51 protein-coding genes (2 of these 51 only partly in view) are annotated in these 57,671 nt (G+C 45.3%); 23 read left to right on the top strand and 28 right to left on the bottom strand.

The window, feature by feature from the left end; all coding sequences use genetic code 11:
- On the bottom strand, positions 1-435 hold the 5' portion of the coding sequence (locus tag Q4519_RS01050; RefSeq protein ID WP_232799854.1) for a PhzF family phenazine biosynthesis protein. Its footprint begins 381 nt before the window's first position; 435 of the gene's 816 nt are visible here — the first part of the coding sequence; the start codon lies at positions 433-435; its stop codon lies beyond the left edge, outside the window.
- Between the two features lie 257 nt (positions 436-692).
- Between Q4519_RS01050 and Q4519_RS01045 the strand changes: the two genes are divergently transcribed.
- Positions 693-977, top strand: coding sequence for a pyrimidine/purine nucleoside phosphorylase (locus Q4519_RS01045; RefSeq protein ID WP_232799855.1), 285 nt, complete (start codon positions 693-695; stop codon positions 975-977).
- 100 nt (positions 978-1,077) lie between these two features.
- Here Q4519_RS01045 and Q4519_RS01040 read toward each other — a convergent pair whose 3' ends face one another.
- Entirely contained in the window at positions 1,078-2,655 is a 1,578-nt protein-coding gene (locus Q4519_RS01040; RefSeq protein WP_303508564.1) for a cellulase family glycosylhydrolase, read from the bottom strand.
- A gap of 463 nt (positions 2,656-3,118) precedes the next feature.
- On the opposite strand from Q4519_RS01040, the gene Q4519_RS01035 reads away from it, so the two are divergent.
- The 9 genes from Q4519_RS01035 (at position 3,119) to Q4519_RS00995 (ending at position 13,280) form a co-directional block, all read left to right on the top strand.
- Positions 3,119-4,267, top strand: a complete 1,149-nt coding sequence (locus tag Q4519_RS01035; RefSeq protein WP_303508540.1) for a hypothetical protein — start codon at positions 3,119-3,121, stop codon at positions 4,265-4,267.
- 10 nt (positions 4,268-4,277) lie between these two features.
- Positions 4,278-5,807, top strand: a complete 1,530-nt coding sequence (locus Q4519_RS01030; protein WP_303508537.1) for a hypothetical protein — start codon at positions 4,278-4,280, stop codon at positions 5,805-5,807.
- The gene (locus tag Q4519_RS01025) at positions 5,808-6,248 is read left to right on the top strand and encodes a hypothetical protein (RefSeq protein WP_303508534.1); all 441 of its coding nucleotides are present in this window, start codon (positions 5,808-5,810) and stop codon (positions 6,246-6,248) included.
- A gap of 12 nt (positions 6,249-6,260) precedes the next feature.
- Complete coding sequence (locus tag Q4519_RS01020) at positions 6,261-8,192, top strand: hypothetical protein (protein WP_303508531.1); 1,932 nt, start codon at positions 6,261-6,263, stop codon at positions 8,190-8,192.
- Between the two features lie 372 nt (positions 8,193-8,564).
- The gene (locus tag Q4519_RS01015; RefSeq protein WP_232799861.1) at positions 8,565-9,026 is read left to right on the top strand and encodes a RidA family protein; all 462 of its coding nucleotides are present in this window, start codon (positions 8,565-8,567) and stop codon (positions 9,024-9,026) included.
- A 225-nt stretch (positions 9,027-9,251) separates the two neighbouring features.
- Positions 9,252-10,034 carry a thiol:disulfide interchange protein DsbA/DsbL gene (locus tag Q4519_RS01010; RefSeq protein ID WP_303508527.1) on the top strand — a complete coding sequence of 261 codons (783 nt, stop codon included), beginning with the start codon at positions 9,252-9,254 and terminating at the stop codon, positions 10,032-10,034.
- A gap of 237 nt (positions 10,035-10,271) precedes the next feature.
- Positions 10,272-11,240: an OmpA family protein gene (locus Q4519_RS01005; protein ID WP_303508524.1), complete on the top strand. Its 969-nt coding sequence runs from the start codon at positions 10,272-10,274 to the stop codon at positions 11,238-11,240.
- 134 nt (positions 11,241-11,374) lie between these two features.
- Entirely contained in the window at positions 11,375-12,328 is a 954-nt protein-coding gene (locus tag Q4519_RS01000) for a LysR family transcriptional regulator (RefSeq protein ID WP_303508522.1), read from the top strand.
- Positions 12,315-13,280, top strand: coding sequence for a LysR family transcriptional regulator (locus tag Q4519_RS00995; RefSeq protein ID WP_303508520.1), 966 nt, complete (start codon positions 12,315-12,317; stop codon positions 13,278-13,280). The genes Q4519_RS01000 and Q4519_RS00995 overlap by 14 nt, the downstream gene beginning before the upstream one ends.
- A 29-nt stretch (positions 13,281-13,309) precedes the next feature.
- Here the strand turns inward: Q4519_RS00995 and glpX are convergent, their stop codons facing one another.
- The gene (gene glpX, locus Q4519_RS00990; protein WP_232799866.1) at positions 13,310-14,320 is read right to left on the bottom strand and encodes a class II fructose-bisphosphatase; all 1,011 of its coding nucleotides are present in this window, start codon (positions 14,318-14,320) and stop codon (positions 13,310-13,312) included.
- A gap of 282 nt (positions 14,321-14,602) precedes the next feature.
- On the opposite strand from glpX, the gene msrA reads away from it, so the two are divergent.
- Positions 14,603-15,232: a peptide-methionine (S)-S-oxide reductase MsrA gene (msrA, locus tag Q4519_RS00985; protein WP_232799867.1), complete on the top strand. Its 630-nt coding sequence runs from the start codon at positions 14,603-14,605 to the stop codon at positions 15,230-15,232.
- Between the two features lie 401 nt (positions 15,233-15,633).
- Here the strand turns inward: msrA and Q4519_RS00980 are convergent, their stop codons facing one another.
- Positions 15,634-16,500, bottom strand: a complete 867-nt coding sequence (locus Q4519_RS00980) for an NAD(P)-dependent oxidoreductase (RefSeq protein ID WP_232799868.1) — start codon at positions 16,498-16,500, stop codon at positions 15,634-15,636.
- Positions 16,501-16,629: 129 nt separating this feature from the next.
- Here Q4519_RS00980 and Q4519_RS00975 point away from each other — a divergent pair, with 129 nt between their 5' ends.
- Positions 16,630-17,988 (top strand): PLP-dependent aminotransferase family protein, encoded by a 1,359-nt coding sequence (locus tag Q4519_RS00975; RefSeq protein ID WP_303508513.1) that lies wholly within the window; start codon positions 16,630-16,632, stop codon positions 17,986-17,988.
- A 143-nt stretch (positions 17,989-18,131) separates the two neighbouring features.
- Here Q4519_RS00975 and Q4519_RS00970 read toward each other — a convergent pair whose 3' ends face one another.
- The 5 genes from Q4519_RS00970 to Q4519_RS00950 form a co-directional block, all read right to left on the bottom strand.
- Positions 18,132-18,932: a DUF1338 domain-containing protein gene (locus Q4519_RS00970; protein WP_303508510.1), complete on the bottom strand. Its 801-nt coding sequence runs from the start codon at positions 18,930-18,932 to the stop codon at positions 18,132-18,134.
- A 60-nt stretch (positions 18,933-18,992) separates the two neighbouring features.
- Complete coding sequence (gene astD, locus Q4519_RS00965) at positions 18,993-20,453, bottom strand: succinylglutamate-semialdehyde dehydrogenase (RefSeq protein WP_303508508.1); 1,461 nt, start codon at positions 20,451-20,453, stop codon at positions 18,993-18,995.
- Positions 20,454-20,737: 284 nt separating this feature from the next.
- Positions 20,738-21,754 (bottom strand): arginine N-succinyltransferase, encoded by a 1,017-nt coding sequence (gene astA, locus Q4519_RS00960; protein WP_232799872.1) that lies wholly within the window; start codon positions 21,752-21,754, stop codon positions 20,738-20,740.
- Between the two features lie 71 nt (positions 21,755-21,825).
- Positions 21,826-23,028 (bottom strand): aspartate aminotransferase family protein, encoded by a 1,203-nt coding sequence (locus Q4519_RS00955; RefSeq protein WP_303508589.1) that lies wholly within the window; start codon positions 23,026-23,028, stop codon positions 21,826-21,828.
- 262 nt (positions 23,029-23,290) lie between these two features.
- On the bottom strand, positions 23,291-23,869 hold the full coding sequence (locus Q4519_RS00950) for an aminodeoxychorismate/anthranilate synthase component II (RefSeq protein WP_303508506.1): 579 nt from the start codon (positions 23,867-23,869) through the stop codon (positions 23,291-23,293).
- A gap of 188 nt (positions 23,870-24,057) precedes the next feature.
- Between Q4519_RS00950 and Q4519_RS00945 the strand changes: the two genes are divergently transcribed.
- Positions 24,058-24,807, top strand: coding sequence for a DUF4397 domain-containing protein (locus tag Q4519_RS00945; protein ID WP_303508504.1), 750 nt, complete (start codon positions 24,058-24,060; stop codon positions 24,805-24,807).
- Between the two features lie 72 nt (positions 24,808-24,879).
- Complete coding sequence (locus tag Q4519_RS00940) at positions 24,880-26,448, top strand: cryptochrome/photolyase family protein (RefSeq protein ID WP_303508588.1); 1,569 nt, start codon at positions 24,880-24,882, stop codon at positions 26,446-26,448.
- An 83-nt stretch (positions 26,449-26,531) separates the two neighbouring features.
- Here Q4519_RS00940 and Q4519_RS00935 read toward each other — a convergent pair whose 3' ends face one another.
- Positions 26,532-27,941, bottom strand: coding sequence for an MATE family efflux transporter (locus Q4519_RS00935; RefSeq protein WP_303508502.1), 1,410 nt, complete (start codon positions 27,939-27,941; stop codon positions 26,532-26,534).
- Positions 27,942-28,048: 107 nt separating this feature from the next.
- Here Q4519_RS00935 and Q4519_RS00930 point away from each other — a divergent pair, with 107 nt between their 5' ends.
- Positions 28,049-28,933, top strand: a complete 885-nt coding sequence (locus Q4519_RS00930; protein WP_232799877.1) for an AraC family transcriptional regulator — start codon at positions 28,049-28,051, stop codon at positions 28,931-28,933.
- Here Q4519_RS00930 and Q4519_RS00925 read toward each other — a convergent pair.
- The 7 genes from Q4519_RS00925 to pdhR form a co-directional block, all read right to left on the bottom strand.
- Entirely contained in the window at positions 28,905-29,423 is a 519-nt protein-coding gene (locus Q4519_RS00925; RefSeq protein ID WP_232799878.1) for a chloramphenicol phosphotransferase CPT family protein, read from the bottom strand. The genes Q4519_RS00930 and Q4519_RS00925 overlap by 29 nt on opposite strands.
- 270 nt (positions 29,424-29,693) lie before the next feature.
- The gene (locus tag Q4519_RS00920; RefSeq protein WP_303508497.1) at positions 29,694-29,942 is read right to left on the bottom strand and encodes a GGDEF domain-containing protein; all 249 of its coding nucleotides are present in this window, start codon (positions 29,940-29,942) and stop codon (positions 29,694-29,696) included.
- A gap of 45 nt (positions 29,943-29,987) precedes the next feature.
- Entirely contained in the window at positions 29,988-31,892 is a 1,905-nt protein-coding gene (locus tag Q4519_RS00915) for a hypothetical protein (RefSeq protein ID WP_303508494.1), read from the bottom strand.
- Between the two features lie 268 nt (positions 31,893-32,160).
- Complete coding sequence (gene lpdA / locus Q4519_RS00910; RefSeq protein WP_232799881.1) at positions 32,161-33,588, bottom strand: dihydrolipoyl dehydrogenase; 1,428 nt, start codon at positions 33,586-33,588, stop codon at positions 32,161-32,163.
- A gap of 108 nt (positions 33,589-33,696) precedes the next feature.
- Entirely contained in the window at positions 33,697-35,661 is a 1,965-nt protein-coding gene (gene aceF / locus Q4519_RS00905) for a pyruvate dehydrogenase complex dihydrolipoyllysine-residue acetyltransferase (RefSeq protein WP_303508490.1), read from the bottom strand.
- 17 nt (positions 35,662-35,678) lie between these two features.
- A complete protein-coding gene (gene aceE / locus Q4519_RS00900; protein ID WP_232799883.1) occupies positions 35,679-38,342 on the bottom strand; it encodes a pyruvate dehydrogenase (acetyl-transferring), homodimeric type in 2,664 nt (887 codons plus the stop codon).
- 76 nt (positions 38,343-38,418) lie between these two features.
- The gene (pdhR, locus tag Q4519_RS00895; RefSeq protein WP_232799884.1) at positions 38,419-39,183 is read right to left on the bottom strand and encodes a pyruvate dehydrogenase complex transcriptional repressor PdhR; all 765 of its coding nucleotides are present in this window, start codon (positions 39,181-39,183) and stop codon (positions 38,419-38,421) included.
- A 356-nt stretch (positions 39,184-39,539) separates the two neighbouring features.
- Between pdhR and Q4519_RS00890 the strand changes: the two genes are divergently transcribed.
- Positions 39,540-39,959 carry a transposase gene (locus Q4519_RS00890; protein WP_232799885.1) on the top strand — a complete coding sequence of 140 codons (420 nt, stop codon included), beginning with the start codon at positions 39,540-39,542 and terminating at the stop codon, positions 39,957-39,959.
- 66 nt (positions 39,960-40,025) lie between these two features.
- Here the strand turns inward: Q4519_RS00890 and ampD are convergent, their stop codons facing one another.
- Positions 40,026-40,619, bottom strand: a complete 594-nt coding sequence (gene ampD / locus Q4519_RS00885) for a 1,6-anhydro-N-acetylmuramyl-L-alanine amidase AmpD (RefSeq protein ID WP_303508487.1) — start codon at positions 40,617-40,619, stop codon at positions 40,026-40,028.
- 257 nt (positions 40,620-40,876) lie between these two features.
- Here ampD and Q4519_RS00880 point away from each other — a divergent pair, with 257 nt between their 5' ends.
- From Q4519_RS00880 to Q4519_RS00855, 6 genes are all read left to right on the top strand, one after another.
- Positions 40,877-41,392, top strand: coding sequence for a TIGR02281 family clan AA aspartic protease (locus tag Q4519_RS00880; protein ID WP_303508484.1), 516 nt, complete (start codon positions 40,877-40,879; stop codon positions 41,390-41,392).
- A 25-nt stretch (positions 41,393-41,417) separates the two neighbouring features.
- Complete coding sequence (gene nadC / locus Q4519_RS00875; RefSeq protein ID WP_232799888.1) at positions 41,418-42,260, top strand: carboxylating nicotinate-nucleotide diphosphorylase; 843 nt, start codon at positions 41,418-41,420, stop codon at positions 42,258-42,260.
- Positions 42,261-42,909: 649 nt separating this feature from the next.
- Entirely contained in the window at positions 42,910-43,392 is a 483-nt protein-coding gene (locus Q4519_RS00870; RefSeq protein WP_303508483.1) for a prepilin-type N-terminal cleavage/methylation domain-containing protein, read from the top strand.
- A 12-nt stretch (positions 43,393-43,404) separates the two neighbouring features.
- Complete coding sequence (gene pilB / locus Q4519_RS00865; protein WP_303508481.1) at positions 43,405-45,108, top strand: type IV-A pilus assembly ATPase PilB; 1,704 nt, start codon at positions 43,405-43,407, stop codon at positions 45,106-45,108.
- A 27-nt stretch (positions 45,109-45,135) separates the two neighbouring features.
- Positions 45,136-46,371: a type II secretion system F family protein gene (locus tag Q4519_RS00860; RefSeq protein WP_303508478.1), complete on the top strand. Its 1,236-nt coding sequence runs from the start codon at positions 45,136-45,138 to the stop codon at positions 46,369-46,371.
- Positions 46,372-46,405: 34 nt separating this feature from the next.
- Positions 46,406-47,293, top strand: a complete 888-nt coding sequence (locus tag Q4519_RS00855) for an A24 family peptidase (RefSeq protein WP_303508476.1) — start codon at positions 46,406-46,408, stop codon at positions 47,291-47,293.
- A gap of 161 nt (positions 47,294-47,454) precedes the next feature.
- On the opposite strand, the gene yacG is transcribed toward Q4519_RS00855, so the two are convergent.
- From yacG to Q4519_RS00825, 6 genes are all read right to left on the bottom strand, one after another.
- The gene (gene yacG, locus Q4519_RS00850) at positions 47,455-47,643 is read right to left on the bottom strand and encodes a DNA gyrase inhibitor YacG (RefSeq protein WP_232799891.1); all 189 of its coding nucleotides are present in this window, start codon (positions 47,641-47,643) and stop codon (positions 47,455-47,457) included.
- A gap of 2 nt (positions 47,644-47,645) precedes the next feature.
- Positions 47,646-48,371 carry a cell division protein ZapD gene (gene zapD / locus Q4519_RS00845; protein ID WP_233053761.1) on the bottom strand — a complete coding sequence of 242 codons (726 nt, stop codon included), beginning with the start codon at positions 48,369-48,371 and terminating at the stop codon, positions 47,646-47,648.
- Positions 48,372-48,460: 89 nt separating this feature from the next.
- Positions 48,461-49,057, bottom strand: a complete 597-nt coding sequence (gene coaE / locus Q4519_RS00840) for a dephospho-CoA kinase (RefSeq protein ID WP_303508468.1) — start codon at positions 49,055-49,057, stop codon at positions 48,461-48,463.
- Between the two features lie 4 nt (positions 49,058-49,061).
- A complete protein-coding gene (gene mutT / locus Q4519_RS00835) occupies positions 49,062-49,454 on the bottom strand; it encodes an 8-oxo-dGTP diphosphatase MutT (RefSeq protein WP_303508585.1) in 393 nt (130 codons plus the stop codon).
- 176 nt (positions 49,455-49,630) lie between these two features.
- Positions 49,631-52,366: a preprotein translocase subunit SecA gene (gene secA / locus Q4519_RS00830; RefSeq protein ID WP_232799894.1), complete on the bottom strand. Its 2,736-nt coding sequence runs from the start codon at positions 52,364-52,366 to the stop codon at positions 49,631-49,633.
- A gap of 77 nt (positions 52,367-52,443) precedes the next feature.
- Positions 52,444-53,367 carry a M23 family metallopeptidase gene (locus Q4519_RS00825; RefSeq protein ID WP_232799895.1) on the bottom strand — a complete coding sequence of 308 codons (924 nt, stop codon included), beginning with the start codon at positions 53,365-53,367 and terminating at the stop codon, positions 52,444-52,446.
- Between the two features lie 31 nt (positions 53,368-53,398).
- Between Q4519_RS00825 and Q4519_RS00820 the strand changes: the two genes are divergently transcribed.
- Positions 53,399-53,884: a DUF721 domain-containing protein gene (locus tag Q4519_RS00820; protein ID WP_303508462.1), complete on the top strand. Its 486-nt coding sequence runs from the start codon at positions 53,399-53,401 to the stop codon at positions 53,882-53,884.
- Positions 53,885-53,954: 70 nt separating this feature from the next.
- On the opposite strand, the gene lpxC is transcribed toward Q4519_RS00820, so the two are convergent.
- From lpxC to Q4519_RS00800, 4 genes are all read right to left on the bottom strand, one after another.
- Positions 53,955-54,869: a UDP-3-O-acyl-N-acetylglucosamine deacetylase gene (gene lpxC / locus Q4519_RS00815; protein ID WP_232799897.1), complete on the bottom strand. Its 915-nt coding sequence runs from the start codon at positions 54,867-54,869 to the stop codon at positions 53,955-53,957.
- Positions 54,870-55,042: 173 nt separating this feature from the next.
- On the bottom strand, positions 55,043-56,209 hold the full coding sequence (gene ftsZ, locus Q4519_RS00810; RefSeq protein ID WP_232799898.1) for a cell division protein FtsZ: 1,167 nt from the start codon (positions 56,207-56,209) through the stop codon (positions 55,043-55,045).
- Positions 56,210-56,248: 39 nt separating this feature from the next.
- Positions 56,249-57,505 carry a cell division protein FtsA gene (gene ftsA / locus Q4519_RS00805; protein ID WP_232799899.1) on the bottom strand — a complete coding sequence of 419 codons (1,257 nt, stop codon included), beginning with the start codon at positions 57,503-57,505 and terminating at the stop codon, positions 56,249-56,251.
- A protein-coding gene (locus tag Q4519_RS00800; RefSeq protein ID WP_303508458.1) for a cell division protein FtsQ/DivIB crosses the window boundary here: on the bottom strand, positions 57,486-57,671 show its 3' end. The gene runs 621 nt beyond the window's last position; only the last 186 of its 807 coding nucleotides appear in the window; its start codon lies off the right edge, out of view; the stop codon is at positions 57,486-57,488. The genes ftsA and Q4519_RS00800 overlap by 20 nt, the downstream gene beginning before the upstream one ends.

Genomic DNA, 57,671 nt, shown 5'->3' with positions numbered 1-57,671 from the left:
TTCTAATACATTTGCAACGGGCACGCCCAAGCCAAGTTCAATGTCAGCAGGGATCAACTCATCAGCCACCATGGCTGCTGGAATTTGCGGAAAATTTAACTGTAATTGCTCACCTGATTTGGTCACCGTTAGCTCACCGCTTTTACTGTGAAACACCACCTGCTCTCCATTAACTCCCATTTCATTAAACAACACAAAGGCGCTGGCCAAGGTGGCATGACCACATAAGGGGACTTCACAGGCTGGCGTAAACCAGCGGATCTGATATTGACCTTGGCTGATGGGCACAAAAAAAGCTGTTTCCGCTAAATTATTCTCGGCGGCAATTTGCTGCATTAATTCATCACTTAACCATGACTCTAACGGCACTACCGCTGCGGGATTGCCTTTAAATAGCTCATCGCTAAATGCATCGATTTGAAATAACGTTAACATCCTTATTCCCATTAACAGTGGTTCTTCTTTGATACCATAAAAGCTGAGCAAAGATGACGCAAGACAATAAGCAACAAAGATGAGTTGTTAAGCATCAATATCTGAGCCTTTCAACCTAGTTTTACTTGTCTCCGTCATAGCCTAAAGGCATACTTGGCGCCGAAATTAATAACAAAATCCTTGCGAGAGCCTGCATGGCCCCATGGAAAACACAACACCATTAAACTTATAAAAGTTTATACATAGGGATTATAAAAATGTTTAATGTAAACGAATATTTCGACGGTAAAGTGAAATCGATTGCCTTTGAAGGCCAAGATCTTCCTGCAACTGTAGGTGTGATGGCAAAAGGCGAGTACGAGTTCTCTACTGGCGCTAAAGAATACATGACAGTGGTAAGCGGTAGCTTAACCATTAAACTAGCTGGCTCTGATGAGTGGAAAACTTACACTGACGGTCAAATGTTCCCAGTGGAAGCTAACTCTAGCTTTTCAGTAAAAGTAGATGTTGATACGGCTTACCTTTGTAAATACGAAGGTTAATTGCCAAGCTAGCCATTAGCTCGAAAAATAAAACGGCAGCCCGATGGCTGCCGTTTTTGCGTGAAACCATGCCCGCCTTATGATTTTGACAGGCTAAACATTACTTACGCATTTGCTCACGAACCCATTTACCTGCAGGTTTTAAGCTCGCCTCAGTCCAAGGACCATCGTTACGACAGGTGCTTTGCTGCCATACTGCACCACTGCGAAAATCATCCGAATAGTTCCAGTTAACCCAGCTAATTTGCTTATTATTTAGAATATCTAAATAAGCCTGTGCACTGACAAAGTCATTGTTACCATCGCCGGTATAAGTTTGCGTACCAAACTCGGTAACAAATAATGGCAACACTTCACTGGCGGCCGTTAGCTGCTGACGGTAGTAATCATCATGACTAGCGGCATAGAAATGGAAGGTGTACATCACATTATCAAATGGCACTGGATTGTTAACGATATCTTGATAACTCGCGCCATCGGACACCCCTAAGCTTGCCCAGCCATGAGTACCCACTAATACCACCGCATCAGGATCAATCGCGCGGATCACGGGGATAATTTCAGTCGAGTAAGATTGAATGCGATCCCAACTCACTTTGTTAGGCTCGTTGGCAATATCGTAAATGATATTGTTACGATCTTTGTTAGCGTTAGCAATATCGGTAAAGAAACGCTTAGCATTGGCTAGATTGTAATTTGGATCGCCCGGATCAAGCTGGTGCCAATCAACTAGCGCATACATACCGCGCTCAGCGGCTTCGGCAATTAAGCGGTTCACTTGTTCGGTATAGCCTTGCGGGTCAGTTTCATAACCGCCTTCTTGCACGTAAAGTGAAATACGCAGCACATCGGCTTGCCAATCTTTAGCAAGGGCATCAAGTGATTTCTCGGTTAAACAGTTGTTCCAACCATACCACTGCAAGCCGTGGCTGCTCATGCCTTTTAACTGGATTGGCTGCTGTTTTTCGTTACACAGCTTGGTACCGCAAACCGACAGCTGACCATTGATTGTAACGGGCGTGTCTGTGGTGTTGCCACCGCCAGTGTCTCCGCCACCGGTATCTCCCCCGCCAGTATCGCCGCCGCCTGTATCTGTGCCTGTTGAGCAGCTGCCTTGCTTGCTCCACACTTGCCATGGGCCCGAGTTTTGCTCAGGGTTGGCGCCTTTCGTCCACCAATTCGCCTGATATAACTCACCTTGATAATCGATGACAGTACCACTGCCATAAGCAACATTGGCTTGCCAATCTTCTGTTGCATCACATGATGGCCCCGCTGTATCTGTACCACCGCCCGTATCTGTACCACCGCCCGTATCTGTGCCGCCGCCAGTATCTGTGCCGCCACCACTATCCGTGCCACCACCACTATCCGTGCCACCGCCAGTATCTGTGCCGCCACCGGTATCCGTACCACCGCCCGTATCAGTGCCGGCATCACAAACGCCTAAATCTTGCCAAGCATTACTCGATGCCCAACCAACACCAGGCTCATAAGGACCATCAAGGGCGCACCAGCCAGGAACAGTACATTGAAATTTATTGCTTTGATGGGTAACTTGTTGATCTTGCGTGTATTCACCTTTGCCTTGATACGCTTCAATACCACTGCAGTCAACGGCTAAAACAGGTTGGCTAAATGTCATCGCGACACCCAGCGCTATGAGGGATTTTTTCATAAATTCATCCTTGAATTAAACATCTTCTCGCTGCTTGATTTTTAAACAACTGAGTCAGTGTACAATCAAATATTCATAAATAAAGATGAAAAGCATCATAATGAGAGCAACAGCAAAACCCGCAGCCATATCTTACTAACTAGCCCAAAACCTTAATCGGTTTAATAGTTTTCTAACGCGGCTCGAGTTTGCAACAGCTTTTGTCCAACGGTAATCAACATCACTATTGCCATAACTTCTGATACTTCAACTGAGTCACTCCCTACTTTTTTGTTTGTTTTGATCCCTACACACATTTTTTATCAAGCATTCTGTTTCGACTCATTACTCCCCTCAGGCTTGCGTCTCGACAATTAAAAGTTGATCAACTGCAAAAAAATTACAAGTCAATACAATATGCATTTTATTGCATATGGAATAAGTTTAGTATCTTGCCATTAATATCTAATGGGCCGAACTATTTATGCTTCGATTTCACCGCGCAAAATCGATTCATCTCTTTGCTATCACTTTACTTAGCTTTTTAAACAGCTCTCAGTTACAAGCAAATATCATTTTTTCGGAAGATTTTGAGCAGCAAGCAGATTGGGTAGCGGGTTATCCGAATACAAATGGCGTTGGGCTACGACCACACGCCAACCCTGCACCGCCAAATTGGACCGTGATCCGCACCGATCCAGCCTACGCACCATCCATGGGCGATACCGATCGCCATGAATCCATTGAAATCGGCGCTTTTGCAGGCAAGGCCCGCAGCGGCGAGCGTTCTGTGGTGTTTTATCGCGATGCTAAATCTGATCCCAATTGGAAGTGGTGGTCCGATGGCATCTTGGCGAAAAAATTTGACCAAGAGTACAATGAAGTCTACGCCGAGTTTTACATTAAATGGGCACCTAATAGCGATCACCCTAAAGCTTTAAGTAAGCTGTTTCGTATCCTTCACACTTGGGGTGAAGGTGGGGAAATATTCAAAGGCTTTCGTGATGGCTTTAACGGCCCCATTGCGGGTTGGAACTATGTTCACAACAACTACGGCTTACGTAATACCATTTGGATGCGCGGCTACCCGCCAGCAAACCACTACTACTTAGAAAGTAACCCTATAAAAGGGTTGCCAAGGGAAATGCTCAGTGGCGACATGAGCTTAAACTTTGACAATAACATCACCGATTTAAACCAAGATCGCGTCACCGATAACCCCAATACCAAGCTGGTTGGCATGAAGTCCGGGCTATTAATTCCACAGGGCGGGCAGCAAGGCATGATCCACCCGAGGGAATTCTTTGGTGATGAGAGTATCACTGGATGGCGCAAAATGGCCTTCTACGTGAAAATGAATTCCGCCCCCGGCGTTGCCGATGGCCATTATGAGCAATGGATTGATGATCAACTGGTGTTTGCCAATTACCAAATTGCTTGGGTGGGTGCCGACGCAGACAAGATGGTGGGCTGGAACGCCGTCAAACTGGGCGGTAACGACTACATAGATAAAAGCTTGCCCGATAGCCTGCGCTACGAAGACTGGTATGCCATGGACGATTTGGTGGTGATGGATGCTCATCCTCACACCCCATCCGCACCAAGCCAATTGAGTGTAACTCGACAGCCATAAGGATATGTTCATGCCAACTCATTGTATCTTGCGCCCCGTAGCGCTTATTTGCCTAAGCTTAGCCTTAATCGCTTGTGGTGGTAGTAGCGGCAGTGAAGCCTCACCAAACGATGGCGAAATCCAACCCAGCAACACACCTTCATTGGCACCAACAGTAGAGCCAACGGCGAAGCCCGATTTGTGCGAGGGATTATCCGAAGGTGAAAAGCAAAATCGTACTCGCTACCTAGCCCCTGTGGTGATTGCCCCTGAAATTTGCCAAAGCGAACAACAAAACAGGCAATGTGAGCAAAGCACGTTAACACCTTGGACTGGCAGTTTTGAGTACAGTCATTGCGAGCAACAGCAGCCCGACAATGCCAGCTTACCTTTGTGGCAAATCAGCGACATGCAATACCTTGGCGGCTTTCGTTTATCATCAGGTAAATTCGGCGACTCAGCTTACCCTAACTTAAACTACTCGCCAGCAGCGATTGCATTTAATCCCAACAATCAATCCCTGTTTGTGGTCGGTCATGACTATGAGCAAGGGATTGCAGAGTTTGCCATCCCAGAGGTAGTAAACAGTCGCGACCCAGCGGAATTTAATATCGGCGATCAAGCATTGCAGAACTTCGCCCCCTTTCATAATACCGATCGTGTAGACACAGGGATTGATAACTGGTTTCGGGTCAATGGGTTGTATTTACTCGACGGTCAGCTCATCGTCAATTACATGAACTGGTACGATGCGGGCGGCGGCGAAACAGATACCTCGGTGCGCTTTGTCGATGCCAGCGATCTCGCCAACAGCGAAATGCACGGCCCCTATCAGCTTGATGGCGCTGCCCATGTCGCAGGCTGGATAACAGATGTGCCCGACAATTGGCAAGCTGACTTTGGCGGCACCCATATTTCAGGTCATGCCCACGGCTCTATTCATAGTCGTTTATCCACTGGCCCATCTGGTTTTATTTGGTCGCCCAGACAAACCATGCTGCAACAAACCAGCGGCCCCGTTGCCACCGAAGCATTACTCGACTTCCCTCATCGCCGTGCACAAATGCTTTATGACAAGACCCTCTATGGTGATTTAAGCATCAGCGTGCAGGATATTTTGTACAACACCGACAGGCAAAATCAGCTGTGGACCGCACTCAGTGAAGCCGCTTTTGGTGTCATTATTCCCGGAACCAATACCTATCTCACCATAGGTAATTCAGGCGGCCATGAATCTGGCATCGGTTATAAAGCCACCCAAGATAATGGCAATTTATGCGGCGGACCTTGCAGTCTGGCCGCCGCTGATAACTACAGCTATTACTGGCTGTGGCGCGTCACCGATATGCTGAGAGTGAAAAACGGTGAAATGGAGCCTTGGGATGTGCGCCCATATGACTATGGCAAACTCGATAGCCTTGGCCTGATTAACCTAAAAGGCGGCGCTTATGATGCCAACACAGGCAAATTGTATGTGGCATTTAAAAATGCCGATACCCTGAACAATTATGCCCGTCCACCTCTGTTTCTTGTTTACCAACTTAACCAGCCTGGAGGCTAAATGAATCGACTACTTACCTTTTGCTTGCCTCTGGCATTATTAACACTCACCGCCTGTGGTGGTGGGTCTGATGGCAGTGATAAAAAAAGCAGTGAAACAACACCGACGGTTGTGCCGACAGTCATCCCCACGGTTATCCCTTCGGCAGTGCCTTCAATCACGCCAACACAAGAGCCAGATACGCCACCAGCGCTGACCGAAGGCTACTTAATTGAATGGCAAACGCCAAACTCTCGCATTGACGGCAGCGTACTTTTGGCCAGTGACATCGCCAGCTACACCTTGCGCTGGACCAACAGCCAAACCCAAGCAACGGGTGAAGTGAGCATCTCGGGCGATCAAACCCAATGGCAAATAGAGCTGCCCAAAGGTGACTATCAATTTGAAATAGCTAGCCTTGATAGCAATGGCCGTATCAGCCAATTTGTCAGCGCACAATAACGAGGTAAAGCGATGCGATATTTCATTAGTTGTTTGCTGCTCATCACCAGTCTAAGTGGTTGGGCTGCGCCAGCCCCTCATTTAGCCTTTAGTGATTTAGTTTCAGGGCCCAATGCAGGTTTAGGCGACGGTTTGGGAGAAGGGGCGATCGTGACGGTGTGGGGTTATCGTTTAGGCGATACTCAAGGCACCGTCTCGATCGTTGACCAACAAGGTCAATCTCACCCTGCCGCTCATATCTACTACTGGAAAAAAGCCGATGGTCAACTGCCCAGTGGCCCAGCCGATTTATGGACATCGCATCAACTGTATGAAGTCGCCTTTTCGATCCCCACTAGCTTAGGACTTGGTGAAGCAAGTATTCGCCTTGTTGATGAAGCGGGTATAAGCAGTGACAACACACTGCCTTTTAGCGTACGTGAAGGTAATATTTATCATGTAAAAGCGGGCGGTAATAACCAAAACAGCGGCAGCTTTGACGACCCCTTTAAAGTCATTAATGGCATGACCTATGGTGCCCGCGCGCCGGGTAATCGTTTATTACAAGCAGGTGATATCGCTTATTCCCACGGCGTGCAAGAAATTCAAGAGCAACACCCTCTTAGCGGCGGTCAGTCCCTTGGCGCAGGCCTTTGGTTAGTCGGCCTTGAAGGCACCCAAGAAAAACAAATCGCCATTGCTAGCTATCCCAACACCCAAGCCCTTGCATCGGGGCCTATGAGAGGCGTTTATCCGTATTTAAGCCGCGGCATCGTCATTTCTAAATACAAGGTATTGGCAGGCAATCAGGAAGACATGGGCAAAGGTGCGCCTTATCAAAGCGTGTCCAATCCGCAAAACTCCACCTCACAGCTATCAACCAACCAATGGGGCCGTGCGGTGGGTAACGCCATTGGTGAGCGTGATGGCATGTGTTCAAACGGTTGGTCGGGTGCCATTGTCGGCGGCGGCGCGAGCAACGATAACTTCAAAGCCTTTGGTAATCAAATCACCGACATTGGTTGCGATCAAACCTCGCATTTTCAGCACACCACCTATTTAACCATACGAACTCCAGCCGAGGGCAACGAGCCAATTAGTGGCTGGGAATTTGGCTGGAACCACTTAAACGATAACAAGGCCAAATTTGGCCTGCATTTTTACGATCAACTGAACTATGGCTATGATCTCTGCCGCGGCTTTAAACCCAACAGCGTGCTCAAGGCCCATAACAACTACATCATTAATCAAAAAGGCTCAGGCATTAACATCCACACTTACAGTCGCACCTACACAGACAGCAACGGAGTACAACAGCGCCCTGCTTGTTGGGAAGTGGATGCGCAGGTGTATAACAATGTCATCATCAACGCAGGCCTTGGCCCGGTGGCCGAAGAAAACAATGGCACCTCACCTTATGGCATCACCTTAGGCGGGGGTATCAAGGGGCATTTTGATGTTTACAACAACACCATTTATGATGTGTCCGATGAGTCCTCGCGCACCTATATTCGCGGCGGCAAGCCCAGCCATGTTGAGCCTAAAGCCATCAGCATGGGCACCGACCAAGGCGCAACCTTTAGTGTCAGCAACAATGTTATCCGCGTCAGTCATCCCATGCCCTACCTCACTTACGGTAAACGCGGTGATGCGCCAAGCTGGATAAAAGTAAGCAACAACTTACTCTATAACACCACCAGCGACAGTTGGAGTGACACAGATCGCGCCCACTTTACCGAGTGGCTAGATAGCAGCGATGAAATTGCCGAGCCACAAATTGCCAGCTTAACCCCAGCCAGCCTAGAGCAAACCTCCCCCGCGCTCACTGGCGGCAGCGATAGCGTGGATCTCAGCCATGACTTTCTCGGTCAACCCGTTGGCTCGCCAATACATCGCGGCGCATTTGCCTCGTTTGTACTAGCGCAGCCAAACCCACCTAAACAAGTAAGGGTCACTAAGTTATAGAAGTAAAAATGATGTGGGAGCCTCAGTCATGGGGCTAAGCCAGTTATGATTATCAACTATTGCACCTCAGCCAAATGGAGTGCACGAACTTTTCTGGTATAACAGTAAGAACTACCTAGACTGATCAAAGCCACTTGAACCATTACTTTCTTTATATTTATTTGACAAAGATATTCACAACAAGCTGGCGAACGATTAAAGTGGCATTTGAAATCCATGATTTAGTTTCAGTTGGTTAGCCTTAGGGAGTTGGAGCCTGCGTTTCGTAAAGTTGTAAACCGCCCCCTTAGCCTAAGAGTTACTTGACTACATTTATAGCCGCTTTATTGCCTGCACAATTTAATAACATGGCTATCACAAATAGGAGCGAATATGAGCATCGATAAAAGAATATTAGAACTTGGCTTAAACTTACCAACTGCCAGCGACCCGCAAGGAAGCTACTGTAATTGTGTACGTACAGGCAAGTTACTTTATGTTTCTGGTAAAGGCCCTGTAGCGGGATTAAGTGTTGTACCCAAAGGTAAACTTGGCCAAGAATATACTGTTGAACAAGGTTATGAATTTGCCAAAGCAACGGGTCTGGATATATTAGCCGCTGTAAAACTAGAATTAGGCTCGCTTGATAAAGTCAGTCGTGTGGTAAAACTGCAAGGTTTTGTCAACGCAACTCCAGACTTTGAACAACATCCAAAGGTACTCGATGGCTGCTCAGATTTAATGGCTAAGGTATTTGGTGAAAAGGGCGTTCATGCACGCTCTGTCTTTGGCGCGACTTCTGTCAGGGGCAACTTACCCATTATTATTGACTCTATTTTTGAGGTCACCGACTAGGGCGATAGAGTGTTAAGATTAAAAATGATTATTTGGCCGCTTTAGGAGCTTAGATGCTTACGCTGTAACCCCTGCTAGTGCCAGCCATACATCGCCAGCTCGATCTATACTGGGGTTTCATTTCAATCACTAAACTGTGTAAAGTTAAGTCAAGCTAGTGGCATACTCATTTATCTCAGGCATAATCGACTCTTTTATTATTTAGTGATTATTAACGGATTTGATATGACCCCCATCACCAAACTAAGCCTCGTCATCTTATTTGGCGCATCCCTTGCTGCTTGCTCTGAGCAATCAGAAGTGCCTACCGACACAACGGCTAAAAGTGCCGAAGTAGCTGTGAGTGTCGAGCCAACTGTTGTGCCAACTGAAGCACCAGTAGCAAAAGAAGCAACACCAGAAGCTGCAACCGACAGCCACGAAGGTCATGCTCACAACGAAGCAACCGAGCTAACCTCGGCAGCCATAGCCACGGCCAATGACCCATTCCAGCAAGATGTCCATTACCGTGTGTTAGAAACAGCTATACCAGCAGACACTAATCAAGTACACGAGTTCTTTTGGTACGGCTGTCCAGCTTGTAAGGCTACCGAACCATTAATGAATACCTTAAAGGCCAATGAAAAGTTAAAAGTGACGGCCAATGCTTCACTATTAAATGAAAAGTGGGTGTTTGATGCTGTGATCTTCCAAGCCTTTAAACACTTCGGTGTACTGGAAAAAGCTCACCCCGCCTATTTCGAAGCAAGACAAAACGGCACTGTTAAAGATCAAGCTAGCTTTGAAGCTTTTCTTGCTGAACAAGGTATTGATAAAGATAAGTTTGAAGCATTTAGTCAGTCTGAAGAGCTGAAAAATGCACTCGATGCCTCTTTTGCCGTTGAAAGTAAACTACAGAGCACCGGTGTACCAACCTTGGTAGTAGGAGGTAAATATGTGCTACTCAACCGCGGCTTTAGTAGCGTAGGCGAAATGGAAAAAGCTATTGAATGGTTAAGCACTAAGTAATCGTTAGATAAGTCGCTTAATCTATTTACAATAAAATTAATATTGCATAAATATTAAACTGTGATCTATATCTAGTGAGGTAGATCACAGTTATTATAAGTTTTATTCATACTCACCATTAACAAAACCCTATTCTCTTATTTACCTTCCCCACCTAGACTGCCCTTCATCAACTGAAGCGGCAACTTGATTTGCCACAGCTCAGATTGACTAACAATAATAATATGAAGGTATACAATGAAAAAATTATCTCTTGCGATTACATTAGCGTTAACTTCTGGTGCAGCATTTGCCGGCAACACTTACTTCGGTGGCGGTGCAGGTATGGCGCAACACGAAGATACTTGTGATCAAGTTGGCGCAGCGTCATGTGATGACAAAGATAAAAGCTTTAATGCTTTTGGTGGTTACCAATTTAATGAACATTTTGCCCTAGAAGCTGGCTACAACCACTTAGGTAAAACAGAGCTTCCAAGCGAAGACAGTATTCTTCAAGGTATCAACACCTCTATTATCGGTCGCCTTCCCCTTTCTACTAATTTCTCTGTATTCGGTGAAGTTGGTGCATTTGGTTACCGCTCTGATTCTTTAGGTCACCGTGATGAAGGCCTGTCTCCACTTGGCGGCGTAGGTGCAACTTACCGCATCAACGACACTTTAGATCTGCAAGCGCGTTACCGCCGCATTGAAAACGTTGGCCGTTCACACAATGTGAAAACTGACGTAAATAACTTTGGTTTAGAGCTAGTAGCGCACATTGGCCGCGGTGCGGAGCAAGTGGTAGTGGAGCCATTACCGATTGAGCCTGAGCCAATTGTGACTCCAGAGCCAACACCAGTATACGAAAACCGCGTAACGTCACTATCTGACGCAGTATTGTTTGGTTTTGATTCATACGCCCTGACCGATACAGCTAAAAAGCAACTAGATGAAGCGGTTGCCTTTTACAATGCCAATGACGTTGCTGAAATACAATTAACAGGCGCTACCGATAAGTTAGGTAATAAAGAGTACAACGAGCGTTTATCACAAGCCCGTGCTACCTCCGTACAATCTTACTTAGTACAAAAAGGCGTTAAAGCTGAGCATATCACCACTAATTGGCAAGGTGATACTCAAGCAACTGGTATGGCTGAAAGTGAACGTGCACAAGATCGTCATGTGACTATCGACATCACAGGCGAAACCCAAGTTGAAGTGAAATAACACTTAACTTGTTGTGAAATAATGAGGCCAGCAATTGGCCTCATTATGCTTACGGTCAGCACCAATGCAGTAAATGATTCCCCCATTTCCACTTTACTGATATTTTATCGGCAAACGCACCAACTTTGCCGGAAATGATAGATAAACCTCTTACCCTTGAAAGCCTCAATCAATCTAACTTAAATTTATTGATCAGCTTGGCAGTGTTGCTAGATGAAGCCCACGTTTCTCGTGCCGCTGAGCGATTAGGCATGACACAATCAGCCATTAGTCACGTACTCAACCGTGCCCGCGATTTATTTGATGATCCTTTACTGATAAAAGGCTCTCAAAATATGATTTTGACCAGCAGGGCACAGACTCTAAAAACCCAACTGAATGATTTTGTGCTAACCAGCAGCACCATTTTCAAAGGCAGTGAGTTTGATCCAAGTAAAATAAAAGGCGTTATTCGCTTTACTATGAATGACTTGGCGGCTAGCTTGTGCATTGAAGATATATTGACACAAGTGGCTAACCAAGCCCCCTTTTTAGAATTAGAGTACGTGCGTCAAACCGATTCAGTATCAGCCCAACTCAATTCAGGTAAACTTGACTTAGCCATAGGCTCATTTAAAAAACTGCCAAAAAACGTCAGCAGCGTACATGTAGGATTTGAACGTTGGTCGTTACTGGTCGGGCAACGTTACCATGACAATAATATTGAAACCTTGGCTGAATCGTTAAAACTCCCCCAAGCCAAGTATGCCGTGGCCGGCGAGGTAGACACCCAGTTAGAGCAGTTTTTGCAGCAACACCAACTCAACATTAAGCCAGGTTTTACCTCGGGTTCAATGGTCGTGCTTGCTGAAGCCATGAAAACAGGCTACCTGACCGCGATCGTACCTCACACTTTAGCCCATACTCTGACGAATAATAAAAGCCTGACACAATTTGAGATTCCCGAGCTCAGTGATACTGAAACCTTAATGGTTTGGCCGGAAGACTTAAACCATCAAGCACTGCATGTTTGGATCCGAGAACTGATCATGGCAGCCTATCAAAAAAACGTGCTATGCAGTAAGGAGGCTGACCATGCTGAGCTCTGATCTACTTTTTTTACAACAAACCGATGTCAATTTACTGGTGGCATTAGCGGCCTTATTAGATGAAAAGCAAGTCGGCAAGGCCGCCGATCGGCTAAACCTAACACAACCAGCCATGAGTCAACGCTTAGCCAAGTTGCGACTACTACTAGACGACCCCATTTTAGTACGAGCGCCTGGTGGCTTTGCATTAACGGATAAAGCCAAAGGCCTACAACCCCATTTAACGAAAAGCTTATTGTTAGCTCAGAATATTTTGCAACCAGCCACGTTTGATCCAGCCACTACCCAAGGCATGATCCGTTTTACCACCATGGATTTTGCTGCCACAAGGCTAACGCAGTCACTCTTTGATAGTTTGCTAGAATTCGCGCCAAACATTGAACTTGAGTTTGTTCGCAGACCAAAAAACATTTTTGAAAAGCTCGAAAATGGTGAGCTCGATCTCGCCTTAGGTGGCATGGTCGATGCGCCGCCAAACATACACGCGCGCCATATAAGTAATGACAGCTATCGCTTTGTCGTCGCGAAGCATCATCCACTCGCTGCGAAAAAGAAAATAACTCTCGCAGACACCGCTAATTATAGCCACATTCGCTACACCCCTACCGGTGCGGTGGAGCCTATGGTTGATGCGCTGTATAAAAAGCACAAACTGCAACGCCGAGTGACCTTTCATTCCAGCTCGATGGTGGTATTACTTGAAGGGCTAAAAGCGGGTAAGCATATCGCGGTACTGCCTTGGCAACTCACTCAAGCAGAGGTGCATAAGCTCAACATGGTGCCACTGGATGTGCCTTGCATTGAACCTGTCGATCTAATGCTTTATTGGCATGCCCGCTCCCACAAAGATCCCTTACACATCTGGTTTCGACAGCTTTGGTTAGAACTACTCAAAACCTCGATAAATGATATCGAAGCAGCGAATACTAGGTATAAAAAAACCAGCAATTAAGCTGGTTTTTATTTGCTCAGAGATACTTATTAAAAAATTATATCTTTAAGCGCTTGATCTTTACGATCCAGATAATGTGTCGAACGAATACGACGAACAGTTCTTGATTTACCGCGTATAAGAAGCGTTTCAGTCGTCGCTAAACGCCCATTAATGGCAACGCCTTCCAACAAGTCACCTTTGGTGATACCGGTGGCAGAAAAGATAACGTTGTCGTTCTGCGCTAACATTTCAAGAGTAAGTACTTCTTTTACCTTAATACCGAGTGCTTCACAACGTGCCACTTCCTCTTCACCAATGCGAATATTTTCTTCCGTTGGCTCTTTCACCAATGGACGAGGTAGTAGGCGCGCTTGCATGTTGCCATCTAATGCTCGAACAACAGCTGCAGAGATAACACCTTCTGGCGCACCGCCAATACAGTAAAGTAAGTCCACTTCGCTGTCTGGCATACACGCCATCACCGACGCCGCTACATCACCATCAGGAATAGCGAAAACACGCACGCCTAAACCTTGCATTTCTTTAATCGCTTTATCATGACGCGGCTTTGCCAATGTTGCACAAGTCAGCTTATCTAGTGGCTTGCCTAACGCGAATGCAATGGCTTTTAAATTCTGTTCAAGAGAGCGGTTTAAATCGATAGCATCCTTTGCATCAGGGCCAACAATTAACTTTTCCATGTACATGTCTGGTGCTTTAAGGAACATGCCTTTTTCAGCAACAGCAATAACAGCAACCGCATTTGACTGCCCCATGGCCGTCATACGCGTACCTTCAATAGGGTCTACCGCGATATCAACCGCATCACCAGCGCCGCTACCGACATGCTCACCAATGTACAGCATAGGAGCATCATCAATTTCACCTTCACCAATTACGATTTCGCCATCGATATCTATTTGGTTAAGGATATGACGCATTGCTTCTACCGCTGCGCCATCTGCTATATTTTTATCGCCCCGACCAACCCACTTATATGCAGCCAATGCTGCTGCTTCTGTGACTCGGGAAATCTCGATCGCTAACTCACGTCTCATCTTTCGCTACTCCAAGTTGCCGCGGTCGCGGATCTTAGCACAAAACGACCTTATAACGGCATAGTATTAGCTGCTATATATACGAGAATAAGTCTATTTATCTTATTAAATCGTATAACAACTAGATTAATCTGTTTTAACAGGCGTATCTTATACTTAAATGACTGTAATATGATCGTTTCGCAATAAATTATTGCTTACTTAGCAAAGTAATCAATAACATCGTCTAACGAGTATCAGGTTTCTCAAGTACACAAAAATGATTAAACAAAAGGAACTAACATGGCTGCCTTACAACAAATGATTTCTGCTGACCAAGCATTACCTGGTCGTGAACAGGCCATTCACATCCCTACTGAACACTTTGTTTTTAATACACAAATGGAAAGTGTAGCAGGTTTAAAAAAAGTCTGGTTTGGCATGGGCTGTTTCTGGGGGGCTGAGCGTTTATTTTGGCAACAAGCAGGCGTTAAGTTCACCAGTGTTGGCTATGGCGGCGGCTTTACCCCGAACCCAAGCTATGAAGAAGTTTGCTCAGGCATGACCGGACACACTGAAATAGTGGAAGTCATATACGATCCAAGTGAAATAAGTTTATATCAACTATTAACGCTGTTTTGGGAACAACATAACCCAACCCAAGGCATGCGCCAAGGTAACGACATAGGCAGCCAATACCGCAGTGCTATTTATTGTGATAATGAAGACGATTTAAGCTTAGCCATGCAAAGCCAAGCTTTGTTTCAACAAGCGTTGCAAGCTAAGGGAATCGACTCAAGCATCACCACTGAAATTTTACCTTTAACGCAGTTTTACTATGCAGAACAATATCATCAGCAATATTTAGCCAAAAACCCCAATGGCTATTGTGGCTTAGGCGCGAATGGCGTGTGCTTACCACCGCAGCCTTAGAGGTTTAATAAGCGTGCTCAAAACCAGGCTAATTAGCCTGGTTTTATACCCAATCAACTTGAAGATGCATGTTTCAGAGCGCCACCGTGTTTTCAATACTAGGCACGCTAATGCAGGAATGTAGGCACCTTTCAATTTAGCGTAACAACGTAGTGGAAACAGGGCGGCGCTCCCAAAGGGCAAGTTTTACACGCGTTTATGCTGTGTTATTGATTTTGATAAGGGGAAGCCATTACCTGCAATCAATGCCTTGCCTAAACGCGTGTAAAATCTTGCTGAAATTAAGCATCTCCAGGTTGATTGGGTATATATCGCAATGGCAGATATGGCTTTTAATTACTTGTTTGTGTTCCTCAAGTGCCCTTCACCTTGTTGTAACGGCTGCGCCAATGCGCTGTTGGCTACTTGTTTGTTAAACGTTTAATCAAAACCGACGTATCGCTGCGGCCTTCACCTTGTTGTTGTAACTCACCATAGTAGCTATCAACTAATTCCGTGACCGGTAGCTGCGCCCCATTTTGCTGCGCTTCTGCTAAGCAAAAACCTAAGTCCTTACGCATCCAGTCAATGGCAAAACCAAAATCAAACTTGTTCTGAGCCATGGTGCTAGCGCGATTTTCCATCTGCCAAGATTGTGCCGCGCCATGTTTGATCACGTCGATTACTTGTTCAACGTCTAGCCCGGCCTGCTGCGCAAAATGAATACCTTCAGATAAGCCCTGCAACAAGCCTGCAATGCAAATTTGATTAACCATTTTGCATTTTTGCCCCGCGCCATGGCCTCCCAACAACGCCGCACTTTTGCTATAAATAGCCAATATCGATTTCGCGAAATCAAAATCCCTTTGCTCACCGCCACACATTATGGTTAAACAAGCATTCTCTGCCCCCGCCTGACCACCTGAAACCGGCGCATCTAAAAAGCGTTTAGCTTGCTCGTGACATGCCGTAGCCAATTCGATGGCCAATGCTGCAGAAGTGGTCGTGTGATCCACCAGCAAAGCACCAGCCTTCATGCCCGCTAAAACCCCCTCTTCACCGTATACCACCGCACGTACATCTTGGTCATTACCTACACACATCAATACAATATCGGCATCAACCACAGCTTGTGCAGGCGTGACGGCAAAGTCACCTTGGTATTGCGCCGCCCATGCCTCGGCTTTGCTGGTGGTGCGATTATAAACCGTGACTTGATGGCCCGCTTGCTGTAAATGCCCTGCCATTGGGTAACCCATTACGCCTAAACCAATAAATGCTAATTTCATTGCCGTCCCTCTGCTTTAGTTTGATGCTAATGACTATAACGTGAATACCAAAGATCAGACGAAAAAAAATGCACATTTACTAAGCCAAAGGTAATACAATGTAAAAAACTGTATTACATTTATCAAACTATGACTTGGCAGCCCAAACTCAACTCCAACAAACTCGGCTACAAAACCTTAGCGGCAGCGCTGATCCAAGACATCAGCCAAGGCTTATTAGCAGCAGGTACACCATTACCGACGATCCGCACACTAGCAAAGCAGTTGCAATTAACTCCAACAACAGTAAGCCGCGCTTATCGCTCCGCCGAACAGCAAGGTTATTTAGTATCACGAGTGGGTAAAGGGACTTTTGTTGCGGGAACGCAAGATCTCAACGCCGTCATTCAAGCCGGGCAAAGCCTTTGCAACTTATCAATTATTCAACCCTTAGTTGAGCTAGTACAACCCGAATTTGATCTCGCCATGGCTAGCTTTAGTGATCACAACATGCCAAGCACAGTGCTGACTTACCCCGATGAACACAGCCTTTTGCCTTACCAACACATAGCCTGTCAATGGCTTCAAAGTTTAGGCATTCAAGCATATAACCCCGCGCAGTTAGTGTTCACTCACGGTGCACAACATGCCCTGTATTTATTGATTGAAAGCCTCACTGAAGTGGGTGACAAAATTGCGCTAGAGCAATGGGTGTATCCTGGCGCGCTCACAATATGCCAACAACTAGGCCGCCAAGCAGTTGCGATTAAGTTAGATGAATATGGCATGTGCCCTGACAGCTTAGCGCAGGCCTGTGATAGTCATGATATTAAGCTGGTGCTGGTAGTGGCAAGCTATCAAAACCCCACCGCCGCAGTGATGCCAAACAAACGCAGAAAAGCCATTGCTAAGGTGGTAAAGCAATATCGATTATGGCTAGTGGACGACGATATTTATGGCTTTCTTAATCAAGGTAAATATCAAGCACTGTATAACCTAGTTCCTGAGCGTTGTTTTTCCGTTGCCAGCTTATCAAAAGCAGTGCTGCCCGGATTACGCATTGGTTTTATTTACGGCCCAAGCCGCTTTACCAGCCAACTTAACAGCCATATTCGCGCCAATATTTGGATGTGTAATGGTATATCGCTAGCGATCATGACCCGTCTTTGGCAGCAAAATTTACTTGCCAAAATGATGCTAAAGCAAATAGCAGAGGCGCAGCAACGGCAAAAAATTATGCGTGAAGTGTTAGGTAATTGGCAGATTGATAGCCAACTTAACAGTTTTCATTGTTGGTTACATTTACCCAGCCCTTGGAGCAGTGAACGCTTTCGCCAAGCAGCTAAAAGCCAAGGCGTGATAGTCAGTAGTGCACCTTATTTTTGCGTTAATAAACAACATCCACCCGCAGCTGTCAGGTTGTCTTTAATGGCGCCAACAAGTCAAAAAGTATTACGCCAAGGGCTAATCGTTCTGAGTGAATTGCTAAAAAACAACGACGTATATTAAGCATGTTCGCAGAACAAGTTCTGCTCCTTGTATGCTGAGCGAGTTGATTGGTGTTTTTTGTAGGACATGAGCTTGCTCAGGGAATTTGTGATGTTCGCTGAGCAAGCTCATCTCCTACAGCGCTATCTAACTCAAAGCTCTAGCTATACCTTGCTGTCGGTACTGTGAAAAATCTTATCTGCCGAGGCCTCAACAAAACCTTGATATAACTCGCCACTGGGCAGCTCATAACGCTGAGCGAACTCATAAAAACAACTTGGAATTAAGTGGGTTTCATCTAAAAAATCAACCTCTGCTTTATCTGCTAACGTCGATGACTGGGCTAAATAGACATCAGGCCCACCTTTGATTTCCCCGCCGACGGTATTAAGAGTAAACCCAGCTTGGTGTAAAGTTTGATTCACTTGGGCAAGATCGCTAAAACCAGTTAGTTGGTTCACGTTTACCGTAAAATGATTCGCACGATAACCCCATGCGGCTAACCAAGCTGCGTATTCACTTTCTTCAAGTAAAGCTTGGTAGCAATGATATTGCGTACGCCATTGTACGCCACTATAGAGCATTTCAGGTGTACCTAATAAGTTACTATCAAGCTGCGCCACTAAATCTCGTATAATGGCTTGAGCACAATCAGAAAACGCTGACGTTTTAAGTTCACTAATGAAAATTAAGGGCGCGCTGGGATCTGGATGAGCAAAATACTGAGCATGAAGTTTCTTACTGGTAAATTCGTATTCAGCTTGACCTTGATAGCCTAGCTCAAGCCAAGGTTTTGCTAACACATTTAAATTTACCGCGGGCAAATCAAAGGTGCGCAGCGCAATATGATCATTTTGAATCGGTTGCCCAGAGCCCAGTAGTTGATGAATTTTACCGGCACTAGGGGTAACAGCCACAAACTGCTGCCATAAATGTTCGAGTAACTGCGTTAATGCCTTATCCATAAATCCTTCCCCACAGCAGAAGTAACCAAAAAAAAGCAGCCTAGACTAAGGCTGCGATGCTCAAACGCTGAGTCCGGGCGCTAAGGAGGTGGGAAGACTGAGTTCATCAGCTTCAACCGACGCCACAGGATAGGAGCAATAATCGGCGGCATAATAAGCGCTCGCTCTATGGTTACCACTGGCGCCAATACCACCAAATGGCGCGGCACTGCTGGCTCCCGTTAACGGCTTATTCCAATTCACTATCCCTGCTCGAATTTTACTAAAAAAAGTCTGATACAAGGATTCGTCATCTGCGAATAACCCAGCAGACAAGCCAAATCGAGTTTGGTTTGCAAGGGCTATCGCTTGCTCGAAATCTTGGTAACGTACTACTTGTAACAAAGGACCAAAATATTCTTCATCCGGCAATGATGCAATGTCACTCACTTCTATTAGACCCGCGCTAAGCAATCCAGTTCCCTTTTTCAATAGCGTCATCGGCACTAATTTTTTACCACCCAGCTCAACCAATGCCTGTTGCGCTGATAACAGATTTTGCGCCGCTTGAGCTGAAATAACCGCCCCCATAAAAGGTTGTGGCTGAGCATCATATTCACCTACTTTTATTGCTTTAACAGCTTTGATTAAGGCTTTTAATAGCTCATCCCCTTGCTCATTATTTGGAATATATAAGCGCCGTGCACAGGTACAACGCTGACCTGCGGTTAAATAAGCGCTTTGAATAATGTTATAAACCGCTGCCGCTTGGTTTTTCACATTGGCGACAATAAGCGGGTTATTACCGCCCATCTCTAATGCCAGTATTTTTTCAGGTTGACCTGAAAATTGTTGATGCAATAAATGACCTGTGCGACTACTCCCTGTAAAAAATAAGCCATCAAGGTTTGGGTGAGCCGCTAAAGCTTGCCCTGTACTTATTTCGCCTTGAATTAAATTAATTACACCTTCGGGAAGACCTGCTTGCAACCATAGGCCTAAGGTAATTTCAGCCGTTTTTGGTGTTAATTCAGAAGGTTTAAACACCACTGTGTTACCAGCTAACAAAGCAGGAACGATATGGCCATTTGGTAAATGTCCGGGGAAGTTATAGGGGCCAAACACCGCTACAACCCCATGAGGTCTGTGCCGTACAACAGCTCTGGCGCCAGGCATGTCGTTTTCTACTTCACCGGAGCGCGCTTTAAACGCTTTTATAGAAATCGCAATTTTACCTATCATCGCTGCCACTTCGGTTTCGCTTTCCCATAGAGGCTTACCGGTTTCCTTAGCAATAACCTGTGCGAGCATGTCTTTGGCGTTGGTGAGTTTTTTTGAAAATTGAGTCAGTAGTGCTTCACGCTCGGCAATACTGGTTTGTGACCAGTTAGCAAAAGCACCACGAGCGGCTTGTACAGCTTGATTAACCTGCTCAGGATCGGCAGATAAATCTTGCCAGCAGATATCATTATTGGCGGGGTTTACGGAGACTATCGGTTCACCACGCCCTTCGAGCCAGATTCCATTGATTAAATGCATCATGCCTCCTTGTTGATTTAAGAACACTTATCCATATTGGACAAACAAGGCCTAAACTTTTACATCGGCCACTCAGGGCGAAAAAGGCCGGCATTCATTTCAAGCAAAAGCCCATTGATTAAATGCATCATGCCTCCTTTTTGATTTAAGAACACTTATCCATATTGGACAAACAAGGCCTAAACTTTTACATCGGCCACTCAGGGCGAAAAGGCCGGCATTCATTTCAAGCAAAAGCCCATTGATTAAATACATCATGCCTCCTTGTTGAATTATTTAGTGAGTGGTTACAAACTCAGCACTCGCACTGTATCCCCTGCTACTATTTTTAACGCATCGGCCACATCATGACTTAGCACCGCTTTATGATGCTTAAGTGACACACTGATAGATGCCACCGTGGCACGAAAATCAGTGACTGATATGTTGCTCACTATGTATTCAGCTTGGTCTATAGGTGAGCCAATTTCCACTTGCAAGCGCAAACAATCTCGCACCGAACGAATATGTTCAATTGGGCACTCAACGGTTGGCCCAGCATCAAAAATGTCAATATAGCCATTTTGATGAAACCCCTCTTTCTCTAGCAATTTTAGCGCGGGTAAGGTTTTTTCATGCACTTTACCAATCACCTGTTGCGCTTGTGGGCTAAGTAAACTGATATAAATAGGATATTTAGGCATTAATTCGGCAATAAACTGCTTATTACCTAACCCAGTTAAATGATCTACAGTGGGAAAATCGACAGAAAAAAAGTGCTGCTCAAGCCAAGCCCAAAAAGGCGAACGGCCATCTTGATCACTCACACCACGCATTTCTGCAATCACAGTGCGGGCAAAACGATTACGATGCTCCGCCATCAATAAAAAACGACAACGTGATAACAATCGGCCAGCATGACCACTGCGGTAAGGCTCACGTAAAAATAAGGTGCAAAGCTCTGACACCCCAGTGTAATCGTTACTTAAAGTTAAGGTTTCAACTAAGTTATAGACCCCAAGTGTAGGGGAAGAGTGCACCACTTTGCCAACATGGTAATTATAAAAAGGCGCGGTCATTCCTACCGCTGCTTCAATGGCTGTCGTGCCGACGATTTCACCCGAATTTAGGTCTTCAGCCACCATCAAATAGCCTTGATCGCCGGCTTGTTTTACTTCTTTGCTAAAGGAGGTAACAGAATGGTCAATTTTACGCTGCAATAATGCTTCGTTGACCGGCAGAGAGGTAAACCCCACACCTGACTCCTCTGCCATTGCTAACAACTGGAACAAGTCTGAAGCTTTAATTGGACGGATCACTAGCATAAGCGTACTCCATCATAATGCCCCAGCAACTAGGCTGGGGCTAAACTATCCATTCACGATAGCACAGATTATTAGCTTAGCACCTCAGCAATGGCTGTGGTTAAACGTGCGAAGCCAAGCTCAATTTCTTCATCGGTAATATTTAGTGCTGGCGCAAAACGCAATACATTCGGACCCGCTACTAATACCATTAAGCCAGCTGCTGCCGCTGCAACCAAAATATCACGTGCTCTGCCATGATATTGCTCGGTCAGCTCAGCGCCAATCAACAACCCTTTACCACGAATATCAGCAAAAAGATTAAATTGCTCATTGAGTGTAGCTAAGTGCGCTTTAAATACCTGTTCTTTTTGCTTAACGCCGGCTAGCATTGCTGGCGTATTAACCAAATCAAATGCTGTTTCTGCCACTGCACATGCCAACGCATTACCGCCGTAGGTACTGCCATGAGTGCCAACTTTTAAGCTTTGGGCAATCTTAGTGGTAGTCAACATAGCTGCAATCGGGAAACCGCCACCCAAGGCTTTTGCGCTGGTTAAAATATCGGGTACCACCTCAGTGCCCATGTAAGCATACAACTCACCAGTTCTGCCCACACCTGTTTGCACTTCATCAAAAATTAGCAAGGCATTGTGCTTATCACACAATTCTCTAACGCCTTTGATAAAAGCAGGATCGGCACTAATCACGCCGCCCTCGCCTTGCAGGGGCTCAATAATAACCGCGCAAGTGTTATCACTGATGGCCGCTTCAAATGCAGCTAAATCATTGTAATCAAGATGAGTAATCGCGCCCGGTTTAGGACCAAAGCCATCAGAGTAAGCCGATTGACCACCTGCCGTTACGGTAAAGAAGGTGCGGCCATGAAAACCTTGGTTAAAAGCAATAATTTCCACTTTATCTTCATTGAAATGCTCAATGCTATAACGACGCGCGAGTTTTAAAGCGGCTTCGTTCGCCTCGGCCCCCGAGTTAGCCAGAAAAACTTTCTCGGCAAACGTGGCATCGACTAATTTTTTAGCTAAACGCAGCGCAGGCTCATTGGTCCAAATATTACTCACATGCCAAATTTTTTCGCTTTGCTCTTTCAACGCACTGACTAATGCAGGATGCGCATGGCCTAAACAGTTCACCGCGATGCCACCAGCAAAGTCGATATAGTTATTTCCTTGTTGATCCCATACCCGCGATCCTTTGCCACGTACTGGGATCACCGCCGAAGGCGCATAATTAGGAACCATTACCTCATCAAATAAGGCTCTTGAAACTGCTATGTGTTCTGACATCACTACATCCCTCTACTATCACGCCCTGAAAACAGAACAAACAACCAAACCATGTTAATGTTTTGTTAATTATGTGGGCAAATTTAAAATTCGACAATATTTATGCAAAAAAGACTGCTTTTGCTACAGCTACACTGCCATCAAAAAGTAAATATTAAGTCACCTTTATTGAATAAAATAACCGAACACCCCCGATAAATCTAGGAGTAAAATATGAAAACATGAATAAAAATTCAAAATAAAAGAATAGCTATTTAACCTGGCGAACAAAGTTATCTAACAACTGCAGTCCTTGCTGCGATAAAATGCTCTCTGGATGAAACTGCACCCCTTCCACCGCCAAGGTTTTATGGCGAATAGCCATGATTTCACGCGGCCCTAAATGTTCGGTATAGGCACTCAGCTCAAAACAATCGGGTAAGCTTTCTGGCTCAAGCACTAAGCTATGATATCGCGTCACGGTTAACGGATTTTCAAGGCCAGTGAAAACACCAAGGCCATCGTGGGTAATCGGGCAAGTCTTACCATGCATCACCTGATTCGCACGCACTACCTGAGCACCAAACACTTGGCCAATACTTTGATGGCCTAAGCAGACTCCCAACAAGGGGATCTCACCGGCAAAACGTTCAATGGCGGCCAGCGAAATTCCGGCATCGTTTGGCGTGCAAGGCCCAGGAGAGATCACTAAGTGCTCCGGCGCCATGTCTTTTATTTCTTTTAAAGAGATTTGATCGTTGCGTTTCACTATCACCTCAACCCCTAGCTCACCAAAATATTGGTATAGGTTGTAGGTGAAAGAGTCGTAGTTATCGATCATTAGTAGCATGATTTACCTATTCCAAAATTTGCCATCAGAGGTGCACAAAAAGAAATCGCTATCATACCTACAATCAATGCGGGTGCAATTATTGCTGCATTCAATATCGGTTAAGGCAAGATTTGATAATATTATCGAAACGCAGCTAATCGCGATAATATAGCAAAGTGGTTCAAACAAATGCCCAAGGAGTCAAAATGTCAAACCAATTCAAAGGACTGCTCGCAACTGCCGCACTTGTACTGCTTGGTGGCTGTAACTTTATCATCACCAATGGCGATGTTTGGCGTAATGAAACCCAATTTCGCGCCATCAATTTTATTGCGCCGCAAATCGATGTGCAAAACACCGATGAAAAAGGAATTTGGACCAATGATCTGGTGCAAAATCTTAATTATCGTGAAGTATCTCAGCAAGTTAAGTTTGACTTAGACAATGACAATCAACGCGATTATTTAATTAAAGCCGTTGATTCTAATAGCCGTGAAGACATAGTCACCACTCACCGCGTCTCCTTGCAACAAGGCATGGAGTATTTACTGTATCAATATGGCGATGTGACCAGCGTCGGCAACACTCGGCCATTAATGAGAACCAGTCAGATCTTTACCGATAAGGTGAGCGATGGCTTTGTTCGTACCCGCTTTATTCATGTGCTGCCTAGTTACGCTCAAGACGTAGATGTATACCTTGACAACTATAAACAAATTTCTGACTTAAAATATGGTTTTGTCTCGGCGACCCGCTCTGTTAGCTCCAGCACTGGCGGTTATTTATTACGAGTAGTCAAAGCCAAACAAAACCCAGATGTGTTAGCTAACCAACTGCTAAACAAAACCATTTACTTGGACAACAACAGCAGCTATCAAATCTTTATTTCCCCTGCCTCAGCCAACGGTAATGGCGTTGGCGTAGATGCCACCTTATACCGCGAGCCCACCGAATAAAGATCTGATCAGCCACCCGCTGCGTTTAACTACACTCACACTAGGTAAACGCACGCGGATATTGTAATGACGATGGCCAACTACCACACTCTGCGCCTGATTTTAGGCGATCAGCTCAACGCTCATCACTCTTGGTACCAAACCAAAGATAGTGGGGTGCTGTACTTGATTGCCGAGCTAAAACAAGAAACCGATTATGTGGCGCATCACGTGCAAAAGGTGTGCGCGTTTTTTGCTGCGATGCAAGGCTTTGCTAACGCATTAAAGCAAGCGGGTCATCAGGTATTGCACTTAACCTTAGATGACAGCCAAGCCTATCAAGACTTACCCGATTTACTCATGCAGGTGTGCCAACAACACGGCATTAGCCAGTTACAGTTTCAACGCCCCGATGAATATCGGTTGCGCCAACAGCTTATTAATTTACAAATAGACAAGGTGAATATCAGTGAGTGGGACAGCGAACATTTTTTAGTGCCTTTTTGCGAGCTAGGTGATTATTTCGCCCCAAATAAACATGTATTAATGGAAGGCTTTTATCGCAAGCTGCGCAAACGCTTTAACCTGCTGATAGAAGATGATGGCAAGCCGTTAGGGGGCAAGCCTCTGGGTGGAAAGTGGAATTACGATGCGCAAAACCGCAATAAGTTTAAGAGTGCCGATCTCGCTAACATTCCCGCGCCCCTACTATTTGACAACCCGATTGAAGAAATTTTAGCCCGCCTTAAGCGCCATCAAATTAACACCATAGGTGAAGTAGCTGAGCACTTACCTTGGCCGATTAACCGCAAGCAATCGTTGGCGTTATTGGATTTTTTCTGCCAACACTGCCTGCCAAATTTTGGCCAATTTCAAGATGCGATGACCGCCAACAGTCCGCATCAATGGAGCTTGTATCATTCGCGCTTATCCTTTGCCCTCAATGCAAAAATCTTACATCCGATGCAAGTGATTCAAGCGGCCATTAGCGCGTTTGAGCAGCGCCCCGAGCACATTAGCTTGGCGCAAGTAGAAGGTTTTGTAAGGCAAATTTTAGGCTGGCGCGAATACGTACGCGGCGTGTATTGGGCCAATATGCCCTATTATAGCGAGCTAAATAGCCTCGATGCCCAGCGCGCCCTGCCCGCATTTTATTGGCACGGTAACACCAAGATGAACTGCATGGGCCATGCCATTAAGCAATCCCTTGAAACCAGCTACGCTCATCACATTCAGCGTTTAATGATCACCGGCAATTTCGCCCTGCTCACAGGCATTCACCCCGATGCCATGGATGAGTGGTATCTAGGCATTTATATCGACGCCATTGAATGGGTAGAAATGCCCAACACCCGCGGCATGAGCCAGTTTGCCGACGGCGGCATTATTGCTACCAAGCCCTACGCCGCCAGTGGCAATTACATTAATAAAATGAGTGATTATTGCAAAGGTTGCCACTATCAAGTCAAGCAACGTGATGGCGAAGGCGCCTGCCCCTTTAACAGCTTATATTGGCAATTTATGATTAAACACCGCGCGCGCTTAGCCAACAACCCACGTATTGGCATGGTGTATCGCAATTGGGATAAACAAACGCCCGAGCAACAGCAAAGTATCTTAGCTCAGGCGCAGGATTATTTAGCCAATATTGACGATTTGTGACCGGTAGGCGTAGGAGCCGCAGTCATGTGGCGATAAAGAAGGTGATCAAATCGCCCCATGACTGGGGCTTGCTACATAAAAATTTACGCGGCAACTGCTGGCACGGTGTCAGTTGGCGCGGTCTCTGGTTCATTGACTAGATTAGCTAACCAGCGCTTGCCGTGGATCCGTCTTAATACCAACACTATCTTAACGACCTCTTCGGTTAAGATTGCCATGATCACCCAAGGTAAGGGCCAACCGAGAACAAAGATGGTGAACAAGGCAATCGGAATACCAATCCCCCATAACCCAAAGATATCGATAAAGGCAGCGTATTTCATGTCACCACCACTGCGCAGCGCCCCCGAGATCCCCATCATGTTGAATACGCGTAGTGGAATGGCAAAAGCCAAAATCAGCAGCACTTGCAAAGCCATATCTAACTCAGGTGTATTAAGCAACACTAAACCTTGCTTGATCCAATCCAGCGTTAAGTAAGTCAGCGGACCAATACACATGGCAACAGCAACACCGCTTATGATTAACAGCCAAGCTTTATTCCACGCTCGATCGTATTGCTCGGCGCCTAATTCTTGGCCAACTAAGGTCGCCGTTGCCACACCTAGGCCAAAAAAGCCAGATAATACGAGGGATTCTATCGGCCCTAAAATACTCATTACAGCTAGCGCACTAATACTAATGTGGCCAAGTAAAAAGCTATAGGTCACTGTACCAAGAGCCCAGCCCCCATTTTGCAACATAGCGGGAACGGCAATACTGAAATAGCGCTGGCGCGCCTTTTTAGCTAAGCCATCTTTATAATCTTGCCAGCGAGGCGCGTATTGACCACGCCATTGATACATATATGCCACCAGCATCACCGTTTGTACAAAACGCGATACAGCAGTACCAACTGCGGCCCCCATCACACCCCACTGCGGAAAGCCCCATAAGCCAAAAATTAACAAAGCGTTTAAGCCAGCGTTAAGCACCACGGCAAAGACACTGATGTAAGTTGGCATTTTCGCTTCACCAACGGCGCGTAACATAGATTCAATGGGCACAGCCACGGCGGTAAAAATCACCGTCCAACCCGTTATTAATAAATACTGCGTGGCAAGCTCACTAAAGCCAGCTTCTCCCCCTGCCAATCCTATCACCACATCAGGAGCAAAAAGATAAAGCAAAACAAATGGCAAGGTAATAACTAGCGACATCATAAAAGCTTGAGCTAAGGTTCGTTTAACCCCAGCAATATTGTTCGCGCCAAAATACTGCGCAGCCAAAATCGCCACCCCAGCACTGCTACCGATAATAGCCAGTAAATTAAAAAACAATACTCGACCGCTAAGGCCTACGGCCGCAACAGCCTGTTCGCCAAGACTAGCAACCATCAATGCATCGACCAGAGCCAACATAGAAAACAACAAAGATTGGATCGCAACTGGGACAGCGATACTGCGAACTTGACGCCAAAACTGGCTGTCTGCTGACTGAAAAAGGGCTTTCATACTGGCTCCAAGTGATCATTGACACAATCGCTATAGAATACGCTTAAGCCCCAAAAAGTGATTATGCTATACTCGCAGCTAGTTATTAAAAACTATCATTCTAGATTATGCCTATATCACCTTGCCATTTTACGATTTCACCAAAATGCCAGCAAAAAGTGCTGGGGCCAGAAGAGCTTGCAGCATTAGCAACGCAACAAATTATTCAATGTGGCAGTTGCCTTGCGATAGAGGAGTTTTCAATTTCTCGTCCTAATCCTGATTTTGTGACCTTACTTTTTACCTTTAGTGGTAAGGGCCAACTGCACACCAAAGATCACGACTATGAACTTGAGCCTGGTAGCCTATTAATCATACCGAACAATTTTGCCAATCGGATTGAACTAGCGGATAAAGAATGGCAACTGGCTTGGATGATGATGCAGCCAGACGCCCCTTTGGTAAAAGGTATCAAACAACAAGTCCAGCTACTCTATATGCCCTACGGTGAATTGCTAAAAAATTGCATCGATGGCTTGGTATTAACACAAGGGCTATCTGCTTTATCCCACTCCAAAATTCAGCCTTTGCTGATCGCGCAAATGATCCAAGTATTAACTGCAAGCTTAGCGGATCAATCAGCCCATGATAGGCAAGCACTGCGTTTGCGCCAAGTTTTTGAGCAAGTAGAACAAAAGCTAGACCATAACTGGAGCGTGGAAGAAATGGCTAGGCTAGCGCACTTTTCGTCGCCCCATTTTCATCGTTTATGTAAACAGTATTATCAAAGTAGCCCGCTACAACAGGTGATTAAATTACGTATGAATCAAGCCAAACGCTTGCTCAGCGGCACTGATTGGCCGATCCAAGATATCGCCGAATTAGTGGGATACAGTGAGCTAACCAATTTTTCTACCCGGTTTCGCAAGCTTCATGGACTAAGCCCAACCGGGTTTAGAAAACAACACACTAGCTTTGATACGTCTACGCTAGCCACTGCACAATCAAGCTAGCACCTTGCTCGGGCGAAAGTTGGGTAGTATCTAAGGTGAAATCATAATTAAACACTTTATGTACTAGCGGATACTCATATTCAGCTAAGCCGATAGCGCGATCCCCTCGCGCCAACTCCCGTCGTTGAGCCTCGGCCAAATCACAATACACGCCAATAACACAAACTTGATATGGACTGAGTAGGGTCATTAAGCTATCTACTTCTGCGGCATCAATCCAAGCATTGTCGATAATCAGTTTGCAGCCCGCGTCAAGTAAGCTAGGCAAGCAGCGGTGATAACCATCCACCAATTGAGCGTAATCATAGCCACCTCGGGTAATAGGTTCGCCTTTCATCATGTTGGCTAAATCACTCGGTGGTAACGCATAAAGCACGCTATCAATACTAAAATTTAAGTATTGCTCTACCAGTTGCTCCTGTAGCGCCTTCGCCACGCTGGTTTTACCTGAGCTTCCCGTCCCATTTAATATAATGACTTGTGGCAACATGTGTTCCTCCAACTATTAAATTTTATTCGGCTTAGTTACCAAATAAGATATTACATTCAAATAGTTAAAGAAAACATTTTTGAAAATCAATTTAGTGATAGGCTAGCCGTGTTAATCACGCAATCTCGCCCCGCTGGTTTACCCATATATAATGCACGATCTGCTTGCTTTAACAGTGCTTCAGTATCCTTGATATCACTCGAACCGGCTAATCCAATAGTGATCGTTAATACTTCGCTGAATCAACTTAATAGGTCAGCAGCAATGCTCTTACCCCTTGACGATCTTTCTCTGCAGCCGCCATGGCTTCCACGGCAGAAGTATGGCGTAAAATTCTTCAACACCAAAACGGGCTACATTGCCTTGGCCTTCACGCGCTAGCTGAGTTAAACAATGAGCGACTACCTGCATAGCTTGGTCACCTCCGTCGTGACCACGTAAATCATTAAATTTTTTAAAATGATCAACGTCTATCATCATCACGGTAAAGGGCTCATTGGTACGTTGAGCCAAGCGCATTTGTGGCACCAACATTTAGCTCATATAATGAGCACTAATTAGATACTATTGATACTCTCTCGGGCCGAGATCAACCCCTTGGCCCCGCTGCCTAGCCTTGCCGGCCATGTCTGTATTCGGTACTTCAGTAAACAAAATTGGCATACCTGAAGTTAAACCCTGATCGACACCAATAAAAGTATTCGGGTCGGACAATTGACCGGTCTGCAGCTCTAAGTTTGTTGGTGTATTGCAAATATCATTACCACCATAAGGACAACCAGGGAAACCACCGCTGAATTTAATGTCGCCACCCACTAGGTTGTAATCTATGTCATAGTTCATTACCTGAGCGGGATCCGATTCGGTATAAATATAAAAAGTGTTATCGCCAAGCGTAGACGCCTGAGGTTGTCCCATAATGATATTATTCACTAGCGCAAGTCGATTTTCCGCCGTTAACTGTGAACGACGCTGACCACTGCCTAGTGAAATTAGGCCATCGCCTAGCCCAGTTATATAATTGTTTACTAGCACCGCCTGCGCATTATCGTTGGCAAAAGACACAGAAAGACTGACACCTGAAGCGCGGCAATGGGTTAAATCTGCCAATTCGGGGCGGTTTTCAAACCAATTACATTGACCATTGATGACACTATTGGCGATCAGTAATTGCTCCCCAGCGACCTTAATCTGATTACCTGCATTGGCATAGGCTTGCAAGCCATAAATGGTGACATTGCCATCGTTGTTATACAGCAAATCTAAGCCATCGGAGGTGTTGTGATGAATACTGCCGCCTTCAAAGATCCAGTTGCCGCCAGTATCACCAGTGCCCAAGCCATCACCATAACCCCCCGCCGTTTGTCCCCAGCAGCCACGGTAACTGCCATCAAGTTGTTCAATACAGCCATTCCATGCTATTTCAGTATGTTTAAAATGCACTAAACCTGAGCTTTTAGCACTCGGCTTACCATCGCCTTCCCAGCCCACCCAAGCATTACCTACAATACGGCTTTGCTCTATGCGCACATCTGTTACCCGAGGAGCGACCACCCCAGCATTGGCAAGACCGTGAATGTTTATATTTTTTAATAATATATGCTTGGCATCGGCGCCATAGACTCCAGTCCCCGCCCAATCACCTTGTGGAACAGGATCATTAACCCGAGTACAAGCTTGAGCCTGTTGTTGGTAAATACCATGATTACTGTGGTTTGGATCGGCAAAGCCATGTAAATGAAATTCACCACAGGCTTGACCATCGGTTATTTCAAAACAGTTCACCTCAACAAATTCCGCTGCCGCTAAATTAATAACGCGCTTAGCCCGCTCAACCCCAACTAATTTCGGAGGTGCAGTGCAACCTTGCCGCCAAGATTCGCCATATAACCGAGTTGGCTTATCCTGTGTCCCTGAAGGTAACACCGCCATGAAACAGTTCCATGGCCAGTTAGCATCGCAGTCGCTAAAGCGATGGCTATCAACTTGGTTAACAATACGCCCCAGACGATATTCGCCACTCGCAACCCAAACCTTATCTCCCCCTTGCATATTCGGTGTTTCACCCGGCGGCAATAGCTCGAATAAACTTCCTAAGGCGCAGGCTTGGTTTAGGCCTGAGCCGGGATAAGCTTGATTACTTTTTCCATCACATTGCCCCCATAGCCCACCGTCGGGGCGAATGTACCAGTCAAACTTAGTCTCTTTAACCAAGGTTTGGGGAATATTAGCGGGTGGTAATTTCACCCCTAAATCGGATGGCGGAGCAATGGGGGCAGAGGTTGGTGAGGGGGAAACACTTGGCACAATTGACGGTGAAACAGAAGGGACTAACGTTGGTGCGACCACAACAGACGATAGCATTGGGTCAGCGTCACCACCGCCACCACAACCATAGAGCAAAGTAAGCCCCATCAAAAAAACAACGAAGACTCCAGCCGAACCTTTCTTTTTATTGTCTCTATTCATCTTATGTTCCAAACCATTTGACCATTAAATCTATGCAACTTGTAGCACAGCAAAGAATGGCATATTTAATAGCTAAGAAACACAAGTTTAAAGCTAAGACTAGACACAAGTAGTGATTTTAATAACTAACGAATAAAGCATCGACATTGCGGCCCTGAGTTATGACCCCGCAGTTAAATCGAGTATAGCCAATGGCCACCGGCTTCAAAATGGGGGTACAAAAAAAGCAGCCTAGGCTGCTTTTTATCATTCGTATTTGAAACTGAAATTACTTCTTCTTAACCGCTTTTGGGTTAGGTAGGTCGGTAATTGAACCTTCGTATACTTCTGCTGCTAGACCCACTGATTCGTGTAGCGTAGGGTGAGCATGGATAGTTAGCGCGATGTCTTCTGCATCTGCACCTAGCTCAATCGCTAAACCGATTTCGCCAAGTAGTTCACCTGCGTTAGTACCTACAACAGCACCACCAATCACGCGATGCGTGTCTTTATCGAACAGAAGCTTAGTCATGCCGTCAGAACAATCTGATGCAATCGCACGGCCTGATGCTGCCCACGGGAATACTGCTTTCTCGTAGTTAACGCCCTGCTCTTTCGCTTCTTTCTCAGTTAGACCAACCCAAGCAACTTCTGGCTCAGTGTAGGCAATTGATGGAATCACTTTAGGATCAAAGTAATGTTTCTTACCAGCAATCACTTCTGCAGCCACGTGGCCTTCATGCACACCTTTGTGAGCTAACATAGGTTGACCCACGATGTCACCGATAGCATGAATGTGTGGCACATTAGTGCGCATTTGCTTATCAACTTCGATAAAGCCACGCTCAGTAACATTAACGCCAGCTTTGTCTGCATCTAGCCCAAGACCGTTTGGTACACGACCTACTGCCACTAATACTGCATCATATGCTTTCGCCTCTGCAGGTGCGTTTTTACCTTCAAACGTCACATAAATTGCGTCTTCTTTAGCTTCAACTGCAACTACTTTGGTTTCTAGCATGATGTCGAATTTCTTCTTCACGCGCTTAGTGTAAACCTGAATAACATCTTTATCGGCAGCTGGAATGAGCTGGTCAGCAAATTCAACTACGTCAATGTTTGAACCTAGCGCGCTGTACACTTGGCCCATTTCTAGACCTATGATGCCGCCACCTAAAACAAGTAAACGCTCAGGCACTGTTTTCAGCTCTAGGGCACCCGTTGAATCCCAAATACGCGGGTCATCATGCGGGATGAAAGGTAATTTAACCGGACGAGAGCCAGCCGCAATGATCGCGTTGTCAAAGTTAACGGTAGTTTTACCGTCTTTACCGTCAACTTCAATTGAGTTAGGGCCAGTAAATTTACCGAAACCTTCAATCACTTTCACTTTACGCATCTTAGCCATGCCGCCAAGGCCGCCAGTTAGTTGGCCAACTACTTTGTCTTTCCAGATACGAATTTTATCGATGTCTGTTTGCGCTTCACCAAAGATAACACCATGCTCAGCAAGGGCTTTGGCTTCTTCAATTACTTTTGCAACGTGTAACAAGGCTTTTGAAGGAATACAGCCTACGTTAAGACATACGCCACCTAAGGTAGAGTATTTTTCGATTAACACGGTTTCCAAACCTAAATCTGCTGCACGAAACGCGGCAGAGTATCCGGCAGGGCCGGATCCTAGCACAACGACCTGTGCTTTCACTTCGTTACTCATTCTGGCCTCTTATCTTTTGGCTTGTCGGGGTACAAAAATCCCAACAAGTTTACAATCATGTTAAGAAAATGGAAGTAAAAAGGTCGGCAAACGCCGACCTCTTAACATTTACAGTACTAATTTACGTAAATCAGACAGTAAACCATTAATTGTGGTGATGAAACGTGCGCCATCAGCGCCGTCAATCACACGGTGATCGTAAGAAAGCGCTAATGGAACCATCAAGCGAGGTTCAAACTCTTTACCGTTCCATTTTGGCTTCATTTCAGACTTAGACACACCTAAGATAGCCACTTCTGGCGCATTAACGATTGGCGTAAACTGCGTGCCACCGATGCCGCCAAGGCTAGAAATACTCAGTGAACCACCTTGCATGTCTTTACCTGTTAGCTTGCCATCACGCGCTTTCTTAGAGATTTCAGCCAAATCGCGGCTTAGCTCGTGAATGCCTTTGCGGTTAGCATCTTTAACAACCGGAACCACTAGGCCGTTTGGCGTATCTACCGCTACACCAATGTTGATGTATTTCTTGTAGATGATGTGCTCGCCGTCTTCAGCTAGTGACGTATTGAACTTAGGATGCAGTTCAAGGGCTTTCGCGACCGCTTTGATGATGAAGATCAGTGGGCTAATTTTAATGCCGTTACCGATTTTCGCATTCATCGCGTTTTCGCTTTGACGGAATGCTTCTAGCTCAGTGATATCCGCTTCGTCAAATTGCGTTACGTGTGGAATAGTTACCCAGTTGCGATGTAGCGCAGGACCAGAAATTTTCTGGATACGAGACATTTCAACGGTTTCGATTTCACCAAATTTAGAGAAATCAACTTTAGGTGCTTTCACAACTTGTAAGCCGTTACCACCGCCAACTGACGTTGTTGCCGTTGCTTTTGGACGTGACAATTCATATTTCACATATGCTTGTACGTCTTCTTTGATAATGCGAGCTTTACGCCCCGAGCCCTTAACCTTAGTTAGGTCTACACCAAATTCGCGCGCTAAACGACGCACTGATGGTGAAGCATGCACTGTACCTGAACCTTTGCTTTCTGCTGCACTTGGGTGATGCGGCACTGGTGGCGGCTTAGGTGCTGCTTGTTGTGGCGCAGCTTGAGCTGGCGCAGGCGCTGCTGCAACAGGAGCAGGTGCCGCATGAGCGGGTGCAGGTGCCCCGGCAACGGTTACTTCAACCACAGCCACTAAAGTACCTTCAGATACCTTATCACCGACATTAATTTTTAGCTCTTTGACTACACCCGCAAACGGTGCTGGTACTTCCATTGAAGCCTTATCGCCTTCAACAGTGAGTAGACCCGCTTCTTCTTCGATAGTGTCGCCAACTGAAACAAGTAGCTCAGTGACTTCAACTTCATCGCCGCCGATATCAGGCACGTGAACTTCTTTAAGCTCAGTCGTTGATGCTGCACTTGGCGCTGCTGCAGGAGCAGGTTCAGCAACTGGTGCAGGCGCTGCTTGAGCAGCTGGTGCCTCTGCAGCAGCTGAGCCAGACTCAACGACCACAATCAAAGTGCCTTCAGACACTTTATCGCCAACCGCTACTTTAATTTCTTTTACCACACCGCCAAATGGTGCCGGTACTTCCATTGAAGCTTTATCGCCTTCAACCGAAATCAAGCCTTGCTCTTCTTCAATCGTGTCGCCAACGGCTACTAAAATCTCAGTAACGTCAACTTCATCAGCGCCAATATCTGGCACCGTGATTTCAAGCAGCTGGCTTGCGCCAGCTGGCGCTGCGGCTGCCGGAGCTGGAGCTTCAGGAGCCGGCGTCGTAGGAGCCTCTTGCGCAGCAGGCGCTTCTGCTGCAGGCGCACCGCCCGCCGCTTCCACAGTAATGATAAGAGTACCTTCAGACACTTTATCGCCAACTGCTACTTTGATTTCTTTTACTACGCCGCCAAACGGCGCAGGTACTTCCATTGATGCTTTATCACCTTCAACAGAAATCAAACCTTGCTCTTCTTCAATGGTGTCACCCACGGCGACTAAAATCTCGGTTACATCGACTTCGTCTGCGCCAATGTCAGGAACCAGAATTTCTTTAATATCAGACATTCTCTTAATACCTATTGTTATGCGTGCAGTGGGTTAACTTTGTTTACATCAATGCCGAATTTAGCAATCGCTTCCGCAACCACTGATTTCTCAATGCTGCCTTGCTTCGCTAGTTCGCCTAACGCAGCAACCACTACGTAAGATGCGTTAACTTCAAAGTGACGACGTAGATTTTCACGGCTATCACTGCGGCCGAAACCATCAGTACCCAATACCTTGTATGGGCCTGGTACGTATGCACGTACTTGGTCAGCGTAAGTTTTCATGTAGTCCGTTGCCGCAACCGTTGGTACGCCAGCTTCAAGAACAGTCGTAATGTAAGGTACTTGCTCTTCGGCTAGTGGGTTTAGCATGTTTAGACGCTCAACCGCTTGACCATCACGCGCTAGCTCGTTGAATGAGGTTGCGCTAAATACGCTAGCATCAACGCCGTAATCTTCCGCTAGAATGCGCGCCGCTTCGCGAACTTGCAGCATGATAGTACCCGAGCTTAGCAATTGGATCTTAGCTTTACCTTGGCCTTTCACTTCGTCTAGCTTGTAAATACCTTTACGAATACCTTCTTCCGCACCTTCTGGCATGGCTGGTTGCTCGTAGTTTTCATTCATTACCGTTAGGTAGTAGTAAATGTTTTCGTTGTCTTCGTACATGCGTTTCATGCCGTCTTGAACAACCACTGCTAGCTCGTAACCGTATGTTGGATCGTAAGTGATACAGTTCGGGATCACGTTCGCTTGTACGTGTGAGTGACCATCTTCATGCTGTAAACCTTCACCGTTTAATGTTGTACGACCTGCAGTACCACCAATCACAAAACCACGTGCTTGTTGGTCACCCGCTAACCATGCCATGTCGCCAACACGTTGGAAACCAAACATAGAGTAGTAGATGTAGAATGGGATCATCGGGCTGTTGTTGGTGCTGTATGATGTCGCCGCGGCAACCCAATCTGCTTTCGCACCTAGCTCGTTAATACCTTCTTGTAGTACTTGACCTTTAATGTCTTCTTTGTAGTAAGCCACTTGGTCTTTATCTTGTGGGGTGTATTTCTGACCTTGACGAGAGTAAATACCCACTTGACGGAACAGACCTTCCATACCAAAAGTACGCGCTTCATCTGGGATGATAGGCACAATACGCTTACCAATTTGCTTGTCTTTTAGCAGTACCGTTAGGATACGCACAAACGCCATGGTAGTTGAAATTTCACGGCCGTTTGAACCTTTCAATACCGCATCAAATGCACTCACTGGTGGGATCGGCATTTCAATGTCAGAGTTAATACGACGCTGTGGCAAGAAACCTTTTAGGGCTTCACGGCGCGCCTTCATGTATCTAACTTCTTCCGAGTCTGGACCCGGGTTATAGTAAGGAATGTTCGGTAAATCTTCATCCGAAATTGGAATATTGAAACGATCACGGTAGTGCTTGATCGCATCTAGATCCATTTTCTTCACGCCGTGAGCGATGTTTTTACCTTCGCCTGCTGCGCCCATACCGTAACCTTTAACGGTTTTAGCTAGGATAACCGTTGGACGACCTTTGGTTTCAGCCGCTTTTTTGTAAGCTGCATAAACTTTGTATGGGTCGTGACCACCACGGTTTAGACGCCAGATATCTTCATCTGACATGTTAGCAACCATTTCGGCCGTTTCTGGGTACTTACCAAAGAAGTGCTCACGGGTGTACGCGCCGCCTTTGGCTTTAAAGTTTTGGTATTCACCGTCTACGGTTTCTTCCATTAACTGCAGCAGTTTACCTGACTTGTCTTGTGCTAATAGTGGATCCCAGTAGCGACCCCAGATAACTTTTAGCACTTCCCAGCCGGCGCCGCGGAAGGTACCTTCAAGCTCTTGAATGATCTTAGAGTTACCACGAACTGGGCCGTCTAGACGCTGTAGGTTACAGTTGATAACGAAACATAAGTTATCTAGGCCTTCACGTGCAGCCATGCCGATAGCACCTAATGATTCAGGCTCATCACACTCACCGTCACCTAAGTAACAATAAACGCGCTGCTGTGAACAGTCTTTAATGCCGCGGTCTGTTAAGTATTTAAGGAAACGAGCTTGGTAAATAGCTGAGATTGGACCCAGACCCATAGATACCGTAGGGAACTGCCAAAAATCAGGTAGTAACTTAGGATGTGGGTAAGAAGGTAAGCCCTTACCGTCTACTTCTTGACGGAAATGGTCTAGCTGCTCTTCTGTCAAACGGCCTTCAAGGAATGCACGCGAGTAGATACCCGGAGAGATATGGCCTTGGAAGTAAACTAAATCGCCGCCGTCTTGTTCGTTTGGACCACGGAAAAAGTGGTTAAAACCTACATCGTATAACGTGGCAGAAGACGCGAAGCTTGAGATGTGACCACCTAGGTCTAAATCTTTCTTCGATGCACGTAATACCATCGCTAACGCATTCCAACGCACGATAGCGCGGATACGACGCTCTAACGCCATGTCGCCAGACATGTGTGGCTCTTGACCCGGTGGGATGGTATTAACATAAGCTGTGGTCGCGTCAAACGGTAAGTGACCACCGCTACGACGTGTTTTATCAGCTAGCTTTTCAAGTAGGTAGTGAGCACGCTCAGTACCTTCTTCTGAAATGACCGCTTCTAAAGCCTCTAACCATTCCGCAGTTTCCTGTGGGTCGAGATCTTGCTTCTGGATATCTGACATGGCAGTTTCCTATTTGTTATTCACGATAACGTGACTGCTTTCACGCACAAACGAAAGTGTGATTATTCACACCCAGTTATTCTTTAATTTGCTGAATTCGACGCAAAGAGCGCTCAAGGCGGTTTTCTTCACGACTAATTTCAAGCAGGGTTTCTTCAATAAAAACCAGATGGCGATCAGACGCGTCTCTGGCTTTTTTAGGCGCTTTGCCCAAAATCGCATCAAGCAGCATTTTCCGGTGCTCACGAATTGCTTCGGTAATTTCCGGACGACGCTGCAGTTGTTCTAAATTGTGTAATACGTTTTGCTCTAATAACGGTAATAAACCGCGCATCAGATGCATCAATACCAAATTATGAGAGGCTTCGACGATGGCCAAATAAAATGCCACTACTACCTTAGCTTCTGCTTCAAGATCTTGATTTAATTGCACCTGCTCTATATTAGAGAAGGTTTGGCGAATTTGCTCAAAATCGGTCTCGGTGCCACGCAACGCTGCATAAAACGCCGAAATACCCTCAAGGGCATGACGAAATTCTAATAAATCATACTGTGATTCCGGCGTTGAGTTGAGCAAGTCGTACAAAGGATCGGTTAACCCTTGTCTAAGCTCGGCGCCAACAAAAGTGCCACCGCCATGACGACGAGTCAGCAAACCACGCGCCTCAAGACGTTGAATTGCTTCACGCAGAGATGGCCTTGAAACATCAAATTGCTTAGCTAATTCACGCTCAGGCGGCAGCTTCTGACCGGGATTTAAGCTCCCTTCCAGAATCATGCTTTCCAATTGCGCTTCAATCACGTCGGCAATTTTAGGCTGTTTTATCTTTTGATAGGCCATGGTTTCTCTTTTCGAGTACGCTTAGAGCAATTGGTATTACCAATTTTATTTGGCGCAAAAAATAGCAAAGCACTAACATTTTGTCTAGCGAAAAGCTGATCAAGATCAAACGATTTTACGTAACAGCTGCAATTTCATGCCAAAAAGGTCAGACCAATGCACTTGTTTTACATTCATTCAACCTTAACAGCACATTTTGACAACTTTGTTAAAAGCAAGTTATCCCTCAACCTAGGAGCCCTAGTATTGGGGCGATAAAATGACCAAAGGCACTATAAATCACCTATATTAAATTCATCTATTCTAATGAGAATAAACTCATGCCCTTTCACGGCTATCGATTACGGTTAGGTAGAGTGTCACAAAGCAATCGTATTTACTCGATCACTTCAGTGACTTATCAAAGGCAACCACTGTTTAACGAGTTTAACTCTGCTCGCATACTTATTCATGCAATGGCAAAATCAGATAGCGAGCAACAATGCTCAACCTTAGCTTTTGTGGTGATGCCCGATCATTTTCATTGGCTGGTGCAACTGCACTCAAACCTAGAGCTAAAAGATCTCATTGGCCAAGTTAAGCGCCGTACCAGCTATCAACTTCATCAACAAGCGATAGCCAAGGATAAAGTCTGGCAGCATGGCTATTATGATCACAACCTCCGCCACGAAGATGAAATACTACCCACTTGCCGCTACATCGTGGCCAATCCTTTACGTGCCAAATTAGTCACCAGTGTTAAAGATTATCCGCATTGGGATTGCTGTTATTTGTGATTTTCATCAATTTCAATTCACGGAAAAATCCCCGCATAACTGCGGGTCCTACGAGCTCCTCACGCGCTAAGCCCTCGTAGGAGCCCCAGTCATGGGGCGATTTGAATCCGCAGCCAAGCCTTGCAAATATCGCTGCCAATCAAACCCAATGCCGGGGTCGCTTTTGCGCCCTGGGGCGATGTCACTATGGCCAGTGATCCGCTGCGGAGTAATCAAAGGGTAATGGGTTAAAATAGCCTCGGTGAGCTTAGTTAACGTTTGATATTGCACATCGGTAAATTCGCTGTCATCTGTCCCCTCAAGCTCAATGCCAATAGAAAAATCATTACATTTTTCTTGTCCGGCAAACTCTGACACGCCCGCATGCCAAGCCCGTTTATCAAGAGGCACGTATTGTACTAATTCACCGTCACGGCGGATCAGAGCATGGGCGGACACTTTAAATTGGTAAATAATCTCAAAGTATGGATGTTCACTCGGATTAAGTTGACCGGTAAATAACTGGTCAATATACGGCCCACCAAATTGTGCCGGGGGCAAACTAATGGAATGGATCACCAATAAAGAAATGGACGCATCCAGCGGGCGAAAATCACAAAAGGGCGAAGGCACTTGGCGGGCTTGCGCTATCATGCCTTGGCTATCGATAGTAACAGACATACATTTCCTAAACTCAATGCCATTAATCCGCATATCCTGCCATTTCCGACACCTTAACTAAAGTCTGATCTGCTAAGACAGGTTGTCTTTTCAAGTAAAGCGCGTAATTATCAAGGTAAGCAGGTTTTAGTAAGAGTAGCAATTAACCCGTATTAGATTTAGCTGGGTTATATACCCAATCACCTTGAAGATGCATGTGTCAAGCACCTCTAGGTTGATTGGGTGTAAATAAGCCGAAAAGAATAGATGAGGAAGTCATGGAATTGCCGGAACACAATGCACCAAAAAAAGTAAGTAAATGGATGTGGGTAATTGCTTGGCTGTGCTTAGGTGGCCTGAGTTATCAATATTTTGATGGCAAAATAGCCCGCGAATATAATCCTAACGGCCAGCTAAATAATCAAACCCAACAAGGCAGCATTACCTTAGTGCAGAATCGCCAAGGCCATTACGTGGTTGATGGCCTGATTGACGGGCAAAAGGTGACCTTTATGCTCGATACAGGCGCGACCTCAACCGTATTGCCACAGCATATTGCCGATCAAGTGGGTTTAACACGCGGCTACGCCAGCCAAGTCAGCACCGCTAATGGCATTATTTCCGTCTATTCAACCGAGATTAAAAGCTTGAGCTTAGGGTCGCTAACATTGTACGATCTCCGCGCGCAAATAAACCCTTATATGGACGACGACACTGTGCTGCTAGGTATGAATGTACTGCGCCAGTTTAAGTTAGTACAACAAGGTAACGAGCTGATCATCAGCTTTAATTAACTTTATCCGCCCGACAGGACATAGCATGAACCAGCAAGAAATCGCCCAAAGCGTCACCCTCGCCCTCACTGAAGATTTAAACGGCCTAAGCGCTGATGTCGGCGATATTACCGCGAACTTAATTGCTGCTGAGACCCAAGCTAAGGCGACCATTATCAGCCGCGAGCAAGCGGTGTTTTGTGGCCAAGCCTGGGCCGATGAAGTATTTAAACAACTTGGCAACAGCGTCACCATTGATTGGCAAGTTAAAGACGGCGACCTCGTTACGCCAAATCAAGTGCTTTGCCATTTATCTGGCCCGGCTCGCACCTTGTTAACTGGCGAGCGCAGTGCATTAAACTTCATTCAAACTTTATCAGGTATTGCCACCGCGACCCATGAATATACCAGTAAAATTGCCCATACCCAATGTAAGCTGTTGGACACGCGTAAAACCTTACCGGGTCTGCGCAACGCATCTAAGTATGCGGTGACTTGCGGCGGCGGTAACAATCACCGCATTGGTTTGTATGACGCTTACCTAATTAAAGAAAACCATATTCTAGCCTGTGGCGGCATTGCAGAGGCCATTAACCAAGCACGCACTCTAAAGCCGGGTTTAAAAGTAGAAGTTGAAGTGGAAAGCCTCGAAGAACTTGCCCAAGCATTGGCTGCCAAGGCCGATGTAGTGATGCTAGATAACTTCACCGTGCCGATGATGGAGCAAGCCGTTGCCAATAACCATGGCACAACAAAATTGGAAGTATCTGGTAATGTGGATTTAACCACCATCGCCACCTTCGCTGAAACCGGCGTAGATTTTATATCGGTCGGTGCATTGACTAAGCATGTACAAGCAGTGGATTTATCAATGCGCTTTGTTGGATAAGACTTTGTGGATTGCCCGAAGTAGTGTTTTTTGTAGGTTCTAAGCTTGCTCAGGGAATTTGTGATATTTGCTTAACAAGCTCATCTCCTACGATCGGTGCGACCATGAAAAATAGCGCGACACAGCTTTCGGGGCGGTTTGATCTCTGATTTAAACCGCGAAACACCAAGTAACTTGCAAAATCAACCTTAGATAAATACGGCGTTAATCCCTATAGCAATCGACAGCAATAATACTTTTCTCTTAAATATCAAGACTTAGGTTTTACTGAGTCACGTCTCAATTTTGCTAAAAGCATACGAAATAACTTGATAAAAAGGTGAGAGGTTCATTAGAATCGCCGCGTTAGTTACGATTATTTACATAATTGCTGCGGCGTTAATCTGTCAATTTCGCTGCTTAACACATAGAGCAAACCGTATAGTGTTGTGATAACCATTACAGAGTTAAACGAATCTCTGGCCAGTTTATCTGTATAAAGTGTGAAACACACCACTGTGTTCTAAAGTAAATATGTGAAAACATGATCTAGCTAACTTGTGTCAGATCAAGTTTCTTGAGATGTTACACCACAGGTAATGAAGCCTTAAATAAACTTCTGTTACCTACCCTTATCCCTAATAAAAACCGTAAGTGAAGGACAACCTTTATGAACAAGCAAATGAACAAAGCACAACAGGGTTTTACCCTAATTGAACTATTGATCGTAGTAGCGATCATCGGTATTTTGGCTGCGATTGCATTGCCTGCTTACCAGCAATACACAAACCGAGCGCAATTTTCAAAATTTGTAACTGCTGCTGGCGGTGCTAAAAGTGCTGTTGAAGTGTGTGCACAAACCAACGCCAACACTACAAACTTAAATACCAACTGTATTAACGGTTCAGTAGGTATTCCTGATGATGTTGCTGCTGCAGGTAACATATTGGGTGTAGCAACAGCAGCTGGCGCTGGTGCTGATGCAGTTACAATTACAGTAACATCTGCTGGTGGCAATACTGCTCTTGGTAGTTTAGATACTGGTGCTATCTACGTACTAACAGGACAAGTACAACCGAACGGTTCAATGCTATGGGCTGCCGACTGTTCAACAGGTTCTACAGACTACACTGATTTCTGTCCAACATTCTAATCTAGAGTTAGCATGTCAATAAACGCATCCACGAGTGGCTTAATCAGCAATTTAGCCACTCGTGGCTTTTTCCCCAAGGAAAAAGCCCAATCTATATTAGTTAATGCTAAAGCCGAAAAACAACCACTAGTGACTTATTTAGTGCTTAATAAGATTATAAGCTCTAAAGAATTAGCGGATTTTTGTGAGGCTGAATACGGCATTCCACTACTCGATCTTGATTCTTTTCAATTAGACGATATTCCCGATAAGTTTGTTAATGAAAAACTAATCGAAAAGCATCATGCGCTGCCGATTTATACCCAAGGCCACACTCTTTACATCGCTATGTCGGACCCCACTAACGTGGGTGCACTGGAAGACTTCGGTTTTAGCTTTGCTATGCATACCGAAGCCTTACTGGTAGAAGAAGATAAGCTGCAACGAGCTATCGAGAAACTCACTGAAGATGACACTTCTGCACTTGGCGACTTAGACGAGTCTGAAATAGGCGATCTTGAAGTTGATGATGCTGAGTCTCGTCTAGATGAAGCTCAAAACATCGGAGATGATGATGCGCCGATCGTCAAGTATATCAATAAAATTCTTTCCGATGCGATTCGTAAAGGCGCATCAGATATTCATTTTGAGCCTTACGAAAAAAAGTACCGGGTACGCCTGCGTATTGATGGCATTTTAGCTGAAGTGGCGACACCGCCGATTAACTTGGCCAATCGTTTTTCAGCCCGGCTAAAAGTCATGTCTAAACTGGATATTGCCGAACGCCGTATTCCGCAAGATGGCCGGATTAAATTAAGGTTATCTAAAAACAAATCCATGGATTTACGTGTTTCGACCTTACCCACCATGTGGGGCGAGAAAATCGTAATGCGTATTCTTGATAGCTCAGCAGCGAAACTAAATATCCATGCGCTGGGTTATAGTGATAAACAAAAGAAGCAGTATTTAGACGCCATTGCTAAACCACAAGGGATGATTTTGATTACTGGGCCGACTGGCTCAGGTAAAACCGTCTCTCTGTATACAGGCTTAAATATTCTTAATACCCCAGAGCGCAATATTTCTACTGCGGAAGACCCGGTTGAAATTAACTTGGAAGGCATTAACCAAGTACAAGTGAACCCAAAAGCGGGCTTAACTTTTGCCAGCGCGCTGCGTTCATTCCTGCGTCAAGACCCTGATATCGTAATGGTCGGCGAAATCCGCGATTTAGAAACCGCCGAAATCGGCATTAAAGCAGCGCAAACCGGTCACTTAGTACTATCAACGCTACATACCAACTCAGCTTCAGAGACTTTAACGCGTTTACTTAATATGGGCGTACCTGCCTTTAACGTCGCTTCATCGGTGACCTTGATTATGGCGCAGCGTCTAGCGCGCCGTTTATGTGAGCATTGTAAAACCCCTGAGCAAATACCTCAGCAAGAACTATTAGCTCTAGGTTACACTCAAGCCCAAGTGGCGAAAGGTATTACCACTTATAAAGCGGTCGGTTGTGATAAATGTACCGATGGCTATAAAGGCCGGGTCGGTATTTACGAAGTGATGGTGATGTCAGAAGCCATTAGTCGCGCTATATTAGATAATGCCAATGCCATGGTACTGAATGATATAGCGCAAAAAGAAGGCATGCACACCTTACGTCAATCAGCCCTAATTAAAGCGGTAGAAGGCGTCACCAGCCTGTCTGAAGTCACCCGCGTCACTAACGACTAACAATTAATCAATTTTAAAGGAATTATGATGGCAGTAGCAAAAGCCAAAAGCGCCCCTAAAATCTATACCTTTAAATGGAGCGGCGTAAACCGTAAAGGCAAAAAAGTTTCTGGTGAAATGCAGTCTGAATCTGCCGCACAACTTAAAGCTGAAATGCGCCGTCAGGGCGTAAACATAACCAAAATAGCCAAAAAGACCGAGTCCATCTTTGATAAATTAGGCAACACAGTTAAGCCAATGGACATTGCTATTATTTCAAGGCAAATAGCAACCATGTTAACAGCTGGTGTACCACTAGTACAAAGCCTGCAAATGATCGGCAAGAGCAACGAAAAAGGCGCTATCCGCGATTTAATTGGCACGGTTGCAAGTGAAGTAGAAACTGGAACGCCGCTCTCTGATGCGTTGAAAAAACACCCTAAATATTTTGATGATCTATACTGCGACTTAGTGCAAGCTGGTGAACAATCAGGCGCATTAGAGTCACTATTCGATCGGATTGCTATTTATAAAGAAAAAGCAGAAGCCCTTAAATCCAAAATAAAAAAAGCCATGTTTTATCCTGCCATGGTGGTGCTTGTTGCTATCACGGTAACAGTGATTTTATTACTATTTGTAATCCCACAATTTGAAGATATTTTTAATGGTTTTGGCGCTGAGTTACCGGCATTTACCCAGTTTGTTATTGGCATATCTCACCTACTACAAAGTTACTGGTATATCGTATTCTTTAGCATCGCTATCGCTGTTTTCACCTTTAAAAAAGCACATTTAAACTCTCAGAATGTAAGAGATAATACCGATAAGTTTATTCTAAAAATCCCGGTAATCAGCACTATTTTACACAAAGGCGCGATGGCGCGTTTCGCTCGTACCTTATCCACCACTTTTGCCGCCGGTATTCCGCTGATAGACGCTCTTCAGTCTGCCGCGGGCGCATCGGGCAACTATGTTTACCGCAGTGCCATTTTAAACATACGTAACGAAGTCATAGCGGGGATGCAGATGCATGTGGCGATGCGAACCACTGGTATCTTTCCCGATATGGTGACGCAAATGATTATGATCGGTGAAGAATCGGGCGATTTAGATGGCATGCTAACCAAAGTAGCCGATATTTATGAACGCGAAGTGGATGATGCAGTTGATGCATTAACCAGTTTAATCGAGCCGATGATCATGGTAGTACTGGGCGTAGTAGTCGGCGGCCTTGTTATTGCCATGTACTTACCTATCTTTAGCTTAGGCTCAGTAGTGGGCTAATTTGATTCTGTTCTCTTTAGGATAAACAGCAGTAATGCAAGATGTCATTTTACAAATGGAGGCCTACCCCGCCTCCATTATTGTTTTTGCTGGGGTGCTTGGTTTAATGGTTGGCTCATTTTTAAATGTGGTTATCCATCGCTTGCCTATAATGATGCAAAAAGGTTGGCAGTCGGAATGCCGAGTTTTACTCACTGATGAGCTTAAGTCTCCGCCTAAAGAAGACGAGGTATCTCCCCGTTATAATTTAGTTGTCCCACGCTCGGCTTGTCCTAACTGTAATCACCAAATCACCGCGTTAGAAAATATCCCCGTTATCAGCTGGTTAATGCTTAAGGGCAAGTGCAGTGAGTGTTCAACCCCCATCTCAGCGCGCTACCCAGGTGTTGAGCTATTAACGGGTTTGATGTCTATCGCAGTCGCCTTTGTTGTGCCCTTTGGTTGGCCGCTAATGTTAGCCCTTACTTTAACTTGGTTTCTTGTGGCAATGACCTTTATCGACTTTGATACCATGTTATTGCCAGACCAACTGACCTTGCCGTTATTGTGGCTTGGTTTGCTGGCGAACTGTTTTGGCACCTTTACCGATTTACAAAGTGCGGTGCTAGGCGCGGCGGCGGGTTATTTAAGCCTGTGGAGTATTTACTGGGCGTTTAAGCTGCTAACTGACAAGGACGGTATGGGTTATGGAGACTTTAAGTTACTCGCCGCCTTAGGCGCTTGGTTTGGCTGGGTGTCGTTGCCGGTGATTATCTTGCTATCGTCTTTTGTTGGCGCGGTTGCAGGCATTGCCTTGATGGTGCTAGCGAAAAATGGCCGTGGTCAACAAATTCCGTTTGGCCCCTATTTAGCGGGTGCGGGTTGGTTGTATTTGGTTTATGGCCAAGAATTAATTGAATTGTATTTTTCGGTGATTTTGTAGGTTTTATCTATATTGCAGCATAAATGCTGCTCCTACGCGGCCTGCATAAAGACTCGTAAGAGCAGAATTTATTCTGCGATGGATTAAAGATATTCATCAAATACATCGCAACAGATTATGCTCAATCGCAGCATGACTGCTGCTAGCGATTGTCGGATTAATCAATAATCATCAAGATCTTGCTTTTCTGGCACAAATGCTGGCTCGCCGGCAATGCGTTTTTCTTCATCGGCCCACTCGCCTAAATCAATCAATTTACAACGTTCACTGCAAAATGGGCGAAATTCAGATTCAGGTTGCCAAATAACTTCCGCTTGGCAGGTGGGACAGTTTACTTTGGTGATCGACATAACTAACAACTCGCAATTTGGAAGGGGATATCTTGGGCTTGTTCATCGCCATGGGGTAAAAAACGAATGGCGAAGCGGCTTTTATGACCACTTACGGTGGGATAAAAACCTAACATCGGCGATATTTTAATACGGATCATATCAGCATTATCCGCGTTATCTTGATAGAAACCATTCTTAGCCACTTCATTATTAAAATGACTACTATCGCGGCTCAGCTTCAGATTAAGCTGTAAGGCGCCAATGAGGGGCTGGAAGTCGGCAAGCCAGCGCTTACAGTCTGCCGCTTTTTCCTCTTCCGATAAGTTAAGCCAAAAATACAACTGAGGTAAATCGAAGCTGCATAAACCACCAGGAATTGAAAAACGCTGCCTCACCGCGGACAAAAAGCGATCTTCTTTTAAGGTTTGGGTGATGCGACTCAGCCTTGGCAGTTGGTAAATAAATTTACTCAATTGCTCTTGCAGCAGGTGAATACGGTTTAAATCAACACCGGGAATAGTGGCCCAGTGGTTAACAGACTCTAGGTGCTTCTCGAGATCTTTCGTTAAGTCACCGCGAATTTCGCAGCGCTCCATCAACTCATGTAAATCGAGAATGCCTTTGAAGAATGCTTCTGGATCGCTGGACGCAGTTAAATGTCGACTCTTAGCTATTTGACCGAAGATATACTCTAGGCGTAAATAGCTTCTGCTTTTCTCGTTAAGTGGATGTTCGAAAATGACCATTCAGGTACAAAAATCCTCAAGCTGTTGGAAAAATCAAAGTTTAGCGCTTAAGTGACAAAATGTTGAGTGTTATGTGGATTAATTTCAGTTCATGCTTGTGACAGTATCACTTGATGTAAGGCTTTAACCTGCTGCGCCAGCGCATTAAGGTCAGCGGAATTATCTAATACGTAATCTGCGACTTTTAGGCGCTGAGCTCTGGACACTTGCGCCGCCATAATTGATTCTATTTGCGCTTTCGAGTTATGGTCTCTGACCATTGCTCGCTTTAGCTGAATATCCTCTGGCACATCAACGACAACCAGCTTATCAATATAACTGAGCAAGTCATTTTCAATCAGTAACGGCGCTTCTAAAATGGCATAGTCACCTTGGCAAGAGTGCAGTTGCGACAGCAGAGATTGGCGAATTAACGGATGCAATAGATTATTGAGCCATTGCTTTTCTGTGGCATCAGCAAAAATTTTTTTACGTAATTTAACCCGATCAAGTTGGCCGTCAGGTAATAAAATATCTTGGTCAAAGTGCATTGTAATCTGTGCGAGTGCGCCGCTACCTGAAGTCGGCATTACCACTTCGCGAGCAACAACATCAGCATCGACTACCGGTACCCCCAATGTTTTGAAAACACCACTAGCGGCTGATTTACCCGAGCCAATGCCACCAGTGAGGCCTAAAATAAACACGCTACTAATCCGCTAACAGTTTATCGACAATCGGTTGATTGGCATCAGGGAAGGTGTAATTTGACAAATCAGCTTTCGCTACCCAACGCACTTCTTGACCTTCAAGGCCTTGCGCCTCACCACTAAAATCAGTGCTAATCATAAAGTCCAATAGTACTTGCTTGTCAGGATAATCAAAACTAATGGAGTCAAACAAACGAGCGCTGTTGACGAGAATATTTACTTCTTCTTGCAGCTCACGGATCAATGCTTGCTCGGGGGTTTCGTTAGCTTCTACCTTGCCACCGGGAAACTCCCATTTGCCACCTTGATGTTGATGGTCAAGGCGACGACTAATTAAAACTTGTTGCTCGGGATTAATAATGATGCCAGCGGCGACATGGATACGTTTCATAATAGCCTTTAGGGGAATGTAGCAGCAGAAGTCATTCTGCGATGATGGTGTTGCAATGTTCGCATCTGTATCTGTGAATATTTCATAGAATGTATCGCAGAATAAATTCTGCTCCTACGAAAGAGGTATCTCACCCTGTAGGAGCAGAAGTCATTCTGCGATCTTAGCAGCTAGAGCGCTTAACTTAATTTACCGTGGCATTGCTTGTACTTTTTACCTGAACCACATGGGCAAGGTTCATTACGGCCTACTTTTGGCTCTTCACGCACGAATGTCTCTGCGCTTTCGCTTTGCTCTTCTGCAACGGCGTCGGCTAATTGGCTGTGCGCGCTTTCATGTTGGTAAGCTTGTTGCTGTGCTTGTGCTTCACGACGACGTTGCTCTTCTACTGCATTAACGTCGTTCTGAGTTTGCACTTGCACCTTCGCTAGGATCGCCACTACATCATGTTTGAGGTTTTCTAGCATCTCTGTAAATAGCTCAAACGACTCGCGCTTGTACTCTTGCTTTGGATTCTTTTGCGCATAACCACGTAAGTGGATACCTTGACGTAGATGATCCATTGCTGATAAATGCTCTTTCCACAAACCATCTAGGGTTTGTAGCATTACCGCTTTTTCAAAGTTTTGAATAACTTCAAGACCAACCACTTCTTGTTTAGCTTTGTAAGCAAGGCGAGATTGATCGAGAATTTGCTCACGCAACTTCTCTTCGTCAAGCTTATCGTCTTTATCTAACCATTCTTGTAATGGTAGATCGAGTGCAAAGTCACTCTTCAAGCGGGCTTCTAAATCTGCAATTTGCCACATTTCTTCTAGTGACTGTGGTGGAATATATTGATCAATAGTGCTGCTAATTACATCACCCCAAACCACCTCAATGGTTTCTGAAATATCACCACTGTCCATGAGTTCATTACGTTGCTCGTAAATGACCTTACGTTGGTCATTGGCAACATCATCATATTCAAGCAGTGATTTACGCATATCAAAGTTACGGCCTTCAACTTTGCGCTGCGCATTTTCAATGGCGCGAGAAACCCAAGGATGTTCAATCGCTTCGCCTTCTTCCATACCCAGCTTTTTCATCATGCCTGAAACTTTATCCGAGGCAAAAATGCGCATTAATGGATCTTCCATCGACAAGTAGAAACGCGTTGAACCAGGATCACCTTGACGACCAGAACGGCCACGTAACTGGTTATCGATACGACGAGATTCATGTCGCTCAGTACCAATAATATGTAAACCTCCGGCTTCCAATACCGCATCATGTACTTTTTGCCAATCCGCTTTAATATCTTCTAGCTGTGCTGGCGTTGCGCCTTGTTCTTCAGCGTCAGTTAAACGTACTTGCAAGTTACCACCAAGTACGATGTCGGTACCACGGCCAGCCATATTAGTTGCAATAGTGACTGCACCAGGCGTACCCGCTTGAGCAACAATTTCCGCTTCTTTTTCGTGAAACTTAGCGTTCAATACTTGGTGTTTAATTTTGGCTTTTGTCAGTAGCTTAGATAAAATTTCTGAGCTTTCGATCGATACCGTACCAACCAGCACTGGTTGCTTACGCGCTACACACTCTTTGATATCAACGATGATGGCTTCGTACTTCTCCATCGTAGTTAAGTAAACTAAGTCACCCATGTCTTTACGGATCATCGGTTTGTTGGTTGGCGTCACTACAGTTTCTAAGCCATAGATGCTTTGAAATTCAAATGCTTCTGTATCTGCCGTACCTGTCATACCCGCTAGTTTTTCATATAGACGGAAGTAGTTCTGGAAAGTGATAGATGCCAGCGTTTGGTTTTCGTTTTGAATTTTAACGCCTTCTTTGGCTTCAACAGCTTGGTGTAAGCCTTCAGACCAACGGCGACCGGGCATAGTACGCCCAGTGTGCTCATCAACAATAACAATTTCATTGTCTGGGCTAACAATGTAGTCAACGTCTTTTTCAAATAATGTGTGAGCACGCAGCGCTGCATTAACATGATGCAATACTGAAATGCTGGAAGCGGCAAATAACGACGCGCCGTCTTCTAAGATTCCGCGCTCTTGCAAAATTTCTTCTACTTTAATCTGACCACGCTCGGTTAAGAAGGCTTGCTTACTCTTTTCATCAACGGTGTAATCACCTTCACCGACGTAATCTTCAGTATCTTCTTTCTCTTGTTGCTCTAGCAGCGGAATAACTTTATCAAGTTGCTGATAAAGCTCTTGGTTGCCTTCTGTTGGACCAGAAATAATCAATGGCGTTCGTGCTTCATCAATTAAAATTGAATCCACTTCATCCACAACCGCGTAGTAAAGTTCACGCTGGGTACGGGCAGCAGGCTCAAACGCCATGTTGTCGCGTAAGTAATCAAAACCAAATTCGTTATTGGTACCATAAGTGATATCGGCGGCATAAGCGGCACGCTTTTCATCTGGCGTCATACCCGACAAGTTAATGCCAACCGACAGGCCTAAAAATTCAAATAAACGTCGGTTCCACTCAGCATCACGCTTGGCTAGGTAGTCGTTCACGGTAATAACGTGTACGCCCTTACCGGTAATAGCGTTTAAGTATGCGGGTAAGGTAGCGGTTAATGTTTTACCTTCACCGGTACGCATTTCAGCAATTTTGTTGTCATGTAAAATCATGCCACCCAGTAACTGCACGTCAAAATGACGCATACCAAATACACGCTTTGAACCTTCTCGAACGACGGCAAAAGCTTCTGGTAGCAACTCATCCAAGGTTTTACCTTGCTGGAAAGCATCTTTAAACTCTTGCGTCTTAGCACGTAGCTCTGTATCACTAAGGGCTTGAAATTGTTCTTCTAGATCATTGATCTGTTTAACAACTTTACTTAATTTTTTCAGAAGTCGGTCGTTTCTACTGCCGATGATTTTGGTTATTATTTTGTTAAACATCTATCAACTCTCGCGTTTTAATCATTAAAGCTTGCTCAATCCTTGGCAAGAAAGTTATTTTCTAATTTGTGCTTGGTCTAACCGGCTTTTCGGTAAATATATTTACGCGGATTAACCTGTACGCCATCTTTTAGGACTTCGTAGTGCACATGGGGCCCCGTTGAACGCCCCGTTGTTCCCATTAATGCAATGGTTTGACCGCGGGTAACGACATCGCCCTCAGCTACGTTAACGGCTTTAGCATGAGCATAACGAGTAACAAATCCATCGCCATGATTTATCTCAACTAATTTACCATAACCCGTTTTAGTTCCAGCCCAGCTAACAATACCCGCCGCCGTGGCGGTGATAGGCATGCCATTACGCCCAGCAATGTCGACACCTTTGTGGTAGCGCGCACGTCCAGTAAATGGGTCACTGCGAACACCGAATAACGAAGTGACATAGCCTTTACCTTTAACTGGCATACCAAAAATGAAGCTGTCATCAGAGATATGGTGATTCATTAACACAGATTCAAGTAATTGCATCTGTTCTTCGTTAGTTTTTATTTCAAAAGCCACTTCTTCAATCTGCTGAGTCAGTGTTTTTAGATCTACGCTGAGTACGAGATCATTATCTGAAATAGGGCCACCCATCGGCATAGGCTGAGAAAAATCAAATTCGCCGTCTTCCAATTCTGCTTGCTCAGCTAAGCGGCCGCCCAATGCATTCAAGCGACTAACTTGTGCTTGTAGCTCACCTACTTTCGTCGCCAACATAATTAACTGCTGATCAGATTCTTGTTTTAAGCGGGTTAGTTGCTCGTTTTTTTTGCTTAGATTGCCTGTAATACTGGCAATTTTATATTGCATTAGTGTGGCAGAATAGCCGTCGTAGAGGCGATGTCCGACCATTGCGGTGACAAAGGCAAATAGCACTAATAAAAACCAAATCCATTTGAGCTTTATCACTATGCTGTGCCGATGTTTCTGACCGGCGTAAATAACTGTTACACTCATGGTTATACTACTCGATTAGATCTTAAATAAGATGCGTAAAAATCATCCTTGTCCACTTACCAAATTGGCTTCTGACTCTAATTTCAAAAAATTGAAAGAGCGAGCCGATCAATTATCAGCGCTCGACAGGGTACTACAAAGTGTGTTGGAACAACACCAGATTAAACATTGCAAGATCGCAAATTTTAGAACTGGAACCTTATTCCTCGCCGTTTCCAGCGCAGTTTGGTTAACCAAATTCAATCAAAAGCGCAGCGATATTCTATCCGACCTACGTCAAAGTATTCCCGCATTGGTTAGCATTGAAGCTAAAATCAATCCTGAACTAGCCAAAAAAGTAACCGTAAAGGTCAATGAACCCGTTCAATTTAAAGCTAACCCTAGGAGGATCTCTGAAACTTCAGCGGGCTATATTTTGAGCGCTGCTGAACACGCATCGGGGAAACTGAAGGAAAAGCTAGAAAGATTAGCTGCACTGGCTACAGAGAGACGAGCCAGTACAGATAACGATAATTAGCCTAAGACTATTAGCCTAATTAAATCAAACGCAGTTTATTAGTTACAAATAGTTTTAGCTAAACTATTTGTTAAGCAAACGCTGGCGATAGGTAAGTGACCGCCTCTTCTGCTTCTTGCTCAAAGCTCACCATTTCCCACGCAGTTTGGTCTGCTAACAGCGCACATAACAATTTATTGTTTAGTGCGTGTCCGGTTTTGTAGGCTTTTAACTCACCTAAAATAGTGTAGCCACCTAAGTATAAGTCACCAATAGCGTCCAATACTTTGTGTTTTACAAACTCGTCTTCATAACGCAGACCGTCTTCGTTTAACACACGGTAATCGTCTAAACCAATCGCATTGTCTAAACTCGCACCTAAAGCCAAGTTGTTAGACTGCAAATACTCAACATCACGCATAAACCCAAAGGTACGTGCGCGGCTGATTTGCTTTAAAAACCAAGGACCAGAAAACTCACTAACAATGTGTTGGTTTTGCCCTTCAATTACCGGGTGAGCAAAATCAATCGCGAAATCTAAACGGAAACCCTTATTAGTCGGGTTTAGCTCCGCCCATTTATCCCCATCCTCTACGCGAACAGGCTTTTTAATGCGGATAAATTTCTTCGCGACGTTAAGCTCTTCTATACCAGCAGACTGAAGCAAAAACACAAAAGGACTGGCACTACCATCCATAATTGGAATTTCTGGTGCATCCACGTCAATCACAATATTATCGATACCTAAGCCCGCTAAAGCAGCACTTAAATGCTCAACTGTTGAAATTTTTTCGCCAGACTCGTTCACTAAACAAGTACACAGCATGCTCTCTTGCACTGCCTGCGCGGTAGCCTTAATGCTTACCACAGGATCTAAATCGACCCGACGATAAACAATACCTGTATTAGCTGGAGCGGGACGCAAAGTCATCGTGACTTTATTACCCGAATGCAGGCCAATACCGGTTGCTTGTACGCTTTGTTTTAATGTTCTTTGTTTAATCATTGAGTCTTCCGTTTTTCAACACAGTCGTATAAATAATAGCGTCATTACCCAGTATCCGATATATAGGCAAACGCCTACTTTTATAGGGGCCATACTAGATAATAGACTGTATTTCACGCGTTATTACGCAACATGTTAACACATGTCACAGAATTTCCAAATATGATGATTATTTAGTCTGCTTGCTTTCTTAAAAAAGCAGGAATATCTAAATAGTCAATGTCCGATTTGGCTTCTGCTGCTGGTTTCGCCTTGGGCTCTTCAGCTGGTTTCGCAACAGCTTGTTGCTGTACCGCCGCAGACGATTCATTAATAATTGGCGCATTAACTGCTGTTTCACGTACCACAGGCTTAGGGTTAACTAATGTGATATCTGGCTTACGCTCACCGCCAATACCTGTTGCAACAACCGTTACTCGTAGTTCATCAGACATTTCTGGGTCGATAACAGCACCGACAACCACTGTGGCATTTTCAGATGCAAAAGTACGTACTGCATTACCAACCGTTTCGAACTCTTCAATGGTGATATCAAAACCAGCTGTGATGTTGACCAGAATACCGCGCGCCCCCGCTAGATCGACATCTTCGAGCAGTGGACTAGAAATCGCTGCATCTGCCGCTTCTTCAGCACGATCATCGCCACGAGCAACACCGGTACCCATCATGGCCGTACCCATTTCTTTCATTACGGTGCGTACGTCGGCAAAATCCACGTTGATCAAACCTGTGCGAGTAATTAGCTCGGCAATGCCTTGAACTGCGCCAAATAAAACATTGTTAGCTGCTTTGAATGCGTCCAATAGGCTGATACCACGCCCGAGTACTTTTAACAGCTTATCATTTGGAATAGTGATTAACGAATCCACTTCCGTCGCTAATTGTTCAATTCCTTGCTCGGCATAACTTAAGCGCTTTTTACCTTCAAAAGCGAATGGCTTAGTCACCACTGCTACGGTCAAGATACCCAACTCTTTAGCAATGCTTGCTACAACTGGCGCGGCGCCTGTACCCGTACCGCCGCCCATACCGGCAGCAATAAAGATCATATCAGACCCTTCAAGTAATTCTTTAATGGCTTCACGATCTTCTAGTGCTGCTTCACGTCCCACTTCTGGATTCGCGCCAGCACCTAAACCTTTAGTGATACCAGAGCCAATTTGTAATGTGGTCCCTGCATTTGAATTACGCAGTGCCTGCGCATCGGTATTCACCGAAATAAACTCAACACCTTCAATGTTTTGAGTCAACATATGTTCAACAGCGTTGCCGCCGCCGCCACCTACACCAACGACCTTGATGACAGCTTCGTCTGCATGACTGTCCATTATTTCAAACATAACTCTCTCTCCGTTTACCTTTGCCTGTTCGCAAAAAATTTAAAATTCGCCTTTAAACCAACTATGCACTCGCTTAACGAATGAACCAACCCCTTGGCTCTGCTCTTTCTCTTGCCAAGTGGTGATCTGGTTTGCCTTTTGATACTGCAGTAATCCAACCACGGTTGAAAAAACTGGTGAGTCTACATACTCAGTTAACCCTTTAACATTGAGTGGCTTGCCTACACGAACCTGAGATTGAAAAGTCACTTCCGCACTCTCAACTAAGCCCTCAATTTGCGCCGCACCTCCTGTAAGTACAACGCCTGCAGCAAGCTGGTGTTTAACCCCTTGCTTTTTTAACTTTTCTTGTAGCTTATCAAGCTCTTGCTTTACTAAACCTAATAATTCGCTATAGCGAGGTTCAATCACCTCGGCCAGCGTTTGTCGTTGTAGGCTACGCGCTGGCCTGCCACCAACACTTGGCACTTCAATGGTGTCTTCACGACTGACTAATGAGCCCATCGCACAGCCATATTTCACTTTTACGACTTCCGCATCGGATGGCGGTGTGCCAAAGGCATAAGCAATATCGCTAGTCACTGCATGGCCAGCATAAGGGATCACCGCAGTATGGCGCAGAGCGCCGCCAGTGAATACCGCTAAATCCATGGTGCCGCCGCCAATATCGACCACGCACACACCCAGTTCTTTTTCGTCTTCTGTTAACACGGCATAGCTTGAAGCCAAAGCAGAAAAAATAAGTTGGTCAACTTTTAAATCACATCGTTCAACCGCTTTAACAATATTTTTTGCCATGTCGTTATGACACGTGATCAAATGAACCTTGGCTTGCATCCGCACACCGGATAAGCCCACCGGGTTTTTAATGCCCTCTTGATAGTCAATGGCAAACTCTTGCGCCAACACATGTAAGATTCGGTGCTCATCACGGATCCGCACCGATTTAGCGGTGTGGATCACATTGTCAACATCATCTTGGGTCACTTCTTCATCAGAAATAGGCACCATACCAATTTCGTTTTGACAACTAATATGTTTACCTGAAATACCTAAATAGACCGAAGATATCTGACAATCAGCCATTAACTCAGCTTCTCGCAGCGCGCGTTCAACCGACTTGACTACCGAGTCCAGATCATTGACCCCCCCCTTGTCCATACCTTTAGACTGGTGGGTTCCCATGCCAATAATATTTAACTCTCCATCGGGTAATACCTCACCGATCAGAGCGGCAACTTTAGTGCTACCTATATCTAAGCCAACTATTAATTTTTTATCCGTTGCTTTGGTCATCTGGCTCTCTTTTTGGTTTCCATCCTACTGCTACGCCGGTGTCATAACGTAAATCGACATAAGCTACTTTTTCAGCATCCAGTAAAGGATAAATATCAATAAATCGTTGTACTCTATCTACTCTTTGCTCACGGCCAAGTTTTAACTCAATACCTTGCTTAAGTTG

The sequence above is a fragment of the Motilimonas sp. 1_MG-2023 genome, from assembly GCF_030547455.1.
Taxonomy (GTDB): Bacteria; Pseudomonadota; Gammaproteobacteria; order Enterobacterales; family CBDFNC01; genus Motilimonas.
The sequence above is the reverse complement of the archived record's forward strand: the minus strand, read 5'-3'. Positions and strand labels throughout refer to the sequence as shown.

Coding starts and splice junctions, on each gene's coding strand:
- Q4519_RS01045 (WP_232799855.1), top strand. CDS start 693: ATGTTTAATGTAAACGAATATTTCGACGGTAAAGTGAAATCGATTGCC.
- Q4519_RS01040 (WP_303508564.1), bottom strand. CDS start 2,655: ATGAAAAAATCCCTCATAGCGCTGGGTGTCGCGATGACATTTAGCCAA.
- Q4519_RS01035 (WP_303508540.1), top strand. CDS start 3,119: ATGCTTCGATTTCACCGCGCAAAATCGATTCATCTCTTTGCTATCACT.
- Q4519_RS01030 (WP_303508537.1), top strand. CDS start 4,278: ATGCCAACTCATTGTATCTTGCGCCCCGTAGCGCTTATTTGCCTAAGC.
- Q4519_RS01025 (WP_303508534.1), top strand. CDS start 5,808: ATGAATCGACTACTTACCTTTTGCTTGCCTCTGGCATTATTAACACTC.
- Q4519_RS01020 (WP_303508531.1), top strand. CDS start 6,261: ATGCGATATTTCATTAGTTGTTTGCTGCTCATCACCAGTCTAAGTGGT.
- Q4519_RS01015 (WP_232799861.1), top strand. CDS start 8,565: ATGAGCATCGATAAAAGAATATTAGAACTTGGCTTAAACTTACCAACT.
- Q4519_RS01010 (WP_303508527.1), top strand. CDS start 9,252: ATGACCCCCATCACCAAACTAAGCCTCGTCATCTTATTTGGCGCATCC.
- Q4519_RS01005 (WP_303508524.1), top strand. CDS start 10,272: ATGAAAAAATTATCTCTTGCGATTACATTAGCGTTAACTTCTGGTGCA.
- Q4519_RS01000 (WP_303508522.1), top strand. CDS start 11,375: ATGATAGATAAACCTCTTACCCTTGAAAGCCTCAATCAATCTAACTTA.
- Q4519_RS00995 (WP_303508520.1), top strand. CDS start 12,315: ATGCTGAGCTCTGATCTACTTTTTTTACAACAAACCGATGTCAATTTA.
- glpX (WP_232799866.1), bottom strand. CDS start 14,320: ATGAGACGTGAGTTAGCGATCGAGATTTCCCGAGTCACAGAAGCAGCA.
- msrA (WP_232799867.1), top strand. CDS start 14,603: ATGGCTGCCTTACAACAAATGATTTCTGCTGACCAAGCATTACCTGGT.
- Q4519_RS00980 (WP_232799868.1), bottom strand. CDS start 16,500: ATGAAATTAGCATTTATTGGTTTAGGCGTAATGGGTTACCCAATGGCA.
- Q4519_RS00975 (WP_303508513.1), top strand. CDS start 16,630: ATGACTTGGCAGCCCAAACTCAACTCCAACAAACTCGGCTACAAAACC.
- Q4519_RS00970 (WP_303508510.1), bottom strand. CDS start 18,932: ATGGATAAGGCATTAACGCAGTTACTCGAACATTTATGGCAGCAGTTT.
- astD (WP_303508508.1), bottom strand. CDS start 20,453: ATGATGCATTTAATCAATGGAATCTGGCTCGAAGGGCGTGGTGAACCG.
- astA (WP_232799872.1), bottom strand. CDS start 21,754: ATGCTAGTGATCCGTCCAATTAAAGCTTCAGACTTGTTCCAGTTGTTA.
- Q4519_RS00950 (WP_303508506.1), bottom strand. CDS start 23,869: ATGCTACTAATGATCGATAACTACGACTCTTTCACCTACAACCTATAC.
- Q4519_RS00945 (WP_303508504.1), top strand. CDS start 24,058: ATGTCAAACCAATTCAAAGGACTGCTCGCAACTGCCGCACTTGTACTG.
- Q4519_RS00940 (WP_303508588.1), top strand. CDS start 24,880: ATGGCCAACTACCACACTCTGCGCCTGATTTTAGGCGATCAGCTCAAC.
- Q4519_RS00935 (WP_303508502.1), bottom strand. CDS start 27,941: ATGAAAGCCCTTTTTCAGTCAGCAGACAGCCAGTTTTGGCGTCAAGTT.
- Q4519_RS00930 (WP_232799877.1), top strand. CDS start 28,049: ATGCCTATATCACCTTGCCATTTTACGATTTCACCAAAATGCCAGCAA.
- Q4519_RS00925 (WP_232799878.1), bottom strand. CDS start 29,423: ATGTTGCCACAAGTCATTATATTAAATGGGACGGGAAGCTCAGGTAAA.
- Q4519_RS00920 (WP_303508497.1), bottom strand. CDS start 29,942: ATGCGCTTGGCTCAACGTACCAATGAGCCCTTTACCGTGATGATGATA.
- Q4519_RS00915 (WP_303508494.1), bottom strand. CDS start 31,892: ATGAATAGAGACAATAAAAAGAAAGGTTCGGCTGGAGTCTTCGTTGTT.
- lpdA (WP_232799881.1), bottom strand. CDS start 33,588: ATGAGTAACGAAGTGAAAGCACAGGTCGTTGTGCTAGGATCCGGCCCT.
- aceF (WP_303508490.1), bottom strand. CDS start 35,661: ATGTCTGATATTAAAGAAATTCTGGTTCCTGACATTGGCGCAGACGAA.
- aceE (WP_232799883.1), bottom strand. CDS start 38,342: ATGTCAGATATCCAGAAGCAAGATCTCGACCCACAGGAAACTGCGGAA.
- pdhR (WP_232799884.1), bottom strand. CDS start 39,183: ATGGCCTATCAAAAGATAAAACAGCCTAAAATTGCCGACGTGATTGAA.
- ampD (WP_303508487.1), bottom strand. CDS start 40,619: ATGTCTGTTACTATCGATAGCCAAGGCATGATAGCGCAAGCCCGCCAA.
- Q4519_RS00880 (WP_303508484.1), top strand. CDS start 40,877: ATGGAATTGCCGGAACACAATGCACCAAAAAAAGTAAGTAAATGGATG.
- nadC (WP_232799888.1), top strand. CDS start 41,418: ATGAACCAGCAAGAAATCGCCCAAAGCGTCACCCTCGCCCTCACTGAA.
- Q4519_RS00870 (WP_303508483.1), top strand. CDS start 42,910: ATGAACAAGCAAATGAACAAAGCACAACAGGGTTTTACCCTAATTGAA.
- pilB (WP_303508481.1), top strand. CDS start 43,405: ATGTCAATAAACGCATCCACGAGTGGCTTAATCAGCAATTTAGCCACT.
- Q4519_RS00860 (WP_303508478.1), top strand. CDS start 45,136: ATGGCAGTAGCAAAAGCCAAAAGCGCCCCTAAAATCTATACCTTTAAA.
- Q4519_RS00855 (WP_303508476.1), top strand. CDS start 46,406: ATGCAAGATGTCATTTTACAAATGGAGGCCTACCCCGCCTCCATTATT.
- yacG (WP_232799891.1), bottom strand. CDS start 47,643: ATGTCGATCACCAAAGTAAACTGTCCCACCTGCCAAGCGGAAGTTATT.
- zapD (WP_233053761.1), bottom strand. CDS start 48,371: ATGGTCATTTTCGAACATCCACTTAACGAGAAAAGCAGAAGCTATTTA.
- secA (WP_232799894.1), bottom strand. CDS start 52,366: ATGTTTAACAAAATAATAACCAAAATCATCGGCAGTAGAAACGACCGA.
- Q4519_RS00825 (WP_232799895.1), bottom strand. CDS start 53,367: ATGAGTGTAACAGTTATTTACGCCGGTCAGAAACATCGGCACAGCATA.
- Q4519_RS00820 (WP_303508462.1), top strand. CDS start 53,399: ATGCGTAAAAATCATCCTTGTCCACTTACCAAATTGGCTTCTGACTCT.
- lpxC (WP_232799897.1), bottom strand. CDS start 54,869: ATGATTAAACAAAGAACATTAAAACAAAGCGTACAAGCAACCGGTATT.
- ftsZ (WP_232799898.1), bottom strand. CDS start 56,209: ATGTTTGAAATAATGGACAGTCATGCAGACGAAGCTGTCATCAAGGTC.
- ftsA (WP_232799899.1), bottom strand. CDS start 57,505: ATGACCAAAGCAACGGATAAAAAATTAATAGTTGGCTTAGATATAGGT.